General features: G+C 73.5%; 48 protein-coding genes, 1 tRNA gene and 1 pseudogene (1 of these 50 cut by a window edge). 18 read left to right on the forward strand and 32 right to left on the reverse strand.

The genetic code is table 11. The annotated features are described in order from the left end of the window. Positions 1-322: 322 nt before the first annotated feature. Positions 323-1,501, forward strand: a complete 1,179-nt coding sequence (locus JT721_RS10690; protein ID WP_307827994.1) for a YihY/virulence factor BrkB family protein — start codon at positions 323-325, stop codon at positions 1,499-1,501. A 72-nt stretch (positions 1,502-1,573) separates the two neighbouring features. On the opposite strand, the pseudogene JT721_RS21395 reads toward JT721_RS10690, so the two are convergent. After that, a pseudogene (locus tag JT721_RS21395) lies at positions 1,574-1,864 on the reverse strand (winged helix-turn-helix domain-containing protein); the annotation flags it as partial. Here JT721_RS21395 and JT721_RS10695 point away from each other — a divergent pair. Beyond that, positions 1,863-2,273, forward strand: coding sequence for a nuclear transport factor 2 family protein (locus JT721_RS10695; RefSeq protein ID WP_205473128.1), 411 nt, complete (start codon positions 1,863-1,865; stop codon positions 2,271-2,273). The pseudogene JT721_RS21395 and the gene JT721_RS10695 overlap by 2 nt on opposite strands. On the opposite strand, the gene JT721_RS10700 is transcribed toward JT721_RS10695, so the two are convergent. After that, on the reverse strand, positions 2,252-3,049 hold the full coding sequence (locus JT721_RS10700; RefSeq protein WP_205473129.1) for a tyrosine-protein phosphatase: 798 nt from the start codon (positions 3,047-3,049) through the stop codon (positions 2,252-2,254). The genes JT721_RS10695 and JT721_RS10700 overlap by 22 nt on opposite strands. Before the next feature lie 90 nt (positions 3,050-3,139). On the opposite strand from JT721_RS10700, the gene JT721_RS10705 reads away from it, so the two are divergent. After that, positions 3,140-3,562 carry a PLD nuclease N-terminal domain-containing protein gene (locus JT721_RS10705; protein ID WP_240340548.1) on the forward strand — a complete coding sequence of 141 codons (423 nt, stop codon included), beginning with the start codon at positions 3,140-3,142 and terminating at the stop codon, positions 3,560-3,562. Here the strand turns inward: JT721_RS10705 and JT721_RS10710 are convergent. From JT721_RS10710 to JT721_RS10775, 14 genes are all read right to left on the reverse strand, one after another. Further along, complete coding sequence (locus JT721_RS10710; RefSeq protein WP_307827995.1) at positions 3,559-4,311, reverse strand: FHA domain-containing protein; 753 nt, start codon at positions 4,309-4,311, stop codon at positions 3,559-3,561. The two genes, JT721_RS10705 and JT721_RS10710, sit on opposite strands and share 4 nt — an antisense overlap. Continuing rightward, a complete protein-coding gene (locus JT721_RS10715) occupies positions 4,308-5,585 on the reverse strand; it encodes a VWA domain-containing protein (protein ID WP_205473131.1) in 1,278 nt (425 codons plus the stop codon). The genes JT721_RS10710 and JT721_RS10715 overlap by 4 nt, the downstream gene beginning before the upstream one ends. Next, positions 5,578-6,837 carry a PP2C family serine/threonine-protein phosphatase gene (locus JT721_RS10720; RefSeq protein WP_205473132.1) on the reverse strand — a complete coding sequence of 420 codons (1,260 nt, stop codon included), beginning with the start codon at positions 6,835-6,837 and terminating at the stop codon, positions 5,578-5,580. Before JT721_RS10720 ends, JT721_RS10715 begins: the two co-directional genes overlap by 8 nt. Next, a complete protein-coding gene (locus tag JT721_RS10725) occupies positions 6,834-9,254 on the reverse strand; it encodes a serine/threonine-protein kinase (protein ID WP_205473133.1) in 2,421 nt (806 codons plus the stop codon). Before JT721_RS10725 ends, JT721_RS10720 begins: the two co-directional genes overlap by 4 nt. Next, positions 9,251-10,432: a hypothetical protein gene (locus JT721_RS10730; protein WP_205473134.1), complete on the reverse strand. Its 1,182-nt coding sequence runs from the start codon at positions 10,430-10,432 to the stop codon at positions 9,251-9,253. Before JT721_RS10730 ends, JT721_RS10725 begins: the two co-directional genes overlap by 4 nt. After that, positions 10,429-11,418: a glutamate ABC transporter substrate-binding protein gene (locus tag JT721_RS10735; RefSeq protein WP_205473135.1), complete on the reverse strand. Its 990-nt coding sequence runs from the start codon at positions 11,416-11,418 to the stop codon at positions 10,429-10,431. Before JT721_RS10735 ends, JT721_RS10730 begins: the two co-directional genes overlap by 4 nt. Beyond that, the gene (locus JT721_RS10740; RefSeq protein WP_205473136.1) at positions 11,415-12,725 is read right to left on the reverse strand and encodes a hypothetical protein; all 1,311 of its coding nucleotides are present in this window, start codon (positions 12,723-12,725) and stop codon (positions 11,415-11,417) included. The genes JT721_RS10735 and JT721_RS10740 overlap by 4 nt, the downstream gene beginning before the upstream one ends. Then, the gene (locus JT721_RS10745; RefSeq protein ID WP_205473137.1) at positions 12,722-14,374 is read right to left on the reverse strand and encodes an AAA family ATPase; all 1,653 of its coding nucleotides are present in this window, start codon (positions 14,372-14,374) and stop codon (positions 12,722-12,724) included. Before JT721_RS10745 ends, JT721_RS10740 begins: the two co-directional genes overlap by 4 nt. Then, complete coding sequence (locus tag JT721_RS10750; protein ID WP_205473138.1) at positions 14,371-14,919, reverse strand: hypothetical protein; 549 nt, start codon at positions 14,917-14,919, stop codon at positions 14,371-14,373. Before JT721_RS10750 ends, JT721_RS10745 begins: the two co-directional genes overlap by 4 nt. A 23-nt stretch (positions 14,920-14,942) precedes the next feature. Further along, positions 14,943-16,214 carry a toxic anion resistance protein gene (locus JT721_RS10755; protein ID WP_205473139.1) on the reverse strand — a complete coding sequence of 424 codons (1,272 nt, stop codon included), beginning with the start codon at positions 16,212-16,214 and terminating at the stop codon, positions 14,943-14,945. Positions 16,215-16,327: 113 nt separating this feature from the next. Beyond that, the gene (locus JT721_RS10760) at positions 16,328-17,050 is read right to left on the reverse strand and encodes an anti-sigma factor domain-containing protein (protein ID WP_205473217.1); all 723 of its coding nucleotides are present in this window, start codon (positions 17,048-17,050) and stop codon (positions 16,328-16,330) included. Continuing rightward, on the reverse strand, positions 17,047-17,649 hold the full coding sequence (locus JT721_RS10765) for a sigma-70 family RNA polymerase sigma factor (RefSeq protein ID WP_205473140.1): 603 nt from the start codon (positions 17,647-17,649) through the stop codon (positions 17,047-17,049). Before JT721_RS10765 ends, JT721_RS10760 begins: the two co-directional genes overlap by 4 nt. 38 nt (positions 17,650-17,687) lie before the next feature. Then, positions 17,688-18,344, reverse strand: a complete 657-nt coding sequence (locus JT721_RS10770; RefSeq protein ID WP_205473141.1) for a fasciclin domain-containing protein — start codon at positions 18,342-18,344, stop codon at positions 17,688-17,690. Positions 18,345-19,576: 1,232 nt separating this feature from the next. After that, positions 19,577-21,151 carry a molybdopterin-dependent oxidoreductase gene (locus JT721_RS10775; protein WP_205473142.1) on the reverse strand — a complete coding sequence of 525 codons (1,575 nt, stop codon included), beginning with the start codon at positions 21,149-21,151 and terminating at the stop codon, positions 19,577-19,579. A 70-nt stretch (positions 21,152-21,221) separates the two neighbouring features. Here JT721_RS10775 and JT721_RS10780 point away from each other — a divergent pair, with 70 nt between their 5' ends. After that, a complete protein-coding gene (locus JT721_RS10780) occupies positions 21,222-21,986 on the forward strand; it encodes an enoyl-CoA hydratase-related protein (RefSeq protein ID WP_240340549.1) in 765 nt (254 codons plus the stop codon). A gap of 465 nt (positions 21,987-22,451) precedes the next feature. Here JT721_RS10780 and JT721_RS10785 read toward each other — a convergent pair whose 3' ends face one another. The 5 genes from JT721_RS10785 to JT721_RS10805 all read right to left on the reverse strand — a co-directional run bounded on the left by JT721_RS10785 (position 22,452) and on the right by JT721_RS10805 (position 26,948). Beyond that, the gene (locus tag JT721_RS10785) at positions 22,452-23,096 is read right to left on the reverse strand and encodes a DUF2461 domain-containing protein (RefSeq protein WP_205473144.1); all 645 of its coding nucleotides are present in this window, start codon (positions 23,094-23,096) and stop codon (positions 22,452-22,454) included. A gap of 27 nt (positions 23,097-23,123) precedes the next feature. After that, positions 23,124-24,278 carry a hypothetical protein gene (locus JT721_RS10790; RefSeq protein WP_205473145.1) on the reverse strand — a complete coding sequence of 385 codons (1,155 nt, stop codon included), beginning with the start codon at positions 24,276-24,278 and terminating at the stop codon, positions 23,124-23,126. Position 24,279: 1 nt separating this feature from the next. Next, complete coding sequence (locus tag JT721_RS10795; protein WP_205473146.1) at positions 24,280-25,524, reverse strand: C39 family peptidase; 1,245 nt, start codon at positions 25,522-25,524, stop codon at positions 24,280-24,282. Positions 25,525-26,061: 537 nt separating this feature from the next. Continuing rightward, positions 26,062-26,137: transfer RNA gene (locus JT721_RS10800), tRNA-Gly, on the reverse strand. A 31-nt stretch (positions 26,138-26,168) separates the two neighbouring features. Continuing rightward, a complete protein-coding gene (locus JT721_RS10805) occupies positions 26,169-26,948 on the reverse strand; it encodes an SGNH/GDSL hydrolase family protein (RefSeq protein ID WP_205473147.1) in 780 nt (259 codons plus the stop codon). Positions 26,949-27,014: 66 nt separating this feature from the next. On the opposite strand from JT721_RS10805, the gene dcd reads away from it, so the two are divergent. Both dcd and JT721_RS10815 read left to right on the forward strand, forming a co-directional pair. Beyond that, positions 27,015-27,590 (forward strand): dCTP deaminase, encoded by a 576-nt coding sequence (gene dcd / locus JT721_RS10810; protein ID WP_205473148.1) that lies wholly within the window; start codon positions 27,015-27,017, stop codon positions 27,588-27,590. A 142-nt stretch (positions 27,591-27,732) separates the two neighbouring features. Then, complete coding sequence (locus tag JT721_RS10815) at positions 27,733-28,686, forward strand: siderophore-interacting protein (protein ID WP_205473149.1); 954 nt, start codon at positions 27,733-27,735, stop codon at positions 28,684-28,686. Between the two features lie 32 nt (positions 28,687-28,718). Here JT721_RS10815 and JT721_RS10820 read toward each other — a convergent pair whose 3' ends face one another. Genes JT721_RS10820 through JT721_RS10830 form a run of 3 tightly spaced genes read right to left on the reverse strand, consistent with a single transcriptional unit; the run spans position 28,719 to position 30,252 of the window. Further along, on the reverse strand, positions 28,719-28,868 hold the full coding sequence (locus JT721_RS10820; RefSeq protein ID WP_205473150.1) for a hypothetical protein: 150 nt from the start codon (positions 28,866-28,868) through the stop codon (positions 28,719-28,721). Between the two features lie 3 nt (positions 28,869-28,871). Further along, positions 28,872-29,696 carry a DUF4097 family beta strand repeat-containing protein gene (locus tag JT721_RS10825; protein ID WP_205473151.1) on the reverse strand — a complete coding sequence of 275 codons (825 nt, stop codon included), beginning with the start codon at positions 29,694-29,696 and terminating at the stop codon, positions 28,872-28,874. Between the two features lie 25 nt (positions 29,697-29,721). Beyond that, entirely contained in the window at positions 29,722-30,252 is a 531-nt protein-coding gene (locus JT721_RS10830) for a pilus assembly protein HicB (protein WP_240340550.1), read from the reverse strand. A 252-nt stretch (positions 30,253-30,504) separates the two neighbouring features. Between JT721_RS10830 and JT721_RS10835 the strand changes: the two genes are divergently transcribed. The 6 genes from JT721_RS10835 to JT721_RS10860 all read left to right on the forward strand — a co-directional run bounded on the left by JT721_RS10835 (position 30,505) and on the right by JT721_RS10860 (position 36,518). Continuing rightward, a complete protein-coding gene (locus tag JT721_RS10835; RefSeq protein ID WP_205473153.1) occupies positions 30,505-31,485 on the forward strand; it encodes an NAD-dependent epimerase/dehydratase family protein in 981 nt (326 codons plus the stop codon). 10 nt (positions 31,486-31,495) lie between these two features. Then, the gene (locus JT721_RS10840; RefSeq protein ID WP_205473154.1) at positions 31,496-32,683 is read left to right on the forward strand and encodes a glycosyltransferase; all 1,188 of its coding nucleotides are present in this window, start codon (positions 31,496-31,498) and stop codon (positions 32,681-32,683) included. Next, a complete protein-coding gene (locus JT721_RS10845; RefSeq protein ID WP_205473155.1) occupies positions 32,680-33,474 on the forward strand; it encodes a hypothetical protein in 795 nt (264 codons plus the stop codon). The genes JT721_RS10840 and JT721_RS10845 overlap by 4 nt, the downstream gene beginning before the upstream one ends. After that, positions 33,471-34,325: a sugar transferase gene (locus JT721_RS10850; protein ID WP_205473156.1), complete on the forward strand. Its 855-nt coding sequence runs from the start codon at positions 33,471-33,473 to the stop codon at positions 34,323-34,325. Before JT721_RS10845 ends, JT721_RS10850 begins: the two co-directional genes overlap by 4 nt. Positions 34,326-34,507: 182 nt before the next feature. After that, the gene (locus tag JT721_RS10855) at positions 34,508-36,235 is read left to right on the forward strand and encodes a sodium:solute symporter family protein (RefSeq protein WP_205473218.1); all 1,728 of its coding nucleotides are present in this window, start codon (positions 34,508-34,510) and stop codon (positions 36,233-36,235) included. 10 nt (positions 36,236-36,245) lie between these two features. Continuing rightward, complete coding sequence (locus tag JT721_RS10860; RefSeq protein ID WP_205473157.1) at positions 36,246-36,518, forward strand: hypothetical protein; 273 nt, start codon at positions 36,246-36,248, stop codon at positions 36,516-36,518. A 215-nt stretch (positions 36,519-36,733) separates the two neighbouring features. Here JT721_RS10860 and JT721_RS10865 read toward each other — a convergent pair whose 3' ends face one another. After that, complete coding sequence (locus JT721_RS10865; protein ID WP_205473158.1) at positions 36,734-40,363, reverse strand: (Fe-S)-binding protein; 3,630 nt, start codon at positions 40,361-40,363, stop codon at positions 36,734-36,736. A 288-nt stretch (positions 40,364-40,651) separates the two neighbouring features. Between JT721_RS10865 and JT721_RS10870 the strand changes: the two genes are divergently transcribed. Together JT721_RS10870 and JT721_RS10875 are read left to right on the forward strand one after the other, a co-directional pair. Then, entirely contained in the window at positions 40,652-42,616 is a 1,965-nt protein-coding gene (locus JT721_RS10870; RefSeq protein ID WP_205473159.1) for a clostripain-related cysteine peptidase, read from the forward strand. A gap of 55 nt (positions 42,617-42,671) precedes the next feature. Next, the gene (locus JT721_RS10875; protein WP_205473160.1) at positions 42,672-44,735 is read left to right on the forward strand and encodes a hypothetical protein; all 2,064 of its coding nucleotides are present in this window, start codon (positions 42,672-42,674) and stop codon (positions 44,733-44,735) included. A gap of 352 nt (positions 44,736-45,087) precedes the next feature. Here the strand turns inward: JT721_RS10875 and JT721_RS10880 are convergent, their stop codons facing one another. From JT721_RS10880 to JT721_RS10890, 3 genes are all read right to left on the reverse strand, one after another. Next, a complete protein-coding gene (locus JT721_RS10880) occupies positions 45,088-47,643 on the reverse strand; it encodes a hypothetical protein (RefSeq protein ID WP_205473161.1) in 2,556 nt (851 codons plus the stop codon). 124 nt (positions 47,644-47,767) lie between these two features. Continuing rightward, positions 47,768-48,691: a DMT family transporter gene (locus JT721_RS10885; protein WP_205473162.1), complete on the reverse strand. Its 924-nt coding sequence runs from the start codon at positions 48,689-48,691 to the stop codon at positions 47,768-47,770. 141 nt (positions 48,692-48,832) lie between these two features. Further along, positions 48,833-49,687, reverse strand: a complete 855-nt coding sequence (locus JT721_RS10890; RefSeq protein ID WP_205473163.1) for an NAD(P)H-binding protein — start codon at positions 49,685-49,687, stop codon at positions 48,833-48,835. Positions 49,688-49,814: 127 nt separating this feature from the next. Between JT721_RS10890 and JT721_RS10895 the strand changes: the two genes are divergently transcribed. The 4 genes from JT721_RS10895 (at position 49,815) to JT721_RS10910 (ending at position 53,281) form a co-directional block, all read left to right on the forward strand. After that, positions 49,815-51,005, forward strand: coding sequence for an MFS transporter (locus tag JT721_RS10895; protein ID WP_205473164.1), 1,191 nt, complete (start codon positions 49,815-49,817; stop codon positions 51,003-51,005). A gap of 185 nt (positions 51,006-51,190) precedes the next feature. Then, the gene (locus JT721_RS10900) at positions 51,191-51,766 is read left to right on the forward strand and encodes a TIGR03086 family metal-binding protein (protein WP_205473165.1); all 576 of its coding nucleotides are present in this window, start codon (positions 51,191-51,193) and stop codon (positions 51,764-51,766) included. A 52-nt stretch (positions 51,767-51,818) separates the two neighbouring features. Further along, a complete protein-coding gene (locus JT721_RS10905; protein ID WP_205473166.1) occupies positions 51,819-51,989 on the forward strand; it encodes a hypothetical protein in 171 nt (56 codons plus the stop codon). Beyond that, positions 51,986-53,281: an Nramp family divalent metal transporter gene (locus JT721_RS10910; protein WP_205473167.1), complete on the forward strand. Its 1,296-nt coding sequence runs from the start codon at positions 51,986-51,988 to the stop codon at positions 53,279-53,281. The genes JT721_RS10905 and JT721_RS10910 overlap by 4 nt, the downstream gene beginning before the upstream one ends. A 3-nt stretch (positions 53,282-53,284) precedes the next feature. On the opposite strand, the gene JT721_RS10915 is transcribed toward JT721_RS10910, so the two are convergent. The 4 genes from JT721_RS10915 to JT721_RS10930 all read right to left on the reverse strand — a co-directional run. Beyond that, positions 53,285-53,617 carry a TfoX/Sxy family protein gene (locus tag JT721_RS10915; RefSeq protein ID WP_205473168.1) on the reverse strand — a complete coding sequence of 111 codons (333 nt, stop codon included), beginning with the start codon at positions 53,615-53,617 and terminating at the stop codon, positions 53,285-53,287. Between the two features lie 45 nt (positions 53,618-53,662). Continuing rightward, the gene (locus JT721_RS10920; protein WP_205473169.1) at positions 53,663-56,053 is read right to left on the reverse strand and encodes an FtsX-like permease family protein; all 2,391 of its coding nucleotides are present in this window, start codon (positions 56,051-56,053) and stop codon (positions 53,663-53,665) included. Then, on the reverse strand, positions 56,050-56,811 hold the full coding sequence (locus tag JT721_RS10925) for an ABC transporter ATP-binding protein (RefSeq protein WP_205473170.1): 762 nt from the start codon (positions 56,809-56,811) through the stop codon (positions 56,050-56,052). Before JT721_RS10925 ends, JT721_RS10920 begins: the two co-directional genes overlap by 4 nt. Before the next feature lie 126 nt (positions 56,812-56,937). Next, a protein-coding gene (locus JT721_RS10930) for a response regulator transcription factor (protein ID WP_307827996.1) crosses the window boundary here: on the reverse strand, positions 56,938-57,526 show its 3' portion. Its footprint extends 95 nt past the window's final position; 589 of the gene's 684 nt are visible here — the last part of the coding sequence; its start codon lies beyond the right edge, outside the window; its stop codon occupies positions 56,938-56,940.

Consider the following 57,526-nt stretch of genomic DNA (forward strand, 5'->3'; position numbering starts at 1 on the left):
ACCGGGGGCGTTCGGGTGCCGGGATCTCGACGGGCGCTCCTCGCTGGGGCTCGTCGCTGCTCGACCACCGGCACCTGCGCTGGTCGAGGTGCGAAGGCCGCTAGGCCTGAGCCTCGAGACCCGGTGAGTCGAGAGCCCTCCCGTTCCCACCGGAGGGCGTTCGGGTGCGGGGGTTTCGAGGCTCGCTCCGCTCGCACCTCAACCAGCGCCGGTGGTCGAGCAGCGAGCGCCAGCGAGCGTCGTCGAGACCCGGTGACCCGAGAGCCCTCCCGTTCCCACCGGAGAACCCGGTGCCGGGCGCGCACGCCGGTAGCCTCGACCCGTGGGGAAGATCCTGGACGCCGCCGACCGCGGTCAGCGGCGGTTCCCCCCGGTGGCCGTCCCGATCGCGGTGTTCTACAAGTTCATGGACGACCAGGGCAACTACCTCGCGGCGATCATCACCTACTACGCGTTCATCTCGATCTTCCCGCTGCTGCTGCTGGCGACGTCGATCTTCGGGTTCGTGCTGCAGGGCAACCCCGAGCTCGAGAAGCAGGTGCTGGAGTCGGCGCTGAGCAACTTCCCGATCATCGGCGACGAGCTGGGGCAGCCGAACCCGCTCCAGGGCTCGACGGTCGGGGTCGTGGTGGCCGGCCTGGTCGCGGTCTACGGCTCGATGGGCCTGGGGCAGGCGATCCAGAACGTCATGAACACCGCCTGGTCGGTGCCGCGCAACAGCCGCCCCAACCCGCTGATCCTGCGGCTGAAGTCGCTGGTGCTGCTCGGGACCGCCGGCCTCGCGGTGCTGGTGATCTCGGTGGTGTCGACGGTGGGGGCGAGCACCGACGCGTTCGGGCACAACCTCGGTGCGGAGTTCTCGTGGCTGATCCGCGGCGCGACCGTGCTGCTGGTCGGGTCGGTGCTGACCCTGCTGTTCCGACTCGGCGCCGCGCGACGCCACCACCTCGGCAAGGCCGCGCCGGGGGCGTTCACGGTCGCGGTCCTCTGGCAGGGCCTCCAGTGGATCGGCACCCTCTACGTCACCGGCGTGCTGCGCGGCACCGGGCCGATGAACCAGACCTTCGGGCTGATGCTCGGCCTGATCGGCATCATCTACATCGCCGCGCTGGTCGGCGTGCTCGGCGCGGAGATCAACGTCGTGCTGGCCCGCCGGCTCTACCCTCGCGCGCTGCTGACCCTCTTCACCGACAACGTCGACCTCACCGAGGCCGACCGGCGGGCGTACGCGAGCTACGCCCAGCGCGAGCGCCACAAGGGCTACGAGTCGATCCAGGTCGTCTTCGAGGACAAGAAGACCGGGCACACCCACGAGTTCCCGCTGCCGGTGATCAAGCAGGAGCGCGAGCGGATCTCAGAACGCGCCGCGCGGCGCCGGAACCGTGCGGGTCGCGAGGTGCCGCCCGACGTCGAGGACGTCGAGGAGCTCCCCGAGGACGTCCGCGGCGACACCCGCCCGGTCCGCACCCACCCGCGCCCGCAGCTGCCGGAGCAGCCGTGACCGGGCGGCTCGCGCCACCTCGACCGTCCGCCGGCCCTCGGCGCTGAGCCCCACCGGCCGGGCCCGGGCGTCGGCGGGGTCGGCGACCGTCTCGACGTAGCCGAGCGCCCGCAGCTCCGCCACGGTCTTCGACATCGCCTGCTGGGTGACGCCCAGGTCGCGGGCCAGCGCGGTGGCGGTCGCCGGCCCCACGAGCAGGCGCTGCACGACGTAGCCGTGCCGGGTGCGCAGCCCCTCGAGACCGGCGGCCGCGAGCGCGGCGAGCACGTGCCCGTCGACGGCGGCGCCCGCGAGGGAGGCGAGGTCGACCAGGCCCACGGTGGAGGTAGACACACAACCATGGTTGTGTATATTGCCGCGCATGTCCAGCACCACCACCGAGCGCGTCGTGCGCGCCTACTTCGCCACCGTCGCCGACCTCGCCTCCACCGAGGACGACCTCCGCCCGCTGCTGCACGACGACGCGGTCGTCGTCGAGCACCCCAACCCCGTCACGCCCACCGGCGCCCGCCGGACCACCGCCGAGGTGCTGACCGGGTTCGCCAGCGGCAAGGCGCTGCTCTCCGAGCAGTCGTTCGACGTCCACGAGGTGCTCGTGGCAGGGGAGCGCGCCGCGGTGCGCGCGACCTGGCGCGGGGTCGTCGGCCAGGACCGGGGATCGTTCGCCGCCGGCACCGTGCTCACTGCCGAGATGGCGGGCTTCCTCACCGTGCGCGACGAGCGGGTCGTCGAGCACGAGACCTTCGACTGCTACCCGCCGTTCGGCTCCTGACGCAGCCGGGCGCGCAGCCCGGCCAGCACCTCCTCGTCGAGTCCCAGCCCCTCGCGGAGGTACGCCGCGAGGTCGCCGTAGCGGGCGGCCACGGCGTCGTGGGCCGCCCGGAGGTAGTCGGCGTCGGCGACCATCACCGCCTCGTAGACCGCGACCTTCTCCTCACCGAGGTGCTCGCGCACCAGGGCGAGGTACTTGTCGCGGGTGCCGCCGAACTCGTTGGTGCGCAGGTAGTCGGCGAGCACCACGTCCGCGGAGCAGCCGGCGTTGTGGAGCAGCAGCGCGGCCGCCCAGCCGGTGCGGTCCTTGCCCGCGGTGCAGTGGAAGACGTGGGCCTGCTCGGGGCTGGCCTCGTGGAGGGCGGTGAGCAGCGCGGCGTAGCTGGCCCGGGCCGCGGGCACCTCGACGAACGACCGGTAGACCGCGCGCATCACCTCGACGGCCGCCTCGCGGCTCTCCAGCGACGAGACGGTGTCCATCGGGATGCCGCCGATCTCGAGGTGACGCCACTGCGCTCCGGGAACCTCGGTGTCGGGGTGCTCGGTGACCTCGTGCCGGCTGCGCAGGTCGTAGATGCCGCCGATCCGCAGCCCGTGCAGCGCCCGGACGTCGACGTCGGTCAGCTGCAGCTCGTTGGAGCGGTAGAAGACGCCGGCCCGCAACGGCGTGCCGTCGACCGCGCGCAGGCCCGGGCCGGCTACGTCGCGGAAGTTGTCGGCCGAGGCGAGCCGGACGAGCTCCTCGCCCAGCTGCCCCGACGGGCTCTCGGTGGTCACGCCCGCAGCATAGGGAGCGCGGGTGAACCGGGGGCGAACGCTCCGGACGGGCTACAGACACCACCCGGTCGGCGCGGCAGCATGGCCGCCATGCCCCGCATCCTGCTGGCCGTCGCTGCGTTCGTCCTGTGGATCTACTGCCTCGTCGACCTGGTGCAGACCCCGGCCGAGCGGGTGCGCCACCTCCCGAAGTGGGCGTGGCTGGTGATCGTCTTCCTGTTCCCGTTCGTGGGCTCGCTGCTCTGGCTGTTCGTCGGCCGCGAGCCGGCCGCCCGGCGCCCGGCCGCGCCGGCGTCGCCGTACCCCGAGTACGAGCGGCCGGGCCGGATGGCGGCCAGCGATCCCGTCAAGGACGAGGAGTTCCTGCGCAAGGTGCGCGAGCGCGCGGAGCAGCAGCGCCGTGCCGCCGAGGAGCAGCGCCGACGGCGGGCCGCCGAGGAGGACGCCGGCGACGCTGCCGACGCCGGCGACGAAGCCGGCGAGGGCGAGCCGACGCCGGGGACCGGCTCCTAGACCTCGCCGGGGGTCGCCTTGCGCACGGTGATCCGGGTCCAGGCGCCGAGGTAGATCCGGTCGTCGGCCTTGACCTCCTGCTTCTGGCCCGGCGCCACCGGGGTCTTGGGCAGCACGCCGACGCTGCCGCCGACGTAGGTGCCGTTGGAGGAGCCGAGGTCCTCCACCCACCAGCGGCTGCCGTCGGTGGTGAGCTGGGCGTGCCGACGGCTGATGCCGTTGTCGGAGGAGAGGTCGATGTCGGGGCTGATCCCCCGGCTGCGCGAGGCGCGACCGATGAGGATCGAGGTGTTGCGCAGGGGTACGACGAGCGGCAGCCCGGGGGAGGGCAGCGGGTCGCCGCTCTGCTGGTCGGCGTACCAGTCCGGGTCGACCCACACCTCGGCCACCCAGGCGTCGGCCAGCGGCGGCGAGATGTTGTCGCTGGCCGTGGCTTCGGCCGGTGACCCGCCACCAGCGGACCCACCGTCGGCGCCGGCAGGGGCATCCGGGGCGCCGGACGGCGTGACCCGCCGCGGCATCGCACCGGTGGTGAAGTCGTAGCCGCACGCCTCGCAGAACAGTGCGTCAGCGGTGTTGGGGGCCTGGCAGTTGGGGCAGTCCTGGGTGCTCGCCCCAGCGCCCGTGTCGCCGGCCCCGGCCGAGGCATCGTCCGGCAGCGCGGTCACCGTGGCGGTCGCGTCCATCGCGACGCCGCAGACGTCGCAGTAGTCGGTGGCCGTCGACTCGTGGCCGTCGGGGCACTTCACTTCTTGATCCGGGTGGTCTTGGTGGACGCGGTGTCCAGGGCCATCTCGTCGGCCTTGTCGACCGCGCGCTTGAGCCGGACCGTGCCCTCCTTCTCGTTGTCGACGTCGACCACCTTCCTCAGCTTCGAGGTGGCCTCGTCGTTGCCGGTCGCGGCGGCCAGCTGCACCGCCCGGCCGAGCTTGGTGGTGGCGGTCGCCTCGTCGCCGGCGGCCTTGGCGGCCAGGCCCTCCTGGATCGCCGTGGCCAGCTCGGTCTGCCCGGTGTAGTGGGCCACCTGCTCGTCGATGCGGGTGGTGAGCTCGGCGTTGTTCGACCAGGTCGCCTTGACCAGCCCCTGGGCCGCGATGTCGTCGCCGAGGGCGATCTGCACGCGGGCGGCGAGCTGCTCCTGGCCGACCGCCTTCGCGGCCAGCCGCACCGCGACGTGGTAGTCGCGGGACTCGTCGGACCACGCGCCGGTGGGGTAGGCGCCGGTGAGGTCGTTGACCGCGACCCGGCGGTCGGTGAGGTCCTCGACGGTCGGGGAGACCTGGCGGACGTAGAGCACCTGCGCCCCTTGCGGCGTCCAGACCCGCAGCTGGGCGTCGGAGACGCCGCGCGACATCGCCTTGCGCATGATCTCCTGGAACTGCGCCTGCATCTCCGACGGCTTCGGGATGATGTCGACGGTGCCGAGCAGGGCCTGGGCGATCCGGCGGACCTCGTCGACCTGCCAGTCGGTGCCGGCACCGCGGCAGTCGCACTGGAAGACGCCGGTCGCGCGGCGGATCGCCTCGTCCAGCGCACCGGGGGCCTCGCGGTTCTCGCCGTCGGTGAGCAGCAGCGCGTGCTTCTGCCGGACCTGCGGCACCGAGTTGAACAGCACGCCGGCCAGGTCGAGCCAGGTGCCGATGGCGGTGCCGCCGGCGGACCGGAAGTCGTTGATGGCGCCGGAGGCCTCGTTGCGGGTCTGCGGGGTCATCTGCACCATGCCCGGCCCCGAGGTCACCCGCGGGTAGGCGAGGTAGGCCCGGTCGGACCCGCCGATGACCGAGAACCAGGTTCCGTCGACGATCTCGGCGAGCGCGGCCTGGGCGGCCTGCTTCGCCGCGGCCATGGTCTCGTCGCCCATCGAGCCCGAGGTGTCGACGATGATGATCTCGCCGGCGTCGCCCCCGCCGGTCTGGCCGGCGACCCCGGCGTTGTTGCAGGTGACCGTCACGATCGCGTTGACGTCGGTCCCGCCGTCGGGCAGGAACTCGTTCTGGTAGACGGCGGCGGTGAACTCAGCCATCGGACTCCCCTTCGCTGGGCCCGGCACCGGGCGCTGTCGTGGTGGGCGTGGTCGTGGGTGCGGTCGTGCTGGGTGCGGCCTCGGGTACGGCGGCCGCCCCGTCGGCATTCTGCCCGGTCGCGGGTGCGCCCACCCGGGCCACGGCCGCGGTGATGTTGTCCTGCCCGCCCCGGCCGTTGGCGAACTCGACCAGCCGGAGCGCGAGCTCCGCGGGGTCCTGGGTGCCGGCGGCGGCGATCTGCTCGGCGAGCTGGGCCGGCTCGGAGGCGTAGTTCCACAGCCCGTCGGAGCAGACCAGCAGCCACCCGGGGTCGGTGAGAGTGCGCTCCCCGACCCGTGGGGAGAAGTCCTGGCTGTCGCGGCCGAGCCACTTCGTGATCGCGTGCGCCTGCGGACCGGTCTCGGCCTCCTTGCGGGGCACGCCGGCCGCGATCTGCATCTGCGCCGCGGAGTCGTCGACGCTGAGCTGGACGCCGTCGCCGGTGTCGGGCAGCCAGTAGATCCGGGAGTCGCCCACGTTGGCGTAGACCACCCGGTCGCCCTCGAGCACGGCCGCGGTGTACGTCGCCGACGCGGGGTTGGTGCTCTCGGCGGCGGTGGTCGCCACGATCGCCTCCTGGGCGGCCGTGGTGGCGTCGGTCATCACCTTGGTGACCGCGGCCAGCCGGCTCTCCGGCGTGCCCATGCCCTGCGGCAGCGGGGTGCGCAGCACGCCGAGGGCGGCCCGGGCGCCGGCCAGCGAGGCGACGTCGGAGTCGACGGAGTTGGAGACGCCGTCGAGCACGACGAGCACGGCCCGGCTGCCGGGCTGCTCGTCGGCCATCAGCGCCATCGCGTCCTCGTTGCGGGCGTGGGTGATGCCGCGGTCGCAGACCCCGGCGACCCACGACGCCGGCTGCTCGCGGAAGTGGTCGCGCTCGCTCGGCGCCTTGGTGCCGCAGGTCTGGCAGTAGAGGTCGGGCCCGACCTCGCCACCGCAGTTGAGGCACGGCCGCCGGCCCGCCGACGGCGCGGCGGGGGTGCCGACGCCGGCGGTGACCGCGCTGATCGGGCCGCTGCCGAGGTCGTCGAACGGCGCCTTCTCGTCCGCGGCCGGAGCCGGGACGGGTGCGGTGCCGGCCGTGCCGGGGGTGGGCGCCGGCGTCGCGCCGAGCGGGGTGCCGCACGCCTCGCAGAACGCGTCGTCCGGTGCCGTCTCGGCGCCGCACTTCGGGCAGGGCACCCCGGCGGTCGGGGGAGGGGTCTCGGTCATACCAGGGTCCAGTTCCTCACCGCGTTGGCCTCGTTGACGAGGCGCACGCGCTCCTTGAGCTCGGGTGTGTCGCGGGCCAGTGCACGGTACGCCGCCTCCAGGGCCGTGCGGAGGGCGGGCTCGGTGGCCTCGTAGCTGCCGACCTTGAGCGCGCCCCTGACCGTGCGCGTGCTGCCCGACGGGGTGCCGGGCCGAGGCGCCGAGCCGGGCGCGGTCTTGCTCACCACGGCCAGCGCGTGCTCCAGGATCCGGATCGTGTAGCGGGCCCGGTCGCTGGGGTCCATCCGCACCGACTCGATGCTGCGCAACGCCTGGTCGAGCACCGCGAGATCGCCCTTCGACGACCGCAGCAGCACCTCCGCCCGCAGCTGACGGCTCTCGGGGTAGCCCCGGCTGGTCGAGGGCACCAGGTCGAGCGCAGCCACCGCGCCGCTGCCGTCGCCGCGCCCGGTGCGCACCCGGGCCAGGCCGAACGCGGCCGGGGCGGCGTACGCCGCGTCGGTGGCGACGCAGGTCGCGTAGAGGCCCTCGGCCACGTCGGGCAGGCCGCCGTTCTCGCAGGCGACCGCGAGCGCCAGCTTGGGGGCCAGCTCACCCGGCACCTGCTGGTAGACGGCGTTGAACGACGCCTTGGCGGTCTCCCAGTCCTGCTGGTGCATGGCGGCCAGGCCGTCGACCCACAGCGCCCGCCACTCCCACGGGTCGAGCGTGAGCAGCCGCGCGGTCGCGGCGCGCGCGGCCTGGGGGTCGCCGAGCTCGAGCGCCGTACGGGCCCGGGTGAGCAGCACGTCGGCCGACTCCTCGGGCGCCGACTGGAGGTCCTTCATCCGCTGGGCCGGGTCGGTGTCGGAGAGGCTGGAGAGCCACGAGTGCTGGGGGTCGGTGGGGTCGGGCCGCAGGCCCGGGAGCTGGGCCCAGGTCAGCGCCGACGACGACACCGTCGGTGCGTCGAACAGCACCGACGCGGCGGAGGTGAGCGCGGTGCCGGTGGTGCGGCGCGCGACCGTCTCGCGCAGCACGCCGAGCATCTGCGTGCGCAGCTCGTCGACCGAGGCGAAGCGGTCGGCGGGGTCGGGAGCGCAGCACTTGGCCACCAGCCGGTAGAGCGAGTCGTGCTCGGCGAACAGCGGCGTGGTCTCCGGCGGCGGCAGGGTCTCGAGGTAGGTGCCCTGGTAGCCGCGGAACTCCATGCACAGCACGACCAGCGTGCGACCGATGGTGTAGATGTCCGAGGCGACCGTTGGGCCGACCGCGGCCACCTCGGGCGCCTGGTAGCCCACGGTGCCGAAGATCGCCGAGTCGTCGTCGTCGATGCGGCGCACGCCGCCGAGGTCGATGAGCTTGACCGCGTCGCCGACCTGGATCAGGTTGTCGGGCTTGAAGTCGCAGTAGACCAGGCCGAGGTCGTGGAGGTACTGGAACGCCGGCAGCACCTCGATCAGGTAGGCCAGCGCCTGGTCGACCGGTAGCGGGTCGTAGGCGCCGCCGTTGGCCCTCATCCGGGCCTTGAGGATCTGCTTGAGCGACTTGCCGCCCACGAACTCCATGACGATGTAGCCCGCGCCCTCGTGGGTCACGAAGTTGTAGATCTCGACGATCAGCGGGTGCTCGACCTGCGCGAGGAACTGCTGCTCGGCGATCGCGGCCGCCAGGGCGTCCGGGTCGCCGGAGTTGAGCAGGCCCTTGAGCACGACCCAGCGGTCGGAGACGTTCTTGTCGCGGGCGAGGTAGATCCAGCCGAGACCGCCGTGCGCGATCGCGCCCGCGACCTCGTACTGCCCGGCGACCAGGTCGCCCGGCTGGAGCTTGGGCGTGAACGAGAACTCCTGGCCGCACTTGGGGCAGAACCCCTCCGACCGGCCGGGCTTGCCGGCGACCGCCCGGCCGACCGGGTTGCCGCACTTGGAGCAGGTGCGCTTGTCCTCGGGCACCGACGGGTCCTTGATCACGGACTTCGCGGCGTCGACCGCCGGCGCCGGCGGCACCGAGGTCAGGCCGGCGCCGAGCCGCGCGGCGCGCATCCGCTGCGACCCCGCCCGCGACGGCCGGGTGCCGCTGGTGCCGCCGCCCGCGCGTGCTGAGCCGATCGCGGCCGACTGGATCCGGCTGGCCGACGTCGCCACCGAGGCGGTGCCGCCGGTGACCGGGTCGGCCTCGGCCACTGCGGCGGTCGGGGCACCGGCCGGGGAGCCGCACACGTCGCAGTAGCCGTCGAGGATGGTGCCGCTGCAGCCGGGCTGGGCGCACGGCGTGCCGTTGGCCGCGGTGCTCGTCCTCGGGGCCGCGGCGCCCGCCGCGGCGGCGGGCGTTGCCGACGGGGCGCCCGAGCCAGGGGCGGCGGCCATGCCGCAGACGTCGCAGTAGCCGTCCTGGATGGTCCCCGAGCAGCCCGGCTGGGTGCAGGCCTGTGTGCTCATGCGGTCTCCTTGTTGCTGGGGCTGTCGCCGGGCTGGTCGTCCCGCCCGCGGGAGGCGAGCGCCTGCTCGACCCAGGTCTGGTACGTCGCCACGAGCTGGCGGGCCACGACCATCGGCGTGGGGGTGCGGGCGAGCACGGCGCGCGCCTGCTGCTCGCTCGCGGCGACGTCGGGGTGGTCGGCGACGCCGAGCGCCCGCGCCTTGGCGGCGTAGCCGTCGAGGAGCGCGAGCAGGTCGGCGCGGCCGGCGAGGGCGGCGGCGTACTCGTCCTGGGCGATGGTCAGCGCCTGCGCGACCCGGTCGAGCCGGGCCCGGTAGGGGCCGATCGCCGACGCGGTGTTGGGAACCGGCCCCAGTGCGGTGAGGTCGGGCACCGCCTTGGTGGGCGCGGGGTCGACGGTCTCGACGCAGGTGCGCGCCAGCGTGGTCAGCGCCGCGGCGCGGGCCTCGAGGTCGGCGCGGAACTCCTGGGCGGCCACGATCTGGTCGCGGGCGTCGCGGCGTCGGGCGTTGCCGACGATCAGGTCGCGCTCGAACGTCGCCGCGTCGACCTCGAGCGGGCCGAGCAGCCCGCCCACGTCGGCGCCGCGCTGGGCCCGGGCGGTCACGTCGGCGAGGCGGGTCGCGAGGGCGGCGCGGGTGGCGTCGGCGGCGTCGCGGGAGCCGGCGGGCTCGAGGGCCACCTGGTCGCGGAGCCGCTCGAGCTGGGCGCGCAGCTCCTTGATGCGCGCCGCGGACGCGTCGGCGCCGGGCACGAGCGCGAGCCGGGTGCGCAGCTGCCCGACCAGCGCGTCGGAGAGCCGGCAGGCCTCCGGCAGCGAGAACGCCACGCCCGGCACCGCCGCCTTCGCGACCACGGCGGGGTCCATCGCGCCGTCGAGCCGGCCCCAGATGAGCACCGAGAGCCGCTCCCGCTCGGTCTGCAGCACCCGGCCGCCGTCCCACGTCGCCCAGAGCAGCTGGTAGCGGTCCGAGACCGCCTTCCACAGCGCCAGCGAGAGCGCCATGTCGCTGGTGATCTCGCCGGCCCGGCCGGAGGCGAGCGCGGCCGCGTCGAGCTCGTCGAGCTCGGAGCGGCGCGCGCGCACCCAGGCGTCGAGCTCACCGAGGTAGGCCTGCACCGCGGCCGGCTGGAGCGCCTCGCCCAGCCGTCCGGGTGCGGGAGGGGCCAGGGTCACGGCAGCGGCCGCCCGTACTGCGGCTGGGGCCACTTGCCGGTCGGGTCGCCGAGGGTGGGGCGCAGCCAGCGGTCGTAGTGCTCGTCCCAGGTGCCGTCGCGACGCATCCGCTCCAGCATCGCGTTGATGAACTGCACGAGGTCGACCTGCTCGGCGTTGACGCCGATGCCGTAGGGCTCGTCGGTCAAGGCCTCCTGGTCGAGCACCTCGGAGTACGGGTCCTGGGCGGCCAGGCCGGCCAGCACCGTGTCGTCGGTGCTGAGCGCGTCGGCCTCGCCGCGCTGGAACTTCACCATGCACTGGGTGTCGTTGGCGGCGGTGACCGGGATCGCGCCGGGGATCTCGGTCTCGATGTTCTGGATGCTGGTGGTGCCGGCGGGTGCGCAGATCCGCAGCCCGGCCAGGTCGCGCAGGTCGTCGATCCCGGCGTTGCGGCGCACCAGGATCTTCTGGCCGGAGTGGAAGTACTCCGCCGAGAACGCGATCAGCTCCCACCGAGCACAGTTGATGGTCATGTTGCGCACCACGATGTCGACCTCCCGCTCCTGCAGCAGCGGGAACCGCTGGGCCGGGGTGATCACCCGGAACTGGGTGTTCTGCGGCGTGCTCGTGCCGAAGATGGCCCGTGCGACCTCCTTGGCCATCTCGATGTCGAAGCCCTCGAGCACGCCGGTCTCGGGGTTGCGGTAGGCCAGGTTGAAGCTGTCGGCGGCGACGCCGACCACGAGGGTCCCCTCGGCCTTGATCCGCTCGACGGTCGAGCCGTCGGGGTCGGCCTCGATGTCGCCGGGAGCCGGCAGCGGGCCGGTCGGCGCGTAGGAGCGCACGGGACTGAGGCCCGCGACGTCGTCGGCGCACTCCTCGGCCGGGCCGGCGGCGGCGGGGGCCTCCGGCGCCTCGGGGGCCGGGACCACCGTGGCGTCGTAGCCGCACCCGGCGACGGCGAGGGCCGCGGCCGCGACGGCCAGGGCGAGTCGGCGGTTCATGCGTACTCCTTCCGGCGCTGGGCGATCCCCCACGCGGTGAGGCCCGCGGCGGCGAGGCCGACGAGCAGGCTCAGCACCGCCAGCACCAGGATCGCGCTGTTGCCCGAGCGGATCTCGTCGGTCGTCGCGGTGGCGGCCGCGTCGATGGTCTCGACCGACCTGGTGTCGAAGGCCTGCAGGGCCGCACCGGCTCGGCCGTCGCCCGTGTCGATGGCCGCGAGGACCGCGGCGTCGTAGTCGCCGTCGTCGTCGAGCTGGGCGATCTCGTCGTGCAGGGCGGCGTAGCTCTCCCAGAGCCCCAGGGTGCCGTCGGAGGCCTTGGCCCGCACGACCGCGGCGGCCGAGGCCCACGCCTCCTCGAACGCCGCGCCGGAGCCGCGGGCGACCAGGCGGAGGCTCTCGTTGGAGCGGGCGATGTTGGCCGCGGTGCGGGCCTCGGCCTCGTCGACGGCGACCTGGTAGCTGCCGTCGCGGAGGTCGTCGTTGTCGCCGGCCTGGCCCAGGCTGACGATCGCGGCGAGCAACGTCGTGGCGGCGAGCCCGATCGCCGCGCCGGCGAGCCCGGTGTTGAACCGGCGGTGGAAGCGCTGCGCCTGCTGGCGGTTGACCCACCACAGCACCGCGATCGCGCCGAGGCCGGGGAGCACGACGAGCCACGGCCGCTGGGCGTCCATCTCGCTGTCGGCGCGCTCCTGGTTGGCCGAGACCAGCGCGGCCAGCATCGGCTGCGCGGTCTCGCCGAAGGTCGTGTTCGCGGCCTCGAGGTAGGCCGAGCCGATCGGGAAGCCCTGGCGGTTGTTGGCCCGGGCGGTCTCGATGGTGGCGGCGTAGTCAGTGACGGCGGCGTTGAGGTCGGCGAGGACCTGGCGGTCGGCGGGTTGGGCCTCCGCGGCATCGGCGAGCTGGTGGGTGATCAGGTCGATCGCCTCGGCGTACGCCGTGGTCTGGCTGGCGTCCTCCTTGATGCCCGCGAGGTAGCCGTTGGTCGCGAGTGCGTTGGCCCGGGCGAACGTCGCCTGGATGTTCTGCACCCGCACCAGCTGCTCGGTGTTGTCGGCCGCCGAGCGGTTGGCGTTCCACGAGAGCAGCTGGAGGCCGAAGGTCAGGGCGCCGGCGAGCACGCAGGCGGTGACCGCGATGACCTGCCAGCGGTTGAGCAGCCGGGGCACGTCCTCGACGGCCGGGACGCCGGCGGTGGCGCCGCCGGCGGGCACCGCCTGGCGCGGCTGCTGGGCCCGGCCGGCCGGTCGGCCCGTCGCCTGGGGCACCGGGGCGGTCGCCGCGGCGCCGGAGGGGGTCTGGGTCACTGCTGCTCCTCCTCGAGCGGTGCGGCCTCGTCGTGGGGTGCCGGCACCGGGCCGGCCTCCTCGGACGCGTCGGGGGTCTGCTCCGGTTCCGCGGCCTGCCAGTCGACCGGCTCGGTGGGACTCGGCGGCACCGGCGGCGCGGGTGCGTCGAAGTCCTCGGCCTCCAGCGTGCGCAGCTGCTCGACCGTCGGCGTCTCGACGTCGCGCAGCCGCCAGGCGTGCCGGCCGATCGCGGCCTCGAGCTGGTTGCGGATCCAGCGGGCGTTGCCGAACGTCGGGCCGCGCTCGACCCCCGAGATCATCTCGGTGATCTTGGCGAGCACCTCCTCGTCGGCGTCGTAGTCGGCACCCTTCGCCATCACCCCGAAGATGTCCGCGAGCTCGGCGTCGGTGTAGTCGGGGAAGTCGATGGTGGTGCGGAACCGGCTCTCCAGGCCCGGGTTCTGCGCGATGAACGCCGCCATCGGCAGCGGGTAGCCGGCCACGATGACCACGAGGTCGTCGCGGTGGTCCTCCATCTCCTTGACCAGCGTGTCGATCGCCTCCTGCCCGTACTGGTCGCCCGCCAGCGAGTACGCCTCGTCGATGAACAGCACGCCACCGACCGCGCTCTTGACGACGTCGGCGGTCTTCATCGCGGTCTGGCCGAGGTAGCCCGCGACCAGCTCCGAGCGGTCGACCTCGACCAGCTGGCCCTTCGAGAGCAGGCCGAGTGCGCGGTAGATGCCGGCGACCAGCCGGGCGACCGTGGTCTTGCCGGTGCCGGGGTTGCCGTTGAAGATCAGGTGGCGGGTGATCGTGGGCGAGGCCAGGCCCTCGGCCTTGCGCAGCCCCTCGACCCGCAGCACCGCCGCCTGCCGGCGGATCTCGGCCTTGACGTCGGTGAGCCCCACGAGCGCGTCGAGCTCGGCGAGCAGCTCCTCCACCGTCTTGGGCTCCGGCTCGGGCTCGGCCGGCTCCTCGGCGGCCGGCTGCCCGGCCGGCGCCGCCTGCACCGGCTGCACCGGCTGCCCGGGGTACGCCGGCTCGCCGGCCCCACCAGCGGGTGGCACCGGCCCGGCGGGCGCGGGCGGCGGCGTCGCACCCGGCTGCCCGCCACCGGTCGGGTCGAGCAGCGGCGTGCTGCTGAGCGCGGCGAGCTTCTCGCGCACGATCCGGCTCTGCTCCATCACCGAGGCGAGGAAGTGGTCGGCGACCCCAGGCACGTCCTGGCGCGGGGTCGGCGGCAGGTCCAGGCGGGGCCCGGCGGCCGAGGTGGCCAGCTGGGCCGAGGCCGCCATGGCAGCGTTCCCCATCGACTGGGCGGTGGGCTCGCCGAGGGTGCTCGCGGCCATCGCCACCTCCGAGAGCGCCTTGGCGTACGCCGGGGCGGCCGGGTGGTTGTCGAGCGCGAGCTGGGCCATCGTCGGCGTCTGGGCGTTGCGGTAGCGGCGGCCCCGCGAGGCGGCGAGCGTGAACGCCTCCGCCGAGCGCTCCCGCCCGGTCTCGGCCGACCAGTCGACGAACGCGCCGCGGGCCGGCTCGGCGATCGTGGCCGCGAGCGCCTCGCCCTCGGCGCGGGCGACGGCCTCGTCGACGCCGGCCTCACGGGCGGTCTCGACCAGCGCGGCCAGCGCGGCCGCCAGCGTCACGGCGGTGGGGTCGGTCATGCGGTACCTCCGGTCGAGGGGTCGGGCGGGATCGGCCCGGTCGGTCCCAGCGTGAGGCCCGGCCCCGCCTCGTGCCCGAACTTCGCCTGCAGGAAACGCCCGTGCGCCAGCAGGGCCTGCGCGTCGGCACGGTTGGCGGCGTCGAGGATCTTGTCCATGGTCGCGCCGAGCAGCTCGAGCTGGTCGACGAGCACCATCAGGCTGGTCTTGTAGCCGTCGATGGGGCGGGTGTCGGCCCACTCCCGCGGCAGCCGCAGGTACCCGCCGACCGCCTCCGGGAGGTAGTCGGTCGCCGTCGCGACCACGGAGTAGGAGTCGGCGCTGCCGGCGCCGAGGTGGCGCAGCCGCGGCAGCGTGTCGGTGATGGTGCGCTCGATCCGGCTCACCCGCGAGGTCACCACCGGCGGCGCGTTCTGGTCGCGCAGCAGCGCGTCGAGACGCTCGAGCGCCTGCCGGATGTCGTCCTCGGTGGGGGCAGGGGGGAGGGTGGTGGCCGGTTGCTCGTCGTCCTCACGACGCCGGCGCCACCAGGAGCGCAGACCCACGTACCAACCCTTCCCGGAGCGGTCTAGCCGATGTCGAGCGTGCCCGCGGCGCTGCGGGCGTCGTGCGCCTGGACCCGGTCGAGGTAGTCCTTGGACTTGGCGACCTCGGTCTCGAGCACGCCGATGGTCGCGGCCATGCTGTCGAGCGCCTTGAGCTTGAACTCGTCGATGGAGTCCATCGTGGCGTAGATGTTGGCGAACGCCGCCTGCAGCTGCTCCATGCCGATGGTCGACGAGGCCGCCTGCTCCTGGATCGCCGCCGAGTTCTCCTTCAGCATCTCCGAGGTGCGCTGGATCATGTTCGACGTCGTGGTGTTGAGCGCGGTGATCTGGTCGAGCACCAGCTTCTGGTTGCCCAGCGCCTGGGCCACGATGACCGCGGTGCGCAGCGCCGAGATCGTGGTCGTGGAGGCGCGGTCGACGCCCTTGATCAGCTCGATGTTGTTCTTGATGATCACGTCGATCGCGAGGTAGCTCTGGATCGACACCGCGAGCTGGGTGAGCAGGTCCTGGTGCTTCTGCCGGACGTAGAACAGCACGTCCTGGTTGAGCGCCTTGGCCTCCTCGGGGTTGCTCAGCTCGAGCTCGGCGATCCGGGCCGACAGCTTCTGGTCGAGCTTCTCCGCGACGTAAACGTACTGGTTGAGCCGACCCATCACCTGCCACAGGTTGGTCTTCTCGAGGTTGAGCGCGACGTTGTCCTTGGTGAGCTCGTCCTGGCCGTTGCGCAGGCTGTGCAGGATCGCGTTGAGCTGGCTCTGGGAGGACTGGTACTTGCGGAAGTAGTCCTCGACCTTGTCGCCGAACGGCAGCCAGTCCATCCAGCGGCGTACGCCGGTCGCCTCGCTGGGGTCGAGGTCCTCGATGGTGCGGCGCAGCTCGATGAGGGTCTTGCCGACCTGGGAGCCCTGGGCGATGCCACCCTCCTTGAGGGCGCGCACCGGCTGCTCGAGCATCCGGTTGGAGGTCTCGGCCGCCTTGCGGATGTCGGCGTCGCCCATGGTGCGGACGTTCTCGGCCTGCGCGGCGAACTCCGGGCTGCGGGCGGGCGCGGCGGCCAGTGCGGTGAGGAAGCCCTCGACCTTGGCGTCGAGCTCGGGCACCACCTCGGGCGCGACCTGCGGCGCCATCGCGGGGGCCTGGGTCGCGACCACGGCGGCCGGCGCCTCGGGGGCCGTGAGGGTGAGGGTGGCGGCCGGCGGCTCCAGCGGCGCGGGCGCCGCCGCCCCGGCGCCTCCCCCGGCCGGCGGGGTGGTCGTCTCGGAGGGGGTGGGCTCGTCGGTCGGGGTGGTCATGCGGGGGTTCCTCCTCGGGTCGCCTGCGGCGCCGGTGGCTGTGGCCAGACTGTATCCGGCCGGAGCCCACCCCGGCACCGGCCCGCCGCGGGCCGACCTCGACGCTCCCCGGGTCAGGCCTGCCCGAAGTCGAAGAGCGCGACCACGTCGCCCTCGGGGGCGTTGTGGTCGACCCCCGCCTCCTCGACCGTGATCCCTGCGCCGTCGGCGGTGGCCGCGTCGCCGCTGAGCACCACCTGGTTGTCCTCGCCCTCGGGCATCACCCCGGCCGGCACCATCACCTCGTCGTGCTGGAGCCACAGGACGTAGCTGTGGCCCGACGGGGCCGCCGGCATCGCCGAGGTGACCAGGACGGCGCCGTTGAGCTCCTTGGAGCGCACCACGGTCGCGGTGGCGCCGTCGGGGAACTCCTGGGTGAACCGCTCCGCGTCCGGGGCCGCCAGCACCTGCTCGACCCGGCTCGGCTGCGCGTCGTCGTTGACCTGGTCCCAGGCCACCGCCCCGCCGACGCCGATCGCGACCACGGCGGCCGCAGCGGCGACGAAGGCGGTGAACCGGCGGCGCACCGAGCGCTCCCCGGCGCCGGGGAGCGCGGGGCCCTCGCCGACCGGCGGCAGCGGCCGGACGGTCGCGACCTGGTCGAGCACCCGGGCACGCAGCCCCTCCGGCGGCGCCACCATCGTGGTGTCGGCCAGGAGGGTGGCGGCCTCCCGCAGGCTGTCGACCTCCAGGCGGCAGTCCTCGCAGCCGGCCAGGTGGCGTTCGAACCTGGCCTTCTCGAGGTCGTCGAGGGCGTCGACGGCGTAGGCACCCGAGAGCGCGTGGATCTCGCTCATGAGCCAACTCCCATCGTGTCGCGCAACCGGATCAGTCCGTCCCGGATGCGGGTCTTGGCGGTGCCGACCGGGAGGTCGAGCAGTCCCGCCACTTCGGTGTGCGTGTACCCCCCGAGGTAGGCCAGCCCGACGGCCTCCCGCTGCACGGGCGTGAGGCTCTCGAGCGCGTGGCGCACCCGGCGGGCTTCGAGCGAGGCGTGGGCCGCCTCGGCGGTCGCGTCGTGGGCGACCGGCTGGTTCTGCGCGTGGTACGACGTGTCGCGCCGGGTCGCCGCCTCCGCGGAGCGCACCCGGTCGACGGCCTTGCGGTGGGCGATCGTGAGCAGCCACCCGAGCGGGCTGCCCCGCTCGGGGTCGAACCGGCTGGCGGTCCGCCAGACCTCGAGCAGCGCCTCCTGGGCGACCTCCTCGGCCTGGGCGGGGTCGCGCACCACGCGGAGCACCAGGCCGTAGACGCGACTGGCGACCGCGTCGTACAGCTCCGCGAACGCCGCCTGGTCGCCGCGTCCCGACCGCCGGAGCAGGGCGGCGAGGTCGGCGGCGACCGGTGCCCCCTCCGAGGAGGGGGCACCGGTGCCGTGGGGCTGCGGGTCCGTCACGGGACGATCTTCCTGTGCTTCGGCGACGAGGTCGACCGTCAGGGGACCAGAACCTGGTCGATGACGTAGACCGTGGCGTTCTTGGTGGGGATGTTGCCGCACAGCACGTTGGCGCCGTTGACGGTCATGCCCGACTCGGCGTCACCCTCGATGGTGATCGAGTCGTTGTTGAGCGTCTGCTGCTCGCCCACGACCGCGGTCGGGTCGAGCTGACCGGCGACGACGTGGTGCGAGAGCACCTTGCCGAGCATGTCGGGGTCGGCCAGCAGGCCGTCGAGGGTGTCCTTCGGGACGGCGGCGAACGCGTCGTCGATCGGGGCGAACACGGTGAGCGCCTCGGCGCCGTTCAGGGTGTCGGCCAGGCCGGGGACGGCGCCGACGGCGGTGACGAGGGTCTTGAGCAGCGGGTTGTTGCTCGCGGCGGTGGCGACCGGGTCGGTCACCATGCCGTTGAACGAGCCCTTGCCCTCGGTCGGGATCGACGCGCAGCCGTCACCGAACGTCTGGGCCGCGGCGTCGTCGGTCATCGGCTCCTCGGTCGTGGGCTCCTCGCTGGGCGTGGTCTCGGAGGTCTCGCTCGAGGTGTCCGAGGCGGCGTCGTTGTCCGACCCCTCGTCGGAGCAGGCGGCCAGGCCCATCGAGAGGGCCAGGACGGCCGCAGCGGCGCCGGAGCGTCGGAGGGTGGTGCGCTTCATGGTGGTGCCTTCCGTTGGTGAGTCGCTGACGTGATGTGTTCGGCGCTGCCCGGTGGGCGGATTGGTCTCGGGCCGAGAAAGTTCCGCGCTGGTCGAGCAGCGAGCGTGGCGCTGGTCGAGGTGCGAAGGCCGCTAGGCCTGAGCCTCGAGACCCGGTGAGGCGAACGCCGTCCCTCGCGCGGGGACTCCGCGCACGGGGCTCGGGCGTCTGGTGACTCTTGATGGTGGGGTGGGTGCGGGGCGCCGCGCGTGGGTGGGCACTGCGGCTGCTGCGCGCCGGACGTCGTTCGGCACTCGTTGCCGTGTCGCCGGACGCTGCCCTGCGGTGCCCCGGCGCTCGTTGCGGCGCCACGCCGCCGTCTACGTGCCGAACGCCGCCCGTCGCTCCGCCGCCTCCGTGCCCGGTGGCGCGGCACGCCGGCATGCGGTGGTCGAGGTGCGAAGGCCGCCAGGCCTGAGCCTCGAGACCCGGTGAGACGAGTGCCCTCCCCGTGCGTGGGGACTCCGCGGACGGGGCTCGGGCGGGTGGTGACTCTCGATGGTGGGGTGGGTGCGGGGTGCCGCGCGTGGGTGGGCACTGCGGCTGCTGCGCGCCGGACGTCGTTCGGCACTCGTTGCCGTGTCGCCGGACGCTGCCCTGCGGTGCCCCGGCGCTCGTTGCGGCGCCACGCCGCCGTTGACGTGCCGGACGCCGCCCGTCGCTCCGCCGCCTCCGTGCCCGGTGGCGCGGCAGCCCGCGTGCGGGTCGAGCGCGTACCGGTGGTCGAGCAGCGAGCGCCAGCGAGCGTCGTCGAGACCCGGTGAGCAGGACGCCCTCCAATGGGGACGGTCAGCGCTTGGCCGGCCGGGTCTCGACGGGCGCTCCTCGCTGGGGTCGTCGCTGCTCGATCACCGCGGGCGACCCCAGGTTTCGCCGAGCCGTCGTTAATTAACGCCGGGTCGGCGAAGCTCGGGGGGGCATCGGTGGGGTTGCGGAGGACGTTCGGGTGCGGGGGTTTCGAGACAGTCGCTAGCGCGACTTCCTCAACCAGCGGAGGGCGGCTACCGCTGGTTGAGGAACGACGAAGTCGTGTCTCGAAACCCGGGTGAGGCGCAAGCCCTCCCGTCCCCACCGGAGGGCGTTCGGGTGCGCAGGTTTCGAGGCTCGCTTCGCTCGCACCTCAACCAGCGCGGGGCGCGGAGGGCGTTCGGCCGGGGCGGGGGTTTGGAGACCGTTGCCAGCGCAAACTTCCTCAACCAGCGACGGTGACGCGGAGGGTGTGGATGCCGCTGGCGCCGGAGGGGAAGGGGTTGGCGCGGGCGGGGGTCTGGGTGTTGCCCTTCCCGTCGACCACGCGGCACGACAGGGTGTGGGCGCCGCTCTCAGCGGTCCACGGGAGGTACCACTGCCGCCAGTAGTCGTTGCCGGCCGTCGGGCCGAGCCGCGCGTCCTGCCAGGCGCCGCCATCGACCTGCACCTGCACCTTCGCGACACCGCCGTTCTGCTGCGCCCAGGCGATGCCCCCCACGAACGTCTCGCCGGGCTCGACCTCCTCGAGGGCGCGGGGGGTGTCGATCCGGCTGGAGATCTTGATCGGGGCCTCGGTGGCCCACTCCCGCTCCTCCCAGTACGACGTCTTCTGCGCGTACGTCGTCAGCTCCATCGTGGTGATCCACTTGGTGGCGCTGATGAACCCGTAGAGGCCGGGGATCACCATCCGGGCGGGGAAGCCGTGCTCGCGGGGCAGGGCCTCGCCGTTCATCGCGATGGCGAGCATCGCGTCGCGGCCGTCGGTGGCGAGCTCCAGCGGCGTCGAGATCGTCATGCCGTCGACGTCGGTGCAGAACAGCTGGTCGGCCACGCTGCCCACGCCACCGGCGAGGGCGAGCAGGTCGGCGAGCAGCACGCCGCGCCACCGGGCCCCGCCGACGTAGGGCCCGCCGACGCTGTTGGAGACGCAGGTGAGGGTGATGTCGCGCTCGACCAGCTCCATCGCGGCGATGTCGTCGAAGGTCAGCACCACTTCGCGGCCCACGTCGCCCTTGATCGTCAGGGTCCAGTCGTCGACGTCGATGATCGGGACGTCGAGTCGGGTGTCGACCCGGTAGAAGTCGCGGTTGGGCACCTGGAACGGCGTGATCCCGTCGTACCGCCCCTCGAGCCCCTGCGGCAGCGGGCCCAGCGGGCGGAGGGCGGCGGGGATGTCGACGTCGGCGGGCCGGGTGCGCAGGCCGGTGATCAGGCGGCCGGCGCCGCCGAGCACGGCCGCGGTGACGGTGAGCAGGCCTGCGGTGACCAGGACCGTACGACGGCGCGCGGCCGGCGGCACCGACCCGGCGACGGGCGCGTCGGTCAGGCGCAGGTGCGGTGCGTCCGAGGTGGGGACGGCGTCGGGGCGGGTGGCTCGCTCGACCCGCACCAGCAGGGCGAGCGCCGCCACCGCGACCACGGCGGTGACCAGGCTCGGCACGACGTCGGCGACCTCGGCGGCCGGGCGGTTGAGGGCGGTGAAGGCGGCGATGCCGACGAGGGCCACCAGGATGCCGGCGCCCAGCACGAACCGGCGCCGGGTCACCAGACCGGCGACGGCGGCGAGCACCAGCACGCCGGCGAGCACCGAGCCGATGAGGATCGGCTTGTCGGCGGTGCCGAAGGTGCGGATCGCCCACTCCTTCATCGGCACCGGGGTGAGGTCGATGACCTGCGACCCGACCGCGAGCACCGGCGAGCTGGCGGGCTCGAGCAGCGACGCGACGAGGTGGCCGGCCCCCGTGCCGACGAGCGTCGCGACGACCCCGAAGGCGGCCCAGGGCAGTCGTTGCTTCATGGGGGTGGTTCGGAGCGAGCGCTCGAGCGGATGGGTCCGGGACGGCTGGGTCTGGTGCAGGATGGCGCTCATGTCCGACGCCCCCGCCGAGCTGGTGCACCTCGAGGTCGCCGGCCCCGTCGCCACCATCACCCTCGACTCCCCCCACAACCGCAACGCCCTCTCCCGCCAGCTGGTGGGCGAGCTGTTCGACCGCCTGGAGCGGGCCGCCGGCAACGACGACGTGAGGGTGGTGCTGCTCCGCTCGGCCGACCGGGTGTTCTGCTCCGGCGCCGACCTCTCCGAGGCGGTCGGCGGCAGCATGGTCGAGGGGGCGCAGCGGATCCTGGCGCTGCAGCGGCTGCTGCTCACCAGCCGCACCGCGGTCGTCGTCCGCCTGGCCGGGCCGGTGCGCGCCGGGGGCATCGGGATCGTGGCCGCCGCCGACGTCGTCGTCGCCTCGGAGGAGGCGTCGTTCGCGCTCACCGAGGTCAAGCTCGGGCTGGCGCCGGCGGTGATCTCGCAGACGGTGTTCGGGCGGATGGCCCCGCGCGCAGCGGCCCTGGCGGCGCTGGGCGGCGAGACCTTCGGAGGTGCCGAGGCGGCCGCGTGGGGCCTGGTCACCGAGGTCGTGGCCGCCGACCGCCTCGACCAGCGGGTGGACGAGGTGGTCGCGTCGCTCGCGACCGGGGCCGCCCAGGGCCTGCGCGAGACCAAGGCGCTGCTCAACCGCCCCCTGGTCGCCGCCCTCGACGACCGCGGCGACGACCTGGCCGAGCTCAGCGCCCGGCTGTTCGGCTCCGAGGAGGCCCGGTCGGCGATGGCGGCGTTCCTGGCTCGCCCCCAGGGTGCGTGAGGTCGACGCCGCTGGTTGAGGAAGTCGCGCTGGCGACTGTCTCGAAACCCCCGCCGGCCGAGAGCCCTCCGGTGGGTACGGGGGGCTTTCGTCTCACCGGTCTCGACGACGCTCGCTGGCGCTCGCTGCTCGACCCGCGGTGCGCCTGATCCACCGCCGGGATGCCGCGCCGCCGGCACGGAGGCGGCGGAACGACGTCCGGAGCGCAGCAGCCGCAGTGCCCACCCACGCGCGGCACCTCGCACACCACCCCACCCACAGTCACCCGCGCCCCGGAGCACACCACCCGGAGCCAGCCCCCGCCCGAGCACTGCCCCCGGAGTCGCCCGCTCCAGGGAGGGCGTTCGGCTCACCGGGTCTCGAGGCTCGTCGCCAGGGCTCCTCGCACGTCGACCAGCGCCCGGCGTTCGGCTCACCGGGTCTCGACGACGCGCTGGCACTCGCTGTTCGAGCAGCGGTGGTGCGTCAGCGCTCCACGCGGGGCTCGGCGTGCTCGGCGACCCACGCCACCAGGGGGCGCAGCGCCCGCCAGTCCTTGCGGACCAGGTCGAGCAGTCCAGGGGTGTGGATCACCGGCTCGAACCCGAGCTGGTGACCCACCACCAGCGACCGGTGCCGCAGCAGCTCGATGCGTGGGTGGTCGGCGTCGTAGCCGCGGGGCGAGGTCTTGAGGCGGTCGCCGCCGACCTCGAATCCCTTGCGCTGCAACGACGTCAGCACCTTCTCGAGCTGCGGGCCGTAGGTGTCGTGGGCGACCGCGCTGCGGAACGCCGCCAGCCGCGGCCCCGCCGCCTCGTAGAAGCCGGCGCCGGTGCGCACGCCGCGGGGCGAGACCTCGACGTAGAAGCCGGTGGCCGGGCCCACCGCGACGAACGCGCCCTGGTGGGTCTTGTACGGCGTCTTGTCCTTGCTGAACCGGACGTCGCGGTGGGGGCGGAAGATCTTGGCGGTCCCGAACTCGGGCTCGAGGGCGGCGCACAGCGCGGTCATCGGCGCGCGCACCGCGTCGGCGTAGACCTGCTTGTGCTTCTCCCAGTACGACCGGGTGTTGTCGACCTCGAGGTCGTCGTAGAAGTCCAGGGCGGCGGCCGGGAACCCGTCGAAGCTCACCCGGCCGAGACTACGTCGACGCGGGGGTCAGAGCGCGGGCGCGGTGACCTGCTCGTCGCCACCCTCGGCGTACGCCGTCACGCTGACCTGGCTGCCCGCGCAGCGGGGGGCCGACAGGAACGCCTGGCCCGGAGGTGACTCGTAGACGACGGCGAGCTCGCTGCCGTCCCAGCGCATCAGGGCGGCGGGCTCGCCGTCGGTGCGGGGGTCGCGGGCCCACCACGCGGCGCCGCCGCACTCGACCAGCGACCCGGAGGTGGCCGGGCCGAGGTCGACGTAGCCGCTGCCGGCCCGCGCGCGGACCAGCCCGGCCTCGACCCGGTCGGCCTTGGGCACGACCGTCCACACCGCCCCCTCGCCGAGGAGCACGCCGTCCCAGCCCTTGCAGCGAGCAACGCCCGGGAACGGCTCGGCCCCGCCGTCGACCAGCGCGACCACGGTGCGGCAGCCGGTGTCGTCGAAGGTCATCAGGCTGGTGCCCGAGTCGGTGGCGTGGGCGGCGTTGAACCCGTGGCGGGGCTCGGCGCACCAGGCGACCTCGGCGGCGTCGGTGGCGAGGTCGCGCTCGGCCAGGCAGTACGCGCCGTCGGGGCCGGTGGTCGCGTGCAGCACGGTGTCGCCGCGCAGGGCCCAGGTGCCGCCGGTGGTGGTGGGCACCGGCGAGCGCCGGTCGACCGTGCGCTGGTCGCCGGTGGCGAGCTCGACGACGGTCGCCACGGCGGGCCGCTCCTCGGCGGGGTCCTGGCGCACGACGACCGCCCAGTCGTCGTCGAGCAGTGCGTCGCTGACCCGGCCGCCCTCGCCCAGCGGCGTGCGGGCGCCGTCGGCGTCCTCGAGCACCGCGCGCTTGCCGTCTCGGGAGACGGTGAGGGTGTGGGTGCCGTTGGTGGTGACGGTCTCGGAGGTGTCGCCGCCGAGCGGGGTCCAGGCGAGGAGCTCGGTGACCGGCTCCACGACCAGCGGCTCCTCGGCGGTGCCTCCGGCGGCGTCACCGGTGGGCTCGTCCGAGGGTGTGGCGGACGGCGTGCCGCTGGCCGGCGGCGTCGTGGTCTCGGGGGCGGACGCCGGCCCGCGTGGCTCGTCGTCGCTGCAGCCGGCGAGCGCGCCGGCCGACATCGCTGCGACCATCACTGCGGCCAGCAGGGCGGCCAGCAGCGCGGCCGGGGGCCGGCGGCGACCCACCTCAGACCCCGATGTTGTGCTGGTAGTGGGCCTTGTTGGCGCGGTAGCTCTTGTAGGCGTTGCGCCACTGCACCCGGCTGATCGGTGGCTCCGACGGGTCGAAGCGGGCCTGGTTCCACGGCTCGAAGTAGCCGACCAGGTCGGGGCGGGCGCCGCGCTGGTCGTAGCCGCGCCCCACCTGGAAGTGACCCGAGGCGTTGTCGTCGAGGTAGGGGTAGTACTCCTTGCGCAGCACGGGGTGCAGCACCAGTGGCGCGCGGTAGTCGGCGACGTGGCGCATCACCAGCAGCATCCACTGGTCGTACGACCACTTCCCGATGTCGAGCACGATGTAGGGGCCGGCGTACGCCGGCTTGTCCCACCCGGTGTTGTCGTTGACCACCTTGACCATCGCGCTGATCGACGAGCCGCTGGTGGTGGTGCCGAGCTTCCTGGCCCAGTGGGCCTGGCCGAGGTCCTTCTTCTTCCAGCCCCAGGTGATCATCTGCATCGAGGCCGGGCCGCACCAGTAGCTGCGAACCTGCTCGGCCACCTGGTTCTTGTCCAGGATCGAGAAGCGCTGGGGGTAGTCGGCCGGGGTCTTGGTCTCCGGGTCGACGGCGGTCGTGGGGGTGGCCGTCGCGCCGGTGCGACTCGCGGCGCGGAGGCTCCGGGGGAGCGGCACGCCCTCGATCTCGTGACGCAGCTGCCACACCTTGGCCACCGCGCGGGCGGCCTCGGTCAGCTCGGCCCGCTCGGCCGTCGCACGGGTGCGGGGGCCGAGGGCGGCGGACCGCTCCAGCGAGGCGACCAGGTCGAGGTCGCCGGTGCCGGTGGTCGAGACGCTGCGGCGTACGGCGGTGCGCGCCTGGGCCAGCGTCGCCGCCTGGACCTGCGCCTCCGTGCGGTCGGTCCAGCCGACGCCGAGGCAGTAGCGCTGGCCGGTCAGGTCGGCGCACCGCACGGCGGCCGGCACCACCCGGTTCAGCAGCGAGAGTCCCTTGGTGGAGCCGCGGGACAGCTCGCGGCCGACCCCGGCGCCGAGCTGGCGGCCCAGGGCCTGCCCCTCCGCGACGACCCGTTCGATCTCGGCGCGATCGGCGGCCGAGACCGTCACGCGGCCGACCGCCCCCGGGCGCAGCGACGACTTGGGTCCGGCGGCGGGCGCGACCGAGCCGTCGTCGTCGTTCCCGCCGCGCGGGACGAAGAGGGCGGCGACGAGCAGGACCACGAGCGCGCCGATGGCGAGCAGGCGAGGGCGGGACATGGGGACACCTCGTGCGATGGGGGAAGCCGGGGCGACTCCATGGTCACACAAGCACTCAATCGTCACACCAACCACACGACTGCGGAGTGTCTGGCAACCATCCGATCGGCCGGCGCGTCGTCATGGATGGGACGGCGCCGCACCGGGCACCGCACGCGTTGGGGAGACCCACGACCGGAAGGCGGCGGCATGCACGACCACGACTGGGAGGTGTCGGCCGTGGAGTTCGACGAGGGCCTCGCGGTGCGCGAGCTGTCCTGCTCGTGCGGAGCCGTCGACTTCGACTTCGCCCCCGGCGCCTGACGGTCACCGCTGGTTGAGGAGGGACGAAGTCCCTCACTCGTTACCCGGTGAGACGAAAGCACTCCCGTCCCCACCGGAGGGCGTTCGGCCGTCCGGGGTCTCGACGGGCGCTCCTCGCTGGGGCTCGTCGCTGCTCGACCACCGGTGCGGGGGTTTCGAGGCTCGCTTCCCTCGCACCTCAACCAGCGCCGAGTGCCCACCCGGGGGCGGTGGTGGCCGATCGACCACCGGGCGTGGAGCGGATGACGAGACTCGAACTCGCGACATCGACCTTGGGAAGGTCGCGCTCTACCAACTGAGCTACATCCGCACTGCCGGTCCGCGGACCGGCGGGCAGAAGGCTACCCCAGCCCGGTGGCGGCTCCCAGCCGGGTGAGGGTCGGGTAGCGGGGGCTGACGGTGTCGCCGGAGGAGCGGCCGGTCAGGCGGCGGTGCACCCAGGGCGCGGCCGACTCGCGCACCCAGGTGGCGTGCTCGCGGGCCCGGTCGGCGCGGCCGAGCACCGGGAGGTCGCGCAGCGGCAGCGGCTGCAGGTCGTGCGCGACGCCGAGCCGGTCGAGGACCTCGATCGCCATCCGTTGGTGACCGGCGGGGCCCATGTGCATCCGGTCGTCGTCCCAGTAGCGCCAGTCGCGGTACTCCCGCAGCCGCCAGAAGTCGACCACGGTCGCGCCGTGCCGGTCGGCCGCCTCGCGGACCAGCTCGTTGTAGAGCGCGAACCGGCCGCGCACGGCCCGGTAGAGCGCCGAGCCGCCGGGGTCGAACGCCGTCCAGACGAGCAGCCGGGTGCCGGTGGCCGCGATCCGGCCGAGCGCCTCGTCGTACGCCGCGACCAGCGCGTCGAGGTCGACCCGGGGGCGCAGGATGTCGTTGGCGCCGGCGTAGACGGTCACTAGGTCGGGGTCGAGTGCGAGCGCAGGCTCGAGCTGCTCGTCGAGCACGCCCCGGAGCTTGCGGCCGCGGATCGCGAGGTTGGCGTAGCCGAAGTCGTCGGTCTGCGTGGCCAGGACCTCCGCGACCCGGTCGGCCCAGCCACGCAGCCCGTTGGGCCGGGTCGGGTCGGGGTCGCCGACGCCCTCGGTGAAGGAGTCGCCGAGCGCGACGTAGCGGTGGTGGGGCACGGCGCCATCCTCTCGCGCGCCCCGAGGGCGCCGCCGCGGGGGCGGGCGCGCCGGTAGGTTGAGCGCGTGCTGCTCTCAGACCGCGACATCCTGGCCGAGATCGACGCCGGCCGGGTCGCCCTCGAGCCCTGGGACCCCGCGATGCTGCAGCCCTCGTCGGTCGACGTGCGGCTGGACCGCTTCTTCCGGGTCTTCGAGAACCACCGCTACCCCCACATCGACCCCGCGGCCGACCAGTCCGACCTGACCCGCGAGGTCGAGCCGGTCGGTGACGAGCCGTTCATCCTCCACCCCGGCGAGTTCGTGCTGGGCTCGACGTACGAGGTCGTGACGTTGCCCGACGACGTCGCCGCCCGGGTGGAGGGGAAGTCGTCGCTCGGCCGTCTCGGCCTGCTGACCCACGCGACCGCCGGGTTCGTCGACCCGGGCTTCTCCGGGCACGTGACGCTCGAGCTGGCGAACGTCGCCACGCTGCCGATCAAGCTCTACCCCGGCATGAAGATCGGGCAGTTCTGCTTCTTCCGGCTCTCCTCGCCGAGCGACCACCCCTACGGCTCGGAGAAGTACGGCTCCCGCTACCAGGGCCAGCGCGGCCCCACCCCCTCGCGGTCGTTCCAGAACTTCCACCGCACCTCGATCTGAGGTTGTCGGGCACTTCTCGGTGTTGTGGGGCATTGCAACGCCCGACACCACGGCGAATCCCCGGTCGACCGGGGATTCCGCGGGCCCGGCAGACGCCAGGTAAGGTCACCCTTACCTGACCGCCGCCGTCTCGAGGAACCCCATGACCACGCTCGCCTCACCCGCCCTGCCGCTGCTCCTCGAGGAGGTCGAGGTGACCGCCGTGGAGCGGCTGTCGCCGTCGTTCGTGCGGGTCGAGCTGGCCTCGCCGGCGCTGGCCGAGTTCGGGGTCGACGGCGGCACCTGGGACCAGCGGATCAAGCTGATCTTCCCGCCCGAGGGCCGCGAGCCGGCGCCGATCGTGGGCGCCGACGAGGCGTGGATGTACGCCTGGTTCGAGCAGCCCGCCGAGGAGCGCGGGCACATGCGCACCTACACGCTGCGCGCCGTCCGCGGCTCCGGTGAGCACACCCGGTTCGTGGTCGACCTCGTCGTCCACGAGGCCCACGGCCACAGCGGTCCGGGCTCGTCGTGGGCGGCGCGGGCCCGGGTCGGCGACCGGATCGTCGTGATGGCGCCGCGGCGCGGGGTGCCGTTCGGTGGCATCGAGTTCCTCCCCGGCACGGCGACCCGCCTGCTCCTCGCCGGCGACGAGACCGCCGTGCCGGCGATCGCCGCGATCCTGGCCCAGCTGCCGGCGTACGCCCGCGGGGCGGCGTTCCTCGAGGTGCCGCTCGACGCCGACGTCCTCCGGGACGTCACGGGCCCGGCCGGCGTCGAGGTGACCTGGCTGCCGCGCAACGGCGCCGCGCCCGGTGCGCTGCTGCACCCGGCGGTCGTCGCCCACCTGGGCGAGGGGGCCGCGGAGGTCGAGGTCGCCGACGAGGAGATCGACCCCGACCTGTGGGAGACGCCGTCGTACTCCTCCTCGGGCGAGGACGTCGACGCGGTCGTGCGCCACGTCGGCCACGACCTCGACGACCTCTACGCCTGGATCGCCGGGGAGGCCAAGGTCGTGACCGGACTGCGGCGGGTGCTCGTCAACGAGCTCGAGGTCGACCGCCACCAGGTGGCGTTCATGGGCTACTGGCGGATCGGCGTCCCGATGAAGTCCTAGGTGAAGTCCTAGGTGAAGTCCTAGGTGAGGTCCTAGCCGTCGAGCCGGTCGGCGACCCGCCGCAGTGCGGTCGCCATCCGGTGCCGACGGGGCACCGGCTGGGGCCGGGGTGCGGCGCTGCGGGCCCGGCGCTCGGCGATCCGGGTGCGCGCCTCGAGGTCGGTCAGCGCGTTGGCGTGCACGGCTCACACCTCCAGGAGCGACACGTCGCCGCTCACGGTGGTGGCCCGGACCTCGACGTGCTCGTCGCCCTCGGCCGGCTGCCCGGTGCCGCGCAGCGTCGACTGGATCCGCCCGGTGACGCTGGAGATGTCGGTCCACACCGGGGTGCCGGCCGGGATGCCGACCCGGACGTCGGTGGAGGCGCCCTTGGCGGTGATCCGACCGCTGGCGGCGCGATCGACGCGCAGGTCGCCGCTGCCGCTGCTGAACTGCGCCTCCCGGCCGAGCTCGCCCAGCCGCAGGTCGCCGCTGCCGGTCTTGACCACGGCGGTCGCGTCGTTGGCCTCGATGGAGACGTCGCCGCTGCCGGTGGACACCACCACCGACCCCGTGGTGCGGCCGAGCCGGACCTCGCCGGACCCGCTCTTGACCCGCAGCTCGCCGTCGGCGGCGCCGACGGTGATGTCACCCGAGCCGGTCTGCACGAGCGCCGGGCCCCCGAGCCGCTCGGCGTGGACGTCGCCGGAGCCGCTCTGCAGGGTGGCCTCGCCCACCGGCCCGGTGATCGCGAGGTCGGCACTGCCCAGCCGGGTGGTCACGGCGGAGCCCTCGGGCAGCGCGACCTCCACCTGCAGCGAGCCGTCACGATCGAAGAGTCCACGGCGGCCGCGCGGGATCGTCACCGCCACGACGTCGCCGCGCTGCTCGACGACGCAGTCGTCCTCGTGGCGGCCCGTCACCTCCACCCGGGTGGTGGCGGTCCCGGTCGCGCGCACCCGCACCGAGCCGGCGCCGATCTCGACGAAGAGCTCGACCGGTCTGGGGGTGGCGAAGTCGTAGGTCTGCATGCTGCTTCTCCTTCGGTGGTGTGGGTCAGAGCCAGCCGGTCATCCGGCGCCGGCCGTGCCGGTCGTCGGTGCCGAGGAACGCGATGCTGGACAGGTCGAGGTCGACGCCGGGCGCGGCGGCGTCGTCACGGGTCGCGAGCCGGACCACGGAGACCAGCCAGGTGTTGAGCGAGCTGCCGGAGCGCTGGGCCAGCTCCTCGGCCCGGGTCTTGACCGCCTCGGGAAGGCGCAGCGTGACCCGGGCGACGCCGCCGTCGTCCGCCTCCTCCGCGGCCGGGGGCTCCGGCGGCGGCGGTGGCGCGGGAGGGGGCGGCGGCGCGACGTCGACCACGAAGTCGAGCGCGCGCCCGGCGAGCCGGACGTCGACGCCGCCGGCGGGCATCTCGGCGGTGATCTCGGCGGCGGCCTGGCTGATCGCCTCCATCAGCGCCAGGCGGGCCGCGGGGTCGAGGGCGAAGGCCAGGCGCTCGGCGGCGGCCCGGACCTCGGGTCCCGCCGACTCGGCGGCGGCGACCAGGTCGCGGCGCAGGCCCTCGACGTAGGGAGTGATGTCCATGCGCACCACTGTGACACCATTCTGACGTCACTACAAGCCCAAGTGACGTCAGTCCGATGTCGCGGTGCCGTCACAGCGAGTCCGGCGGGCGGCGCGCGGGGTGTTCCTGTAACGGCCTCTTTAACTTCTTCCGAAAAATGTGACCCAGGAGTGACTTGTGCGAGAGGCTGTCGTTGGAAGTTTCACGGTGTGCGTCGGACCGTCGCCCCCCACCCTCCCGAACCACGGTCCGATCCGAAGGGAACAACTCACATGGGTCGTGAGGTCGAAGTCCTCGTCGCCGGCGGCGGCGGATTCATCGGCGGTCACCTGGTCGCCGACCTCGTCCGGCAGGGCAAGACGGTGCGCTCCGTCGACGTCAAGCCGTTCGACGAGTGGTACCAGGTGCACGAGGGCGTGGAGAACGTCCAGGCCGACCTGTCCCACCTCGACGCCGCGCTGGCCCAGACCGAGGGCGCGCGCGAGGTCTACATGCTCGCCGCCGACATGGGCGGCATGGGCTTCATCGAGAACAACAAGGCGCTCTGCATGCTCTCGGTGCTGACCAGCACCCACATGCTCCAGGCCGCGCAGCAGCACGGCGTCGAGCGCTACTTCTACTCCTCCTCGGCCTGCGTCTACGCCGCCGACAAGCAGACCGACACCGACATCACCGCGCTCAAGGAGTCCGACGCCTACCCGGCGATGCCCGAGGACGGCTACGGCTGGGAGAAGCTGTTCACCGAGCGGATGTGCCGCCACTTCGCCGAGGACTTCGGGCTCACCACCCGAGTCGCGCGCTACCACAACGTCTACGGCCCCGAGGGCACCTGGACCGGTGGGCGCGAGAAGGCGCCGGCGGCGGTGTGCCGCAAGATCGCCGAGGCCGAGATCTCCGGCCGCCACGAGATCGAGATCTGGGGCGACGGCGAGCAGACCCGCAGCTTCATGTACATCGACGACTGCGTGCAGGGCTCGCAGATGATCCTCGCCGGCGACAGCGGCGAGCCGGTCAACCTCGGGAGCTCCGAGCTGGTCTCGATCAACCAGCTCGTCGACATCGTCGAGGGCATCGCGGGCATCCGCTGCGAGCGCAACTACAAGCTCGACGCGCCCCAGGGTGTGCGCGGCCGCAACTCCGACAACACGCAGATCCAGGCCACCTACGGGTGGGAGCCCTCGATCAGCCTCGCCGACGGCCTCGCGTCGACCTACGCCTGGGTCTACGACCAGGTCAAGCGTTCGCAGGGCTGAGGCAACGACCTTGCGCATCCTCGTCCACGACTACAGCGGCCACCCCTTCCAGGTGGAGCTGAGCCGCGAGCTGGCCCGCCGCGGCCACTCGGTCACGCACTCCTACTCCGAGCTGTACGTCTCGGGGAAGGGGCACCTCGTGGCGCAGCCGGGCGAGACCATCACCTTCGACTCGATCGGGCGCGGCCAGGTCGCGCACAAGTCGTTCGCGCGTCGCCTCGTCCAGGAGGTCACCCAGGGCTTCGAGCTGGCCCGGCACGTACGCCGGGTCCGGCCCGACGTGGCGCTGATGTCCAACGTTCAGACCGCGACCCTGGCGGTGTTCGCCGTGTTCGCCGTGGTCTTCCGCATCCCGTGGGTGCTGTGGCACCAGGACGTCTACTCCATCGCGGTCCGCTCGTTCGCCGGGGCCAAGCTCTCGCGCCACTACCAGCTGGTGGCCGCCGGCGTGGAGGCCGGCGAGAAGTTCGCCTCGCGCCGCGCCGCGGCCGTGGTCGCCATCGCCGACTCCTTCATCCCGGTGCACGAGGGCTGGGGCACCGCCGACAAGGTCAGCGTGATCCCCAACTGGGCGCCGCTCGACGAGATCTACCCCGTCGACCGCAAGAACGACTGGGCGGTCGAGCAGCAGCTCGACGACACCCGCACGATCCTCTACTCCGGCACCCTGGGGCTCAAGCACAACCCCGGCCTGCTCGTCGGCCTGGCCCGCCGGGTCATCGACCGGGGCCAGCCGGTGCGGCTGGTGGTCGTCAACGAGGGGCCGGCCGTCGAGCTGATCCGCGACGAGGCCGCCCGGCTCGACGTACCCGTCACGCTGCTGCCGTTCCAGCCCTACGAGCGCCTGCCCGAGGTGCTCGGCTCCGGCGACCTGCTGGTGGTGCTGCTCGACCAGACCGCCGGCGCGTTCTCGGTGCCGTCGAAGACGCTCTCCTACCTGTGCGCCGGCCGACCGGTGCTGGGCCTGATGCCGGCCGAGAACCTCGCTGCGCAGCTCATCGACCAGGTCGACGGCTGCGTGCTGCCCGCCCTGGAGTCCTCGCTCGACGAGGCCGCCGACTGGACCGTCGAGCTGCTCGGCGACGCCGAGCGGCGCGAGGAGCTCGGGGCCGCCGCGCGGCGCCTGGCCGAGGCGGAGTTCGCGCTGCAGGGCTCGGCCGACCGCTTCGAGGCGATCCTGACCCGGGTGGCGCGATGACGACCTCCGACCAGGTGCAGACACCGATGGACGCCGCGGTCGCGAGCCGACCGGCGACCGGCGCGCCGGCCGTCGTCGTGCTCGGCCCCAAGACCCGCCTGGGCCGGGCCCTGGTCGCTCGGGCGCTCGCCGCCGGGACCCCTGCCTACGTCGTCGCCCGCGACGACGCAGACGCCGCGGCGCTGGCCGAGCTCGGCGCGACCGTGCTGCGTGGCCCGGACACCGCGACGCTGGCCGCCGCCGGCCACGCCCGCCTCGCCGTGCACGTCTGCGCGCTCGGCCCGGTGCACCCCGACCAGCCCGAGACCGCCGCCGAGGCCGAGCGGGTCGCCCGCGACCTCGCGCTGCTCGAGGCGGTCGTCGACGCCGCCGCCGGTGCGCCGGTGCACGTCGTGCTCGTCTCCACCGTGATCGCCCTCGCGCCGGGCGCGGACCGCCGTTACTACGGCGGTTGGAAGGCGCTGGTCGAAGAAGACGTGCGGGACCGGCTCGCGAGCCGCCCCGCCGTGGAGCTCTCGGTGCTCTACCCCGGACGCCTGGTCGAACAGACCGAGCGCCGTCGGCCCTGGCACCGGCTCCACACCTCGTACGCGCGGCTCGCCGCCCACGTCGAGAAGGCGAGCCTCGGTGGCTCGTCGTCCCGCGTGGTCGGGCTCGACGCGCGGGCGTGGTTGTTCACCCGTGGTGCGTCACTCGTTCTCCGCCCCACCCCGGTCGTCCGTGACGCGCAAGGTCGCCGCGCGGTCGGACCGGGTGCTCCGGCGGAGGAGAAGGCAGGGGAATCCCGATGAAGCTCAAGCGCGCGTTCGACCTGGTGCTCGTGACCCTGGCTGCGGTCGCGTGGGTGCCGACCCTGCTCGTCAGCATGCTGGCGGTGCTGGTCTTCGCCGGACGGCCGGTGTTCTACCGCTCCATGCGGCGGGTGTCGCCGGGTCGGACCATCCGCCTGGTGAAGTTCCGCACGATGGTCAAGAACGCCGCCGAGCTGGTCAACCGCTCCACGGTGCCGGTCGACGACAACGTCCGCTTCCTCAACATCCCGCCGGACTCCCCGCTCTACACCAAGGTGGGCCGCGCCCTCGAGCGCTGCGGCGTCACCGAGCTTCCGCAGCTGCTCCACGTCGTGCGCGGCGAGATGAGCCTGATCGGCAACCGCCCGCTGCCCGAGAACGTCATCGAGTGCCTGGTCGAGGAGTACCCCTACGCCGAGGGCCGGTTCCTCACCAAGGCCGGGCTCACCGGCCCCACCCAGCTGGTGGGCCGGGCGGCGCTCACCGACGAGGAGCGCCTCCAGCTCGAGATCTCCTACTGCAAGGGCAGCCTGCGCGACTACTCGCTGCTGCTCGACTTCGAGATCCTGCTGCTCACCGTGCTCATCGCGATCGGCATCAAGCGGCCGCTGACCCACGCGGAGGTGCTGGCCAAGGTCGAGAAGCGCACCGGCGGCGCGCCGCTGGACGTCGTGCTGGCGCCCCCTGCCGGCGGCCCGCGGATCGAGGTCGCCACCGAGCCGATCGTGATCGCCGAGCCGGCGCCGGTCGTCGAGGTCCCCGAGGTCACCCACGTCACCGAGATCGCGCCCAGCCTGCACGTCCCCAGCGGCGTCGCCGGCGCCCCGCAGGCGGCCGGCCAGTCCGGCTGACCCCCGGAACCTCCCGGCCACCCGTTCGGGTGTGACCCGCGGAGGCGCTGGGTATCGGTCGGCACGGCCCCGGGAGCCACCGACCTGTCCGCCCGAGGTCACGGGTCCCGTGGACCCGTTCGACCTCGGAAGGGGCTTCCATGGTGAGCTCGGGAGCGGGACTGACCACCGCCGTCGCGCCGTTGGCGTCGGACACGATCATCGACGCCGGGGCGGTCGACTACCTGATCGTCCTGCTCTACTTCGGCGTCGTCCTCGGCATCGGCGTGCTGGCCCGGCGCCAGGTCTCCGACTCGATCGACTTCTTCCTCTCCGGCCGTTCGCTGCCCGCGTGGGTCACCGGCCTGGCGTTCATCTCCGCCAACCTCGGCGCCGTCGAGATCATGGGCATGTCGGCCTCCGGCGCGGAGTTCGGGCTGCCGACGGTCCACTACTTCTGGGTGGGCGCGATCCCCGCGATGCTGTTCCTCGGCGTCGTGATGATGCCGTTCTACTACGGCTCCAAGGTCCGGTCGGTGCCGGAGTTCATGCTGCGCCGGTTCGGCACCGGGGCCCACCTGGTCAACGCCGTCTCGTTCGCGGTGGCGCAGCTGCTGATCGCCGGCATCAACCTGTTCCTGCTGGGCACCATCATCCGCGCGCTGCTCGGCTGGTCGCTGTGGGTGGCGCTGGTCGTGGCCGCGGTCGTCGTCCTCTCCTACATCACCCTGGGCGGGCTCTCGGCGGCGATCTACAACGAGGTGCTGCAGTTCTTCGTGATCGTCGCCTCGCTGCTCCCGCTCACCCTGCTCGGCCTGCACCGGGTCGGCGGCTGGGACGGGCTGACCGACAAGATCACCCAGGCGGCCGCCGACAACCCCGACACCGCGACCGCAGCGGAGCAGCTGAACTCCTGGCCCGGCAACGCGCTGTCCGGGTTCAGCTCCGACATCTGGTCGGTCGTCGGCATCGTCTTCGGCCTCGGCTTCGTGCTCTCCTTCGGCTACTGGACGACGAACTTCGTCGAGGTGCAGCGCGCGATGGCGTCGAACTCCATCTCCGCCGCGCGCAAGACCCCGATCATCGGTGCCTTCCCCAAGATGTTCGTCCCGTTCATCACGATCGTGCCCGGCATGATCGCCGCCGTCCTCGTCAACGAGATCGCCGACGTGAAGGCGGGGGAGACGGTGGCCGGCGGGGCCTCCGGCGAAGGGGTGGCCTACAACGACGCCCTGCTCTACCTGATGCGCGACCTGTTGCCCAACGGCCTGCTGGGCCTGGCGATCGCCGGCCTGCTGGCGGCGTTCATGGCCGGCATGGCGGCGAACATCTCGGCGTTCAACACCGTGCTCAGCTACGACCTGTGGGAGCGCTACGTCGTCAAGGAGCGCGACGACGACTACTACCTGAGGGTCGGCCGGGTGGCGACCGTGGTCGCGACGGTGGTGGCGATCTTCACCGCCTCGCTGGCGTCGAACTTCTCGAACATCATGAACTACCTGCAGACCCTGTTCGGGTTCTTCAACGCCCCGCTCTTCGCCACCTTCATCCTCGGCATGTTCTGGAAGCGGATGACCGCGACCGCCGGCTGGGTCGGCCTGGTCGCCGGCACCACCTCGGCCGTGGTGGTCGCGTTCCTCTCCGAGGACGCGTTCGGCTCTGCGAGCACCGGGCTGATCCCGATCGGCGGCCAGGGCGCGGCGTTCCTCGCGGCGTCGGTCGCGTTCGTGGTCGACGTGGTGCTGAGCATCGTCGTCTCGCTGGTGACCAAGCCCAAGCCGGCCTCCGAGCTCAAGGGACTCGTCTACTCCGAGACCCCCCGCGAGGACCTGGTCGACGCCGAGGAGGCGTCGTTCCCCTGGTACCGCCGCACCCTCCCCCTCGCCGGCATCGCCCTGGTGCTGGTCATCGCCCTGAACGCCGTGTTCTGAGGAGCCCGAGATGCCCGCACCGACCAAGGCACCCACCCGCCGACACACCGCCGGGGTGCTCGACATCCGCAACATCATCGGCGGCCTGCTCGCCGCCTACGGCGTGATCCTCACGCTGATGGGGCTCTTCGGCGACAAGGAGCTCGAGAAGACCGGAGACGTCAACGCGAACCTGTGGGCCGGTCTGGCCCTGCTCGCCGTCGGCATCGGGTTCCTGCTCTGGGCGCGCCTCCGGCCCGTCGTGGTGCCCGAGAGCACGCACGACGAGGGCGCGGCTGGCTGAGGCCGCTGCTAGGGGCTTGGAATCCCCGGTCGACCGGGTTCCCCGAGTTGTCGGGCGTTGCCGTGCCCGACAACATCGAGAACTGCCCGACAAGTGGGGCTGCGCGAGCGGGGTGGCGAGGGTTTCCCCGGTGAACCGGGGAAACCCTCACTTGTCGGCCGGAACTCTGGCCGAGAGGTCGAGGTTCTGGCCGAGAAGTCCGGCCGGATCGCGACTCAGAGGTCGAACAGCGAGCCGCCCTCGGTGAGGTCGACGTCGGTCTTCGGCGCGTGCGCGTCGCCGGAGGACGCCGGCTTCGACGACTGCTTCGGCTGGGCCGGCTCGTCCTCGTCGGCTCCGTCGTCCTCCTCAGCCTCGTCAGCCTCGTCAGCCTCGTCCTCGGGCTCGGGCTCGCTTGCCTGAACCTCCTCGGCGTCCTCGGCGTCGACCTCCGACTCTGCCCAAGCGGCGTCCTCGGCAGGCTCGGCGTCTGCTGCGGACTCCGGGTCCGGGGTGGCGTCGCCGTTCGCCGCGGCGGTGGCCGCCGCGCTGAGGTCCGCTCCGGAGGTGGTCGTCGGCTCGAGCTCCGCGTTCGGCTCCGGCTCGGCCTTGGACTCGGACTCCGGCTCGGACGCCGGCTCCGGCTCCGGGCGGGACTCCGCCGCCTTGGCCACCGGGGCAGCCGGGGCCTCGATGTCGAACAGCGACCCGCCCTCGGGGATCGTCGACGCCGGCGCAGGGGCCGTCGCGGGCGGCTCCTCCGTGGCCGCCTCCGGCTTCTCCTCGGGCGCGGCCTCCGCCTCGGGCTCGGCCGTCGGCTCCGGCTCGGACGTCTCGGGCTCGACCGCCTTCGCCTCGGTCTCTGCCGGCACCGGCTCGGGGGCAGCGATGTCGAACAGCGAGCCGCCGGAGCCGAGGTCGGCCGCGGGCTTGGCGGGCGCGGGCTTGGCGGCCTCGGCCTCCACCTGCGCAGCCGCGGGCTCGACCTCCTTGTCGGTCTGCTCCTCGGACCGGGAAGCCGCTTCGGTCTTCGGTGCGGGCTCGTCGGCCTGCAGGTCGAACAGCGAGCCGCCCGAGCCCAGGTCGGCGGTCGGGGCGGCGGACGCCTCCGCCGGCTCGGCAGCCTCGGATGCCGGCTCCGCAGCCTTCGGCGCCGGCTCCGCCGGGGCGCTGTCGCCGCCGAGGTCGAAGAGCGAGCCCCCGCTGCCCAGCTCGTCGGCCGGGTCGGCCGCGGGCTCGGACTCGGCCGCGGCGGTCTCGGCGTTCTTCTCGGGGACCGACTCGGCCTTCGCCGAGGGCGTGGTGTCACCGGGGCCGTCGAACAGCGACGAGGGGTCGTCGAACAGCGAGCCCCCGGCCTGCTCGGCGGCCTTCGCCTCCTCGGCGGGCGCCTTGCCCGGCGCGGCGGTCTCGGACTCGGCCGGGTCGTCGAACAGCGACGAGCCGCCCGAGGCCTTGGCGGCCGGGCCGGCGTCGGCGGTCTCGGTGACGGTGTCGTCGGTGATCGTCTCGTCGCCCGCCTCGGGCTCGGCCTTGGTCGCGACGTCGTCGTCGGTCGGACGGGCCTTCGCCGCCGGGGCCGCCGCCGGTGCCGCCGCCGGCGACGACCCGTTCGCCGATCCGTTCGCCGCACCGGCGCCCGGGGCGAGCTTGGTGGCCATCTCGCCCTTGACCGACGCCAGCAGCATCTGGGCGACGTCGAGGACCTCGACCTCCTCGCGGGCCTCGCCACGCGACTGCGCCGCGGTCAGGCCGTCGGAGAGCATCACGCGGCAGAACGGGCAGCCGACCGCGATCTGGTCGGCACCGGTGCCGACGGCCTCGTTGGTGCGGTTGACGTTGATCCGCTCGCCGAGGTTCTCCTCCATCCACATCCGGGCACCGCCGGCGCCGCAGCAGAACGACCGCTCGCTGTTGCGCTCCATCTCGACGTACTCCGCGCCCGGGAGCACCTGCAGCAGCTCGCGCGGCGGCGAGTAGACGCCGTTGTGGCGGCCGACGTAGCAGGGGTCGTGGTAGGTGATCGAGCGCTTGTGGGCGCCAGCGCCGTCGCCGACGGGCGTCAGCCGGCCCTCGCGCACCAGGCGGTTGAGCAGCTGGGTGTGGTGCACCACCTCGAGCTCGACGCCGAACTGCTGGTACTCGTTCTTGAGCGTGTTGAAGCAGTGGGCGCAGGTCGAGACGACCTTCTTGACCTTGTACTCCTTGAAGACCTCGGCGTTCTGCTGCGCGAGACCCTGGAACACGAACTCGTTGCCGGCGCGGCGGGCGGGGTCGCCCGAGCAGGTCTCGCCGTTGCCGAGGACTCCGAACGACACGCCGGCGAGGTCGAGCAGCTCGGCGACCGCGCGCGTGGTCTTCTTGGCGCGGTCCTCGTAGGCGCCGGCGCAGCCGACCCAGAACAGCCAGTCGACCTCGTCGAGCGACTCGACCGTCTCGCCGACGACCTTGACCTCGAACGGCAGGTCCTTGGCCCAGTCCATCCGCGCGGAGGCGGACATGTTCCAGGGGTTGCCCTTGTTCTCCAAGCCCTTGAAGAGGCCGTTGAGCTCGGTGGGGAAGTTCGACTCGACCAGCACCTGGTAGCGACGCATGTCGACGATGTGGTCGACGTGCTCGATGTCGACGGGGCACTGCTGCACGCAGGCGCCGCAGGTGGTGCACGACCACAGCACGTCCTCGTCGATGACGAAGTCGCCGCCGGGCGGGTTGTAGAACCAGTCGGTCACCTCGGCGCCGGCCCCGGCGCTGGCGTCGGCGTCGGTCTTGCCGACCAGGGTCCGCGTGGTCCCGTCGCCCTCGCCCTCCACCGACGGCGCCGCCGCGTGGGCGTACGCCGCGTCGCGCAGCCCCATGACGAGCAGCTTGGGCGAGAGTGGCTTCTCGGTGTTCCAGGCCGGGCACTGGCTCTGGCAGCGACCGCACTCGGTGCAGGTCGTGAAGTCGAGGATCCCCTTCCACGAGAAGTCCTCGACCGAGCCGACGCCCAGCCGGCTGTCCTCGTCGAGGTCGTCGATGTCGTCGAGCGTGACCGGCTTGCCGGCCGACAGCAGCGGCTTGGCAGCGCCGAGCGCCGTCCGGCCGGAGGGCTCGCGCTTGAACCAGATGTTGAACCAGGCGGTGAACCGGTGCCAGGCCACACCCATCGTCAGGTTGCGGCTGATCACGATCAGCCACGCCATCGCCAGCAGGATCTTGATCATCGCGATGACGACGATGATGTTCTCCAGCGACGCCTCCGAGCCGGCGACGTTGGGGTAGAGGGCGTCGCCGACCACCGAGCTGATCGGGAAGTGGAACCGGTCGAAGTCCTCGGGGTGGGCGCTCTCGAGCTTGCCGAGGTTGTACTCCGCGCCGCGGATGAACAGGATCGCGGAGCCCTCGAGGAGCGCCATCGCCTCCACGAAGTAGGCCTGCCAGAACGTCGAGCCGAAGAACCGGCTGCCCCGGCCCTCGGACCGGGGGTGGTGGCGCTGGCGGTGGATGATGAGGAAGACGATGCCGATCGTCGAGAGCAGGCCGAGGCCCTCGCTCACCCACTCGAAGAGGAACCAGTGGCCGATGACCGGCAGCGCGAAGTCGGGGTTGAACAGCTGCACGTAGCCGGCGGCGACCGCCGAGCTCAGCACGATGAAGCCGGCGTAGACGAACCAGTGCATGATGCCGACCCAGGTCCACTGGAGCATCCGCGTGTGCAGCATCGTCTCGCGCAGCATGGTCAGGGTCCTCCCGACCGGGTTGCCCGTGCGGCTCTGGTCGGGCTGTCCGAGGCGGACCACCCCCAGGATGCTGCGGACCGCCAGGACGACGTACGCGAGCGCCACCGCGGTGACGGCCAGCGAGACAACAACGGCGACGATCTGCATCGGGCGATCTCCTCCAGGTGGCGACCCGTCTGCCACGGACGGGGCAGGCCGAGCCTATGACCAGCGCGCGGGACGGACGCTCGTTACCCGCGTGAGATCCATCCTACCCGTCGGTAACTTCGGCGTGTCGTCCCGGATGTGTCCCGGATGGAACCGGAGGGCTGGGACATGCGTCCCACATTGCTCGAATCACCTAGACCCGACCGCTCCGTGGCTGCACACTTGGGCAGCCGTCAGTACGGACATCCCCACTCTCAACCGGGTACTCGGCCCAAGAAGGAGACCCCCGTGAGTCGACGGGACGCCACCACCGCGCGCCGCCGCACCTCCCTCATCGCCGCCACGGCGGCCGCGCTCGTCGCCGCCGCCGTCCCCGTCGTCGTCTCGGCCGGCACCGGTCCCGCGGTCGGTGCCGCCCCCGCGGCGGTCAAGACCGCCAAGGGCGACGCGGCCGACTGGACGATGATGATCTACGCCGTCGGCGACACCAGCAACGTCGCCGAGCAGATGGCGCGCAACCTCGCCAACCTCGCCGCCGTGCCCGACGCCAGCAACGTCAACGTCGTCGCGCTGGTCGACTTCCCCGACAACAGCGTCGCGGGCGCCCCGGTCACCCGGATCCCCGGCCTCGACCTGTTCACCACGGCGAAGCTGATCCAGCTCGAGGGCGGCCGCTGGAACGAGCTGCGCGACCTCGGCGAGATCTCGATGGGCCGGCCCGACGTCCTCGCCAGCTTCATCGAGGAGAGCAAGGACCGGTTCCCGGCCGACAAGTACGGCCTCACCCTCTTCGACCACGGCGCCGGCTACCAGGGCGGCTACATCGACGTGGGTCCGCCCGGCACCGACGGCATGTCGATCGCCGAGATCCGCAGCGGCATCGCCGCCGGCCTGCAGGCCGCCGACCTCGACAAGTTCGACCTGATCTTCCACGCCGCCTGCCTGATGGCGTCCTACGAGGTCAACTCCGCGCTCGCGCCGCTCTCCGACGTGCAGGCCGCCAGCGAGGAGCTGATGATCGGCTACCCCGTGGCTCCGCAGGGCCTGCCGGCGATGGCCGAGAACGGCAGCGCCGCCGACGTCGGCAAGGCGTTCATCGACGGCTACGGCGTCTTCCTCGACGAGGTCGCGAGCCAGGGCGGCCAGACCTACCGCGACCTCGCGGCCATGTCGTCGATCAGCTCCGAGCAGATGGCCCGGGTCGACGACGCCATGGAGGCCTTCGCGGACGCCGCGGTCGCGCACATGGACGAGATCGCCCTGTCGGTCGCCAAGGCCCGGGCCGACGCGCTCGAGTTCGTGCTCGGCATCCCCGGCGAGGAGGACTCCTGGGACCTCGTCGACCTCGGTGACTTCCTGCGCCACCTCGAGGACCTGCCCGACGAGGTGGCGGTCGCCCGCGACGCGGCGTTCGCCGCCCTCGACGCCGCCGTCCTCGACCAGGTGACCGGTCGGGCCACCGAGCAGGCGACCGGCATGAACGTCTACCTGCCCACCAACCCGCGCTACGTCGGCAGCTACCTCGACGACGGCACCGCCCCCGCCGGCTGGGACCGGTTCCTCACCGCCTTCCTCGAGGAGGGCGTGGAGTCGCCCGACGCCTCCGGCGGCGTGCTGTTCACGTCCGGCACCGCCGAGGTGGTCAAGGCCGACCCCAACGGCATCCTCATCGAGGGCCAGCTCCAGGACGGCGGCGCCGAGCGCGTCGTCGACACCGAGACCCAGGTGTTCGGCCGGATGGGCGGCGAGGACGCGCTCGTCATCGCGCTGCCCGCCCACCTCAACGCCGGCGGCGTCGGCAAGGTCCAGGGCGTCTGGGACTACTCGGTCACCGCGCTCACCGACGGCGAGAAGATCGTCCCGGTCAGCTCGGCGTACCAGGCCCAGTCCGGCGGTCTCGTCGGGTCGTTCCTCGCCCAGTACACGACGCCCGACGGCGCGACGTCCGACGTCGGGTTCCGGGTGCTGCTGTCGAGCGAGGGGCGGATCGAGAGCATCTCCGTCGTCGACGTCTCCAACAACAGCGCCGCCCCCATCGAGCTCCAGGACGGCGGCACGCTCACGCCCTACCTGTTCGTGCGCAGCAGCGGCCAGTTCAGCCGCCAGCTGTCCGACCAGTCGATCCGCATCAACGACCAGATGCAGGTCGGCTTCGCCAAGCTCTCGTCCGGCTTCCCGTTCGAGATGGGAGTCGTGGCGGGTGACGCGTCCGGCGAGTACGACGGCGCGTTCGTCTCGGAGCGGGTCCGATGAGGTCTCCCGCTGCCCCGTTCCTTGATCAGCACATCCCCATGAAGGAGAAGAACCGGTGACCACCAGTCCTGACACCCCCGGCGCCCAGCCGGCGATTCCCGGCGCGCGCTTCGACGCGTTCACGGGCGCCGAGCTCCGACCCGGCAACGGTGCCGGCGAGGAGCGGCGCGAGAGCTTCGCGTTGCAGACCGGCGAGCCGGTCTTCTCGTTCAACATGGTCAGCTCGCTGATGCCGCTGGCCAGCGGCACCGCACCGCAGACCTACCGGTGGGCGCTCGCCCTCGGCATCCTCGTGCCCGTCCTGGCCGGCCTGTTCGGCTTCCTGGCCTTCGCGTTCGTCGCGGCCGCGCTCGTCGTGCCCGCGATCTACGTCGTCTACATGTACGACGTCAACGAGTGGGAGGACCAGCCGGTCCCGGTCGTCATCGGCACGATCGTCGCCGCCGCCGCGCTCGGGGTCGGGTTCACGTTCCTGTGGCACGCCGGCATCCTCGGCGACACCCTCAAGGCCGGCGACCTCGGCGACGGGGTCGGCGTCGACTGGCGGACGCTGCTCACCCTGGTGCTGCTGGTGCCGGTCGTCGGGCTGCTGCTCCAGCACGTGGGGCCGCTGTTCCTCTCCACCCGCCCGCAGTTCGACGACCTCATCGACGCGCTCACCTTCGGTGTCGCCGCCGGCGCGGCGTTCGCCGCCGCCGAGACCATCGTGGTCAACCGCGCGCTCTTCAGCAGCTTCGGCCACATCGACGACGCCGACGCCGGCTTCTGGGTCTCGCTCGTCCTCTCCGCCGCGATCGTCAAGCCGATCGTCTACGGCGCCGCGACCGGCATCGCGCTGGCCGGCTTCTCCGGCATCGGCTCGGGCTACGAGGGCTTCAAGCGCGGCTACTGGCGCGGCCTCGCCGAGGCGGTCCTCGCGCTGGTCGTCTTCCAGGGCGGCCTCTACGCCGCCAGCCAGGTCGACGGCCGGACCGGCGCCATCCTCGGCCTCGTCTGGGGCGCGCTCGTCGCGGCGGCCCTGATCATCCGGCTGCGCTACCTGCTCCACTTCGCGGTGATCGAGGCCGCCCTCGAGTCGGCTCGCGCCGGCACCGTGCTCAAGGACAGCGCCGTCGGCACCGCCCACTGCCCCACCTGCGAGATGCCGCTGCTCGGCGGCGCGAACTTCTGCGTCGCCTGCGGCACCTCGGTGCGCGCCGGCAGCAAGGTGACCCGCACCCGCAACCGCACCGACGACGCCGACCCGGCCACCTCGGTGCCGCTCCCGGGCCAGCCGGCGCCGCGCGACAACAGCAAGACCGTCCTGGTCGTGGGCAGCGTCGTCGCCGTGATCGCCCTCGGCGGCCTGGTCGGCCAGGCGGCCGCGGCCGCCGCGAGCGAGGAGCTCAAGCCGCCGACCGCCCCCATCGAGGTGGCCCCCGAGGTCGGTGCCGGTCCCGAGACCGAGCCCGCCCCCGACCCGGCCGACGTGCCGGGCCCGACGCCCGACGACGAGGTGTCCGAGGGTGCCGCCCCGAGCAGCTTCCTCGGCTCCGGCGGGCTGCAGGCGCTTGGTGCGACGTTCACCACCGACCTCGACACCGACACCGACAGCGACGTCACCGAGCCCCCGACCGACGGTGGCGACGTGACGGAGCCGCCGGTCGACGGTGGCGACACCGGTGCCGGCGTGGTCGAGGTGGGGGCCGGGATCGGCTTCCTGCTCCCCGACGGCTGGCAGGAGACCTTCAACGACGGCAGCGGCTTCGCCGTCGCCGGCTCGCAGAAGGGCGAGTTCGCGGTGCAGCTCACCACCGGCGCCAACGCCGAGGGCCTGATCACCGCCAACCTGGAGGCACTGCAGAGCATCGGCATCCAGGACCTCGAGATCACCGAGCCCGAGGCCCTGGCCCTGCCGACCTCCTCCCTCGTCTCGGCGCACCGGCTGTTCTACCGCGGCCTGCTCGCCTCCCAGCAGGGCGGCGCGATCCCGGTCGAGGGCGTGGCGTTCTACTTCGTCCGCCAGGACGGCATGGGCGTCACCGCCTTCGGCCTCTACAACCAGGGCGCGATGGAGAACGACCAGCAGCTCATCGACGACTACAACCTGATGATCAACACCCTGGTCAGCACGCTCTGAGCCGACTGCACCCCGTACGGCGCCGTCCCCGGTCACCCGGGGGCGGCGCCGGCCGCGGTGGGCACCCACCGCAGGGCGAGCCGCGAGCGCCAGCGAGCGTCGTCGAGACCCAGTGCGCCGGGAGCCCTCCGGTGCTGGGCGCTGGTCGAGGTGCGAAGGCCGCTAGGCCTGAGCCTCGAGACCCCGTATGACGACAGCCCTCCCGTCCCCACCGAGGGCGTTCGGGTGCGAGGGTTTCGAGGCTCGCTCGCACCTCAAAACCAGCGCCGGTGGTCGAGCAGCGAGCGCCAGCGAGGTCGAGACCCGGTGAGCCGAGAGCCCCCCGTTCCGACCGGCGGTCAGCCCCGCGCCGTCAGGGCCGGCGGACCTTCTTGACCGCGGTGACCTTGCCGCCGGGGGAGAGGACGACCTTGACGGTGACCTTGCCGCCGCGCTTGTTCTTGGCGCAGAACCGGTAGGTCCGGCCGAGGCGCTGGTAGGGCTGGCCGACGGCGCGCATCACGCGCACGGTGCTCATGCCGCGCCGCACCAGGCGGGTGACGGTCGACCAGCGCTTGCGCAAGGCGGGGTTGCGGCAGGAGTCGGGGCGGATGCCCTGCGAGCGCTCCCACATCTGCAGGTAGGCCTCGGCGCCGCGGGACATGTCGTCGACGATCGCGGCGCCGTCGCGGCCGGCCACCTTGCGGAGGTCCTCGATCCAGTCGGGGTAGAGGCCGTACTGGGCGACGCCGTCGACGTTGATGTCCCACCGGCGCTGGCCCGCGGTTTGCTGGTGGACGGTCTGCCCGAACATGCCGCGGAACGGGTAGGTCACCTTGTTCTTCACGTCGGCACCGCGGGGGTCGCCCTGGGCGCCGAGGCCGTTGATGTCGGCGCCGTAGCCGATGCCGTAGTAGTAGCGCTTGTCGGCCCAACCGAGGTGTCGGCGCCACTTCTCGACGAAGCCCGAGGAGTCGCCGGCGTACGGCGTGATGAAGCCGCCGGTGCGGTAGACGCGCGGGTAGCTGTCCGGGGTGGCCCAGGAGTGGCTGGAGATCACGCCGGGGTAGCGCAGCCGCTCGATCTGGTCGAGGGCGCTCTTGCGGGCCTTCACGCTGAGGTGGTCGGGGTCGAAGATCATCCTCCGCTTCACCAGCTGCTCGATCGTGTGCTTGCCGAGCGTGGTGAGTCCGCGGCTGTTGCAGTGGTCGGGCTTGCCGTAGAGCGGGATCGCGACGTTGGGCAGGCCGAGGTTCTCGAGGTCCAGCAGCCTGCCGATCGCCCCGAACAGCGCGTCCTGCTGCTGGGGGTCGATGCCGCCGAGTGCGAACTGGTTGCGGTCGTGGGACTCACCGTCGGCCGGCGCGCAGTGCTCCATGTCCCAGAACGAGCCGGTCTCGAGGAAGTTCGCGGCGTTGACGACGACGCCGGTCGCGCCCTCGTCGCCGGCAACGCCGGCGAGCGCGTTGTCGAACTTGTTGACCAGCTCCATCTGGCGCACCCCGAGGCGGTGCACCTCGTCCATCTGGCGGTCGATGTCGGCGATCGTGCACTGCGGCCGGTCGACCTTCATCGTGCAGCCGAACGGCACGCTGGTCTCGATGCCCATCACCACCGCCATCCGGCCGCTGTTGATCACCTTGCGGGCCTGGAAGGGGTTGGTGACGATCCGGTAGAAGCCGCGCCCGGGCCCGCCGTACTGGGCGTCGATGTAGTCCTGCAGGGCGTACATGTCCTTGGCCTGCAGGCGGATGGAGTCCATGTCGTCGCAGGAGTTCTTCTTCAGCGGGTAGATCTGGCAGAGCTTGTTGTTCTCGACGAGCAGGTTCACGAACAGCCGCTGCCCGCCACGCCAGGAGCGCTCGAGCCACTTCCAGTAGGTGCCCTCGTGGGTGAGCGACTCCGGGGCCGGCCAGTCCTTGAACGTCGGCCAGCCGACGGGGTCGTGCGACGGCTCGCCGGAGAGCACGGTCTCGAGCAGCGCGCCGTAGCCACCGGTGGCCTCGTGGTCGGGGCAGTCGCGCAGGGCGTACGGCGCGCCGAACCGGTCCCAGGGCTTGCCGCAGTGGGCGCGCCCGCCGAGGAACTCGAAGGCCATGCCGTGGGTGTGGCCGTCGACGTAGCCGCGGACCTCCTGGTAGCGCGTCACGCCGCGGTGGGGTGCGCCGGTGACGTCGACGCCGGCCTCGGGGTACGCCGCGCAGCCGGCGGTCGTCCGCAGGTCCCACCAGGTCGGGGTGGCGGCCACGACCACGCTGCTGCCCGCCCGGGCCAGCCAGCCGTCGCCGTTGCGGAGGGCGAACCGCATCGTCTTGCCGGAGCCGCGGGTGGTGACGGTCCAGACGGCGGCGTTGCTGGGCGCGGCCGGCAGCGTGACCGCGGCGCCCTTGCGGGTGAGCAGGTCGCGCTTGACGCCGTGCAGCAGGTAGTCGCCCAGGTCGGTGGCCTTGAAGAAGAACGGCGTGGCCCGGTTGCGGGTGACCGCGGCGGCCGCGAGCCCGGCGCCCGAGCGCACCACGTGGACACCGGCCCCGGCCGCCAGGGTGTAGCAGCCGTCGGCCATGGCGTAGCGGTCGGTGGGCCGCGGGGTCCGCGGCGCCCGCAGCGAGGTGGGGCGGATCCTGGGGTCGGGGAGCCGGCGCTGGGCGGCGACGTACGCCGCGTTGGCGGCCCGCTCGGCGGCGGTGGTGGGGTCCTGCACGTCCTTGCCGGTCTGCCCGCCACGGGAGAGGTCGTTCTTGGTGGCGGCCGCCTCGGCCTGGGCGTGCCGCGCGTCGGTGGCGGCGCGGTACATGCTGCCGAGTCCGCCCTCGCGCTCCGCGTCACCCCCGGGCAGCTGCAGCGCGGCGACGACCACGCCGCCCGCGACCAGGGTGGTGGCCAGCATCCTCAGCCGCGGCCGACGACGGGACGGGACGCGCTCACCCATGGCACTCCTCCTCGGTTGCTGCCGACGAACCTGACACGGATTCACGTTCGTGTCCACAGCGGGGACGGGGCGCGGTAGTCCGTGACGTTCGGGTCCTCGTTCAACGCCTCCAGGGGCCCAAACGTCACGGACTATCGGCCAGGGCCACCACCGGACGACGAGCCAGCCCCGCCACCGCGGCGAGGATGAGCAGGGTGCCGACCGTGCCGAGGACGCCGATGCGCTCGTCGAGCCAGACCGCGGCGACGAGGGCGGCAGTGACCGGCTCGAGCAGGGTCGCGACGACGGCGGCCGAGCCGGTGGTGGTGCGCAGCCCGGCGTAGAGCAGCCCGTAGGCCAGCGCCATCGTGAGCACCCCGAGGTGGAGCAGCACCGCCACCGCCACCGGGTCGGTCGTCGCGTGGCTGCCACCGGAGACCAGCGCCAGCGGCAGCAGCACGACGGCGCCCACCGTGGTGGTCACCGTGGTGAGGGCGAGCGGGGTGGTGCCCTGGGCGAGCGGGCGGCCGAGCGCCGTGGCCAGGGCGTACGCCGACCCCGAGGCCACCGCGAGCAGCACGCCCGCGACGGGGTGGGGGCCGGTGGCCCCCAGCCCCGCGGTCGAGCTCACCAGCAGCAGGCCGGCGAGCGCCGCGGCGAGCACGGCCAGCCGGTCGGCGCCGGGGCGCCGGCGTCCGGCGACCGCCTCGGCGACGGTGAGCACGACGGGCGCCAGGCCCAGGCTGACCACGGTGGCCACGGTGACACCGACGGTGACGACCGAGCCGAAGTAGAGGGCCTGGTACGCCGCGGTGCAGGCGCCGACGGCGGCCGCCTGGCCGGGGCGGGCCCGCACCAGCGCGAGCACCGCGCCGGAGCGGCGGAGCACGAGCACGGCGCCGACCAGCACGACGGCGGCCAGGCCCATCCGCCAGGCGCTGATGGTGACGACGGACAGGTCGGCGTGGTCGCGGACGACCTCGACGCCGAGACCGCCGGTGCCCCACAGGACGCCGGCGAGGGAGATCTGCAGCAGGCCGCTGCGGGAGTGTGACGGGGTGGTGTGCACGAGGTGCTCCTCGACTCAGGACAGACGGGTGGGTCGTCTGGAGCACGCAGGCCACCGGCCACGTCCGTCGGGACGCGGCCGGTGGTGGGGCTCCGGCCTCAGGCCGGAGGCGGGAGCACGAGGTGGTGGGTCACCCGCGCATCATGACGCGTCGGAGTAGCCGCGCGCCAACAGATTGACCAGGCTGGGCGCCGAGGGTTGCCAGCCGAGCTCGCGGGCCTTGGCGCCGCTGGCCTGCTGGTCGAGCAGCAGCGCCTCGGCGAACGGCGCGCCGACGCGCTCGGCGGCCTCCTCGGCCGAGCCGGGCACCACCGGGCCGAGCGCCTCGCCGAGCTCGCGGACCGTGGGGTTGGTGCCGTTGGCGCCGACGTAGAGGTCGCCGGTGGGCTGGTCGAGGACGCGGAGGTAGAGATCGGCCAGCTCGTCGCGGTGGACGGTGGTCCAGTGCTGCTCGCCGGTGCCGATCAGCCGCAGCGCACCGGACTCGTCGCGCGGCGAGCCGGCGATCAGCGACGGGATGCCGGTGCCGCCGCCGTAGACGACCGCCGGCCGGATCACCGAGCCGCGCAGGTCGGCCGCGAGCACCCGCTCCTCGTCGGCCAGCCGCCACGCGGTCAACGGGATCGGGTCGGCGGGGGAGTCCTCGGTGATGTCGGAGTTGTTGCCGTAGGTCCAGATCCCGCCGGTGTGCACGAACGGCTTGTCGGTGCCGGCGAACGCCGCCAGCGCCGCCGACACGACGCTCTCGTTGAGCGTGGCGTCGCGCTCGTCGCCGCCGGCGGCGGTGTGGATCGCGCCCTGCACGGTCTCGAGCTGGCCGCGCAGCCAGTCGGTGTCGAACACGTCGCCGACCAGGGGCTGGGCGCCGAGCTCCTTGACGGCCGCGGCCGCGTCGTCGCTGCGCACGACCGCGGTGACCTCGTGCCCGACGGCGAGCAGCCGCACGAGCACCGCCGATCCGATGTGTCCGGTTCCTCCGGTGAGCAAGATCTCCATGCCGGGGCCAACCCCGTCCTGGTGCCGGTTGTTCCGACGGTTCTTGCGCTGGCTGTGGGGAAGGGGCCCCTGCCCACGCAGCGGGACGTGGCGCGGCGACCCCGCGGGCGCGCCGTTGAATGGGTCGGTGACCGCCACCGCGCCCGCCGAGATCGGCACCGCCCGGCGGTGGTCGATGCTCGCGGCGAGCACGCTGGCGCAGGCCGCGGCCGCGGTGATGATCCACGGGCCGGCGTTCCTCATCCCGACCCTGCACGACCGGCAGGAGCTGAGCCTGGCCCGGGCGGGGGTGGTGGCCGCGATGCCGACGCTGGGCGTGATGTGCGGGCTGGTCGCCTGGGGGCTGCTGACCGACCGGCGCGGCGAGCGGCTGGTGCTGCTCACCGGCCTGACGGCGACGGCGGTGCTGGGCGTGGCGGGCGTGCTGGTCGACGGCGTGGTACCGCTGGCGGTGGTGCTCTTCCTGGCCGGGCTCGCGGCCGCCAGCACCGGCTCGGCGAGCGGCCGGGTCGTCGTCGGCTGGTTCCCGGTCGGGCGACGCGGACTGGCGATGGGGGTGCGGCAGATGGCGCAGCCCGTGGGCGTCGGCGTGGCCGCGATCTCGATGGCGGTCGTGGCCGAGCGGTCCGGGCCGCAGGCCGCGCTGTGGGTGCCGGTGGTCGCGTGCACGCTGGCGGCGGTGGTGGTGGCCCTCGTGGTCGCCGACCCGCCACGACCCGACCCGCGCTCGGGCGCGGCCGCCAACCCCTACCGTGAGAACGGCTACCTCGCCCGGATCCACGGCGTCTCGGTGCTCCTGGTGGTGCCCCAGTTCGTGGTGTGGACCTTCGCGCTGGTCTGGCTGGTGCAGGACCGCGACTGGTCGGCCGCTGCGGCCGGCGCCCTGGTCGCGGTGGCCCAGGTCGCCGGGGCCCTCGGCCGGATCGCCGCCGGCCAGCTCTCCGACGTGGTCGCCAGTCGGATGCGACCGCTGCGCTGGGTCGCCGTCGCGGCCGCCGTGCTGATGGCGCTGCTCGGCGTGGCGGCCGGGCAGGACTGGTCGGTCGCCGTACCCCTCGTGGTGCTCGCGACGGTGGTGACGGTCGCCGACAACGGGCTGGCGTTCACCGCGGTCGCCGAGCGCGCCGGGCCGTTCTGGTCGGGCCGGGCGCTGGGGCTGCAGAACACCGCCCAGTACCTCGCCGCCTCCGTCGTGCCGCCCGTCGCCGGGCTCACCGTCGCCCACCTCGGCTTCTCGTGGACGTTCGCGCTCGCCGCCCTCTTCCCCGTCGTCGCCGTCGCGCTGGTGCCGGTGGGCGAGGAGCGCGAGCTGGCGTGAGGGGGGGTGGGTTTCCCCGGTGCACCGGGGAAACCCGCACCTGTCGGCCAGAACTCCGGCCGAGAAGTCGAGGTTCTGGCCGAGAGGTCGGGTGGGCGACCGGGTGCGGTGGTCTGGTCCGGCGATGAGCCCGGGCGGTGCGGGTGGTCCATCCTCGACAGGCGTACGACGACGAAGGAGCACCCGTGGAGCAGCAGACCCCCGCCCAGGAGTTCGCCGAGGTCGGTGACCGGTTCACGGCCGTCGCAGACGGCGTCGCCGACTGGGACGCGCCGTCGCCGGTGGCCGAGTGGCGGGCCCGCGACGTCGTGCGTCACCTGGTCGAGTGGTTCCCGTCGTTCCTCTCCGCGGGGGCCGGCGTCGACCTGCCGACCGGCCCCTCGGTCGACGCCGACCCGGCCGGCGCCTGGCGGCACCTCGCGGACGCCGTCGCGGGGCTGCTCGCCGACCCGGCCACGGCAGACCGGGTGCTGAGCAACCCCCACATCGGCGAGGTGCCGCTGCCGGAGGCGGTCAGCAGGTTCTTCACCGCCGACGTCTTCATGCACACCTGGGACCTCGCCCGGGCCACCGGCCAGGACGACACCCTCGACCCCGAGCGTGCCGCCGCGCTGCTGGCCGGCATGGAGCCGATGGACGAGGTGCTCCGCGCCAGCGGGCAGTACGGCGCCCGGGTCGCCGTCTCCGCCGACGCGCCCGTGCAGGACCGGCTGGTCGGGTTCATCGGGCGCGACCCGGGCTGGGCCCCGCCGAGCGCCTGACCCGGGGCGCCGGCCGGAGTCACCCCGCGACCGACCGGGTACAGGTCCGGCCATGACCGGACCTGCCCGTCGTCGCGTCCCCTCCCGCTGGGTCGCCGCCGCGTTCGTCGTCCTCGGCCTGGTGGTCGGCACCTGGCTCGTCGTCCGTGCCCTGTCCGGCGACGACTCCGACGTGCCCGACGACCCGGGCACCCTGCCGTCGCTCACCGAGGTGCGGCGGTGAGCGCCGCCGACCCGACCACCACCACGCGCCCACCCCGGTGGAAGGTCGTCGGCCCCGGACTCGTCGTGGCGGCCACCGGCGTCGGCGCCGCCGACCTGGTCGCCACGCTGGTGGCCGGCGCCAAGTTCGGCTACACGCTGCTGTGGGTGGTCGTGCTCGGCGCGGTGATCAAGGTCGTGCTCGTCGAGGGCGCCGGCCGCTACTCCCTGGCCACCGGGCGGACGATCTTCGAGGGCTGGCGCAGCCTGGGGCCCTGGACGACGTGGTACTTCGCGCCCTACATCGCGGTGTGGGGACTGGTCTACGGCGCGACCGCGATGTCGTCGTCGGCGCTGCCGGTGGTTGCGCTGTTCCCGGACGCCGACCTGTCGCTGCGCTGGACGGCGGTCGTCACCGGCCTGGTCGGGCTGGCCCTGGTCTGGTTCGGGTCCTACGCCACCTTCGAGAAGGTGATCACGGCGCTGGTGGGCGTGATGTTCGTGACCGTGGTCGGCGCGGCGGTGCTCACCGTGCCGAACCTGGGCGAGGTCGTGACCGGGCTGCGGCCGGTCTTCCCCGACGACTCGATCATCAACGTCCTCGCGATCGCGGGTGGCGTGGGCGGCACGATCACCCTGGCGGCGTACGGCTACTGGCTGCGCGAGAAGGGCTGGGACTCGGTGCCGTTCATGCGGGTGATGCGCATCGACAACGCCGTCGCGTACGCCGTCACCGGCATCTTCGTCACCGCGATGCTCGTCGTGGGCGCCGAGCTGTACTACTCCGCCGGCATCGCGGCCGAGTCGGGCGACCAGGCGCTGGTGCAGCTCTCCGACGTGCTGGCCGACCGCTACGGCGAGGTCTACGGCACCGTGTTCCTGGTGGGGTTCTGGGCGTCGTCGTTCACGTCCCTGATCGGGGTGTGGAGCGGGGTCAGCCTGATGTTCGCCGACTTCTGGGGCAACCTGCGCGACCTGCCGACCGGCCACCCCGCCACCCGCACCGGCGGCCGCTACGTGCGCGCCTACATGCTCTGGCTGACCTTCCCGCCGATGCTGCTGCTCCTGCTCGACGAGCCGGTCGGGCTGATCCTGGCCTACGGCACGCTCGGCGCGGTCTTCATGCCGTTCCTGGCGATCACGCTGCTGATCCTGCTCAACCGCCGCTCGGCGCCCGCCGGCACCGAGGTGCCGCGGGAGTGGCGCAACCGGTGGCTCTCCAACGGCCTGATGGCGCTGTGTGCCGTGCTGTTCCTCGCGCTGGCGGTCAACGAGATCCGCAACCAGCTGGCGCCGTACGTCTCCTGGTGGTGACCGCTACTTCGGCGGGAGGGCGGTGACCACGGCGACGCCGCGCGCGACCCACGCGGCGAGCGCCTCGTCGTCGCGGAGAGCCTCCTCGTCGACCCGCACCCAGGTGCGGGAGGTGCGCTCGCCCATCCGCATCGGCTCCACGCCGTCGGCCGCGACGAGCGCCGCCTGGTCGGGTGCAGGCACCCGGACCAGGAGGCTGCTCTCGTCGCTCACGCACACCGCCAGGTGTCCCCCGAGCAGGAACCCCAGGCCGCCGAACATCCGTTTCTCCTGGGCCGGGCCGTGCCCGGACACGGCCCCGCGCACCCGCTCGGCCAGCTCCTCGTCGTACGCCATGGCGGCAGCGTGGCAGCACGCGCCGACGTCCGTCGAGGGGTGGCCTCAATCGGTGGCCAGGCCGGCGGCCGGCGCCACCCGCGCCGCGCGGCGGGCCGGCAGCAGGCACGACGCCAGCCCGGCCAGCCCGGCGACCACGACCACCAGGGCCAGCTGCCGGACCGGCAGCACCATCGGCGAGTCGTCGACCAGCGGCCGGACCATCGCCTCGTTGCCGACCCACGCGTAGGCGACGCCCACGGCGGTGCCGAGCACGGTGGCCACCACCGAGAGCAGGACCGCCTCGGTGGCCAGGGTGGCGCGCAGCTGGCGGCGGGTCAGCCCCAGCGCCCGCAGCAGCGAGTGCTCCCGGCCGCGCTCGAGCACCGAGAGGCCGAGCGTGTTGCCGATGCCGACCAGCGCGATGACCACCGCGATGCCGAGCAGCCCGACCACCGCGCCGGTGAGCACGTCGAGCTGCAGCGTGACGTAGGCCCGCTGGGCCAGGCCGTTGCCGAGCTCGGCGTCGACGTTGACGGCGAGCGCCTCGAGGTCGCCGGCCACGTCCTCGGCGTCGGCGCCACCGCCGGCGCGCACCCAGACCGCCTGCGGCGCCGGGTCGCCGAGTCGGGCCAGGGTCGCGGGCGCGACCAGCCCCGCGAGGTCCCAGCCCTCGCCGAGCCGCACCCGGAGGGTGACATCGCGACCGCCGACGGTCACCGCGACCCGGCGCGCGTCGGGCGCGACGTCGTAGGGCAGCCAGATCTCCCCGGGCCGGGGCCGCGGCAGGGCGGCGTGGGTGACGGTGCCGGCGTCGTCGGGCACCGTCAGCACCCGCAGGTCGCCGACGCCGTGCGACACCTCCGCGCGCACGCCCTCGACCGCGACCGCGGCGGCGACGTCGGGGGTGGCGCGCACGTCGCCGACCAGCGTGGTCGGCAGCGGGTCGCCGGTGGCGGTGAGCGTGAGGTCGACCGGGTGCTGGGTGGCCATCTCGCCGTCGATCGAGCCGCGGGCGGTGGCCAGACCGGTGAGCACCGCGGTGGTGAGCGTGACTCCCACCAGCAGCGAGGCGGTGGTGGCCGCCGTCCGCCGGGGGTTGCGTACGGCGTTGCCGGTGGCCAGCCGGGCGGTGGTGCCCCCGACCCGGCCCAGGGCGCCGCCTCCCAGCCGGATCAGCGCCGGCACCAGCACCGGGCCGAGCAGCAGCAGCCCGCTGAACGAGGCGATCCCGCCGGCCAGCATGGGCGCGACCGAGGTGACCGCGACCGACGCCGCGAGCAGCCCGACGCCGCCCACCACGAGCGCCAGGCCGAGGCCGATGCGCAGCCGGCCGGCCGCGGTGTGCACGTCGACGTCCTGGTCGGGGCGCAGGGCGGCCAGCGGGCTGACCCGCACCACCTTGCGGGTGGGCAGCCAGGCCGCGAGCAGCGTGACGACCAGGCCGGTCACCAGGGCGGCGGCGAGCCACGCCGGCGAGAACGACACCGCGCCCAGCGGGGCCCGGGGCGAGAGCTCGCGCACCAGGGCGACCAGGCCGAGGCCGAGTCCGGCACCGGCCACCACGCCGACCACCGAGGAGACGGCCCCCAGCAGCAGCGCCTCCACCCGCACCGAGCGCAGCACCTGACGACGGGTCGCGCCCACGCAGCGCAGCAGCGCGAAGTCGCGGGTGCGCTGGGCGAACAGGATCGAGAACGTGTTGGCGATGACCAGCACCGCGACGGTCAGCGCGATCGCGGCGAAGAGCAGCAGCACGTAGGCGAGGACGTTGACACCCTGGCTCAGCTCCGTGGATCGGTCCTCGACGAACTCGTCGACGTCCCGCACCGTCCCGGGCACGCCCGAGAGCTCCTCCGGTCCCGCGCCGCGGTAGGCGACGCTGTCGACGTAGAGGGTCTGCGACCAGGCCGTGACCTCCGACCAGGGCAGGTAGAGCGTGGCCCCGACGCTGGCCGACGGGCTGTCGACCAGGCCGACCACGGTCACCTCGACCGCCCGGCTGCCGGCGCCCACGGTGAGCGGGTCGCCCACCCCGACGCCCTCGCTCTTGGCGGCGTTGACGTCGGCGACGGCCTCGCCCGGCCCGCGCGGGAAGCGGCCCTCCTCGACCACCTGCCAGCGCAGCACCGGGTCGTCGGCGATCGCGCCGACGTCGACCCGGTCGGAGACCCGCGACCCGCGGACCGGCTGCATCGTCCAGCCCAGCACGGCCGCGGAGTCGCCGGCCCGAGCGGCCCGGTCGACCAGCGTGACCGCCTCCGCGCCGCTGAGGTCGGTGACCACGGCGTCCGCGTCGTCGTAGGGCAGCGCGACCCCGGCGACCATGCCGTCGCGGGCCGCCGAGGCGATCGCGTTGGTGGCGACCACGAAACCGACGCCGATCGTGACCGCCAGCACGGCGGCGACGTAGCGCCGGGTGTGGGTGCGCAGCGAGGCGAGCAGCACCGTCCTCATCGCTCGCCCCGCAGGGTCGCGACGAGCTGGTCGGCCGACGGCTCGACCAGGTGGGCGCGGATGGTGCCGTCGGCGATCACCACGACGTCGTCGGCGTACGCCGCCGCGTCGAGCTCGTGCGTCACCATCACCACCGTCTGCCCGAGCTCGCGCACGGTGCGGCGCAGGTGCCCCAGCACCTCCGCGGACGACTCGCTGTCGAGGTTGCCGGTGGGCTCGTCGGCGAAGACGACCGCGGGCTCGTGCACCAGCGCCCGGGCGATCGCGACCCGCTGCTGCTGGCCGCCGCTGAGCTCGTGGGGGCGGTGGGTGAGCCGGTCGCCGAGGCCGAGGGTGGCGATCAGCTCGTCGTGGCGCTGCCGGTCGGGCTGCCGGCCGGCCAGCTCGAGGGGCAGCAGGATGTTCTGGCCTGCGGTCAGCATCGGGAGCAGGTTGAAGGACTGGAAGACGAAGCCGAGGTGCTCGCGCCGGAACAGCGTGAGCGCGGTGTCGTCGAGGTCCTCCAGGGCGGTGCCGGCCACCGCGACCGAGCCCGAGGTCGGCTGGTCCAGCCCGGCCAGGCAGTGCATGAGCGTGGACTTGCCCGAGCCCGACGGGCCCATGATCGCGGTGAACCGGCCCACCGGCAGGCCGAGGTCGACGCCCCGCAGGGCGTGCACGGCGGCGTCGCCGCGGCCGTAGGTGCGGGTCAGGCCGCGGGCCACGGCCGCGAACCCCGAGGTGGGCAGGTCGGTGCTGGAGCTGAGGATCTGGGTCATGCCGCCGAGTCTTCGCGGCGGCTGACCCCGGGTCGTCAGGCTGCGGGCCGGTGTCGGCGTACGACGCCGGGCGGACCCGCCCGGCCGGCGTACGACCCGGGGCGGAGCCGGTCGGACCGCGGGCCGTCAGCCCCCGACCAGACCCGTCTCGTAGGCCAGCACCACCAGCTGCACCCGGTCGCGCGACCCGGTCTTGGCCAGCAGCCGGCCGACGTGGGTCTTGACCGTGGCCTCGGCGACGACCAGCTGCTCGGCGACCTCGGTGTTGGACAGCCCGCGGGCGACCAGCACCAGCACCTCCCGCTCGCGCTCGGTGAGGCCCTCGAGCCGCTGGTCTCGGGGCGGCTCGGTGGGGTCGGGCAGGGTCGCGGCGAAGTGGTCGAGCAGCCGGCGCGTGGTGCTGGGCGCGACCACCGAGTCGCCGGCGTGGACGGCGCGGATCGCGGCCAGCAGGTCGGGCGGCGTGGCGTCCTTGAGCAGGAACGCCGCCGCGCCGGCCTTGATCGCGGCGAAGGCGTGCTCGTCGAGGTCGAAGGTGGTCAGCACGATCACCCGCGGCCCGTCGGGCCGGGCGGTGAGCGCCCGGGTGGCGTCGACGCCGTCCATCCGGGGCATCCGCACGTCCATCAGCACCACGTCGGCCCGGGTCACCGCGAGCCGCTCGACCGCCTCGTGGCCGTCGCCGGCCTCGCCGACGACCGTGAGGTCGGGCTGG

Source organism: Nocardioides sp. SYSU D00038 (genome assembly GCF_016924665.1).
In the GTDB taxonomy this organism is placed as follows: Bacteria; Actinomycetota; Actinomycetes; order Propionibacteriales; family Nocardioidaceae; genus Nocardioides.

Bases quoted from the DNA above. Each gene is read 5' to 3' on its own strand.
- JT721_RS10835 (WP_205473153.1), top strand. From the start codon at position 30,505: ATGGGTCGTGAGGTCGAAGTCCTCGTCGCCGGCGGCGGCGGATTCATC.
- JT721_RS10695 (WP_205473128.1), top strand. From the start codon at position 1,863: ATGTCCAGCACCACCACCGAGCGCGTCGTGCGCGCCTACTTCGCCACC.
- JT721_RS10860 (WP_205473157.1), top strand. From the start codon at position 36,246: ATGCCCGCACCGACCAAGGCACCCACCCGCCGACACACCGCCGGGGTG.
- JT721_RS10905 (WP_205473166.1), top strand. From the start codon at position 51,819: ATGACCGGACCTGCCCGTCGTCGCGTCCCCTCCCGCTGGGTCGCCGCC.
- JT721_RS10825 (WP_205473151.1), bottom strand. From the start codon at position 29,696: ATGCAGACCTACGACTTCGCCACCCCCAGACCGGTCGAGCTCTTCGTC.
- JT721_RS10850 (WP_205473156.1), top strand. From the start codon at position 33,471: ATGAAGCTCAAGCGCGCGTTCGACCTGGTGCTCGTGACCCTGGCTGCG.
- JT721_RS10865 (WP_205473158.1), bottom strand. From the start codon at position 40,363: ATGCAGATCGTCGCCGTTGTTGTCTCGCTGGCCGTCACCGCGGTGGCG.
- JT721_RS10830 (WP_240340550.1), bottom strand. From the start codon at position 30,252: ATGGACATCACTCCCTACGTCGAGGGCCTGCGCCGCGACCTGGTCGCC.
- JT721_RS10890 (WP_205473163.1), bottom strand. From the start codon at position 49,687: ATGGAGATCTTGCTCACCGGAGGAACCGGACACATCGGATCGGCGGTG.
- JT721_RS10775 (WP_205473142.1), bottom strand. From the start codon at position 21,151: ATGAAGCAACGACTGCCCTGGGCCGCCTTCGGGGTCGTCGCGACGCTC.
- JT721_RS10725 (WP_205473133.1), bottom strand. From the start codon at position 9,254: ATGAGCACACAGGCCTGCACCCAGCCGGGCTGCTCGGGGACCATCCAG.
- JT721_RS10720 (WP_205473132.1), bottom strand. From the start codon at position 6,837: ATGACCGAGACCCCTCCCCCGACCGCCGGGGTGCCCTGCCCGAAGTGC.
- JT721_RS10780 (WP_240340549.1), top strand. From the start codon at position 21,222: ATGTCCGACGCCCCCGCCGAGCTGGTGCACCTCGAGGTCGCCGGCCCC.
- JT721_RS10815 (WP_205473149.1), top strand. From the start codon at position 27,733: ATGACCACGCTCGCCTCACCCGCCCTGCCGCTGCTCCTCGAGGAGGTC.
- JT721_RS10745 (WP_205473137.1), bottom strand. From the start codon at position 14,374: ATGACCGACCCCACCGCCGTGACGCTGGCGGCCGCGCTGGCCGCGCTG.
- JT721_RS10795 (WP_205473146.1), bottom strand. From the start codon at position 25,524: ATGTCCCGCCCTCGCCTGCTCGCCATCGGCGCGCTCGTGGTCCTGCTC.
- JT721_RS10845 (WP_205473155.1), top strand. From the start codon at position 32,680: ATGACGACCTCCGACCAGGTGCAGACACCGATGGACGCCGCGGTCGCG.
- JT721_RS10770 (WP_205473141.1), bottom strand. From the start codon at position 18,344: ATGAAGCGCACCACCCTCCGACGCTCCGGCGCCGCTGCGGCCGTCCTG.
- JT721_RS10735 (WP_205473135.1), bottom strand. From the start codon at position 11,418: ATGAACCGCCGACTCGCCCTGGCCGTCGCGGCCGCGGCCCTCGCCGTC.
- JT721_RS10880 (WP_205473161.1), bottom strand. From the start codon at position 47,643: ATGGGTGAGCGCGTCCCGTCCCGTCGTCGGCCGCGGCTGAGGATGCTG.
- JT721_RS10755 (WP_205473139.1), bottom strand. From the start codon at position 16,214: ATGACCACCCCGACCGACGAGCCCACCCCCTCCGAGACGACCACCCCG.
- JT721_RS10705 (WP_240340548.1), top strand. From the start codon at position 3,140: ATGCCCCGCATCCTGCTGGCCGTCGCTGCGTTCGTCCTGTGGATCTAC.
- JT721_RS10760 (WP_205473217.1), bottom strand. From the start codon at position 17,050: ATGAGCGAGATCCACGCGCTCTCGGGTGCCTACGCCGTCGACGCCCTC.
- JT721_RS10925 (WP_205473170.1), bottom strand. From the start codon at position 56,811: ATGACCCAGATCCTCAGCTCCAGCACCGACCTGCCCACCTCGGGGTTC.
- JT721_RS10915 (WP_205473168.1), bottom strand. From the start codon at position 53,617: ATGGCGTACGACGAGGAGCTGGCCGAGCGGGTGCGCGGGGCCGTGTCC.
- JT721_RS10920 (WP_205473169.1), bottom strand. From the start codon at position 56,053: ATGAGGACGGTGCTGCTCGCCTCGCTGCGCACCCACACCCGGCGCTAC.
- JT721_RS10715 (WP_205473131.1), bottom strand. From the start codon at position 5,585: ATGGCTGAGTTCACCGCCGCCGTCTACCAGAACGAGTTCCTGCCCGAC.